This is a genomic window from Paenarthrobacter sp. NPDC091669 (assembly GCF_044756725.1).
In the GTDB taxonomy this organism is placed as follows: domain Bacteria; phylum Actinomycetota; class Actinomycetes; order Actinomycetales; family Micrococcaceae; genus Arthrobacter; species Arthrobacter bambusae_C.
The window spans coordinates 1-57,671 of the sequence record NZ_JBIVTK010000006.1 but is presented as its reverse complement, the minus strand read 5'-3'; the positions used below and the strand labels follow the sequence as shown (position 1 = coordinate 57,671).

At 61.5% G+C, this 57,671-nt stretch carries 46 protein-coding genes and 1 pseudogene (1 of these 47 running past the window's edge); 24 read left to right on the top strand and 23 right to left on the bottom strand.

The window, feature by feature from the left end; genetic code table 11:
• Together ACIQLI_RS11475 and drmB are read left to right on the top strand one after the other, a co-directional pair.
• Positions 1-713, top strand: partial view of a helicase-related protein gene (locus ACIQLI_RS11475; RefSeq protein WP_400388317.1) — the end only. The gene continues 1,984 nt to the left of window position 1, outside the view; only the last 713 of its 2,697 coding nucleotides appear in the window; its start codon lies off the left edge, out of view; its stop codon occupies positions 711-713.
• On the top strand, positions 706-2,793 hold the full coding sequence (drmB, locus tag ACIQLI_RS11470) for a DrmB family protein (RefSeq protein WP_400388314.1): 2,088 nt from the start codon (positions 706-708) through the stop codon (positions 2,791-2,793). The genes ACIQLI_RS11475 and drmB overlap by 8 nt, the downstream gene beginning before the upstream one ends.
• A gap of 132 nt (positions 2,794-2,925) precedes the next feature.
• Here drmB and ACIQLI_RS11465 read toward each other — a convergent pair whose 3' ends face one another.
• The 5 genes from ACIQLI_RS11465 to ACIQLI_RS11445 all read right to left on the bottom strand — a co-directional run bounded on the left by ACIQLI_RS11465 (position 2,926) and on the right by ACIQLI_RS11445 (position 20,117).
• Positions 2,926-3,849 (bottom strand): protein NO VEIN domain-containing protein, encoded by a 924-nt coding sequence (locus ACIQLI_RS11465; protein WP_400388311.1) that lies wholly within the window; start codon positions 3,847-3,849, stop codon positions 2,926-2,928.
• A gap of 171 nt (positions 3,850-4,020) precedes the next feature.
• Entirely contained in the window at positions 4,021-6,237 is a 2,217-nt protein-coding gene (locus ACIQLI_RS11460; protein ID WP_400388308.1) for a 3'-5' exonuclease, read from the bottom strand.
• Entirely contained in the window at positions 6,237-12,596 is a 6,360-nt protein-coding gene (locus tag ACIQLI_RS11455) for a DEAD/DEAH box helicase (RefSeq protein WP_400388305.1), read from the bottom strand. The genes ACIQLI_RS11460 and ACIQLI_RS11455 overlap by 1 nt, the downstream gene beginning before the upstream one ends.
• On the bottom strand, positions 12,596-17,188 hold the full coding sequence (locus ACIQLI_RS11450) for a DNA methyltransferase (RefSeq protein ID WP_400388303.1): 4,593 nt from the start codon (positions 17,186-17,188) through the stop codon (positions 12,596-12,598). The genes ACIQLI_RS11455 and ACIQLI_RS11450 overlap by 1 nt, the downstream gene beginning before the upstream one ends.
• Position 17,189: 1 nt before the next feature.
• Positions 17,190-20,117 carry a helicase-related protein gene (locus ACIQLI_RS11445; RefSeq protein WP_400388299.1) on the bottom strand — a complete coding sequence of 976 codons (2,928 nt, stop codon included), beginning with the start codon at positions 20,115-20,117 and terminating at the stop codon, positions 17,190-17,192.
• Between the two features lie 497 nt (positions 20,118-20,614).
• Here ACIQLI_RS11445 and ACIQLI_RS11440 point away from each other — a divergent pair, with 497 nt between their 5' ends.
• Both ACIQLI_RS11440 and ACIQLI_RS11435 read left to right on the top strand, forming a co-directional pair.
• Positions 20,615-21,322, top strand: a complete 708-nt coding sequence (locus ACIQLI_RS11440) for a DUF6308 family protein (protein ID WP_400388296.1) — start codon at positions 20,615-20,617, stop codon at positions 21,320-21,322.
• Positions 21,323-21,384: 62 nt separating this feature from the next.
• Entirely contained in the window at positions 21,385-22,686 is a 1,302-nt protein-coding gene (locus ACIQLI_RS11435) for a hypothetical protein (protein ID WP_400388293.1), read from the top strand.
• A 234-nt stretch (positions 22,687-22,920) separates the two neighbouring features.
• Here the strand turns inward: ACIQLI_RS11435 and ACIQLI_RS11430 are convergent, their stop codons facing one another.
• Positions 22,921-23,862 carry an EamA family transporter gene (locus tag ACIQLI_RS11430; protein ID WP_400388290.1) on the bottom strand — a complete coding sequence of 314 codons (942 nt, stop codon included), beginning with the start codon at positions 23,860-23,862 and terminating at the stop codon, positions 22,921-22,923.
• An 87-nt stretch (positions 23,863-23,949) separates the two neighbouring features.
• Between ACIQLI_RS11430 and ACIQLI_RS11425 the strand changes: the two genes are divergently transcribed.
• Positions 23,950-24,453, top strand: a complete 504-nt coding sequence (locus ACIQLI_RS11425) for a MarR family winged helix-turn-helix transcriptional regulator (RefSeq protein ID WP_400388287.1) — start codon at positions 23,950-23,952, stop codon at positions 24,451-24,453.
• A 31-nt stretch (positions 24,454-24,484) separates the two neighbouring features.
• A complete protein-coding gene (locus ACIQLI_RS11420) occupies positions 24,485-25,075 on the top strand; it encodes a hypothetical protein (RefSeq protein WP_400388285.1) in 591 nt (196 codons plus the stop codon).
• A gap of 703 nt (positions 25,076-25,778) precedes the next feature.
• On the opposite strand, the gene ACIQLI_RS11415 is transcribed toward ACIQLI_RS11420, so the two are convergent.
• Both ACIQLI_RS11415 and ACIQLI_RS11410 read right to left on the bottom strand, forming a co-directional pair.
• Positions 25,779-26,504 (bottom strand): hypothetical protein, encoded by a 726-nt coding sequence (locus tag ACIQLI_RS11415; protein WP_400388283.1) that lies wholly within the window; start codon positions 26,502-26,504, stop codon positions 25,779-25,781.
• Between the two features lie 238 nt (positions 26,505-26,742).
• A complete protein-coding gene (locus ACIQLI_RS11410; RefSeq protein ID WP_400388280.1) occupies positions 26,743-29,640 on the bottom strand; it encodes an NPCBM/NEW2 domain-containing protein in 2,898 nt (965 codons plus the stop codon).
• Between the two features lie 320 nt (positions 29,641-29,960).
• Between ACIQLI_RS11410 and ACIQLI_RS11405 the strand changes: the two genes are divergently transcribed.
• The 5 genes from ACIQLI_RS11405 (at position 29,961) to ACIQLI_RS11385 (ending at position 33,227) form a co-directional block, all read left to right on the top strand.
• Complete coding sequence (locus ACIQLI_RS11405; RefSeq protein WP_400388278.1) at positions 29,961-30,794, top strand: FG-GAP repeat domain-containing protein; 834 nt, start codon at positions 29,961-29,963, stop codon at positions 30,792-30,794.
• A 107-nt stretch (positions 30,795-30,901) separates the two neighbouring features.
• The gene (locus ACIQLI_RS11400) at positions 30,902-31,141 is read left to right on the top strand and encodes a PLDc N-terminal domain-containing protein (protein WP_089594046.1); all 240 of its coding nucleotides are present in this window, start codon (positions 30,902-30,904) and stop codon (positions 31,139-31,141) included.
• Positions 31,142-31,645: a hypothetical protein gene (locus ACIQLI_RS11395; RefSeq protein WP_400388817.1), complete on the top strand. Its 504-nt coding sequence runs from the start codon at positions 31,142-31,144 to the stop codon at positions 31,643-31,645. It begins immediately after the preceding gene.
• On the top strand, positions 31,543-32,046 hold the full coding sequence (locus ACIQLI_RS11390) for a DUF6188 family protein (RefSeq protein WP_400388276.1): 504 nt from the start codon (positions 31,543-31,545) through the stop codon (positions 32,044-32,046). Before ACIQLI_RS11395 ends, ACIQLI_RS11390 begins: the two co-directional genes overlap by 103 nt.
• Positions 32,047-32,150: 104 nt before the next feature.
• Positions 32,151-33,227: a hypothetical protein gene (locus ACIQLI_RS11385; RefSeq protein ID WP_400388274.1), complete on the top strand. Its 1,077-nt coding sequence runs from the start codon at positions 32,151-32,153 to the stop codon at positions 33,225-33,227.
• 48 nt (positions 33,228-33,275) lie between these two features.
• Here ACIQLI_RS11385 and ACIQLI_RS11380 read toward each other — a convergent pair whose 3' ends face one another.
• A complete protein-coding gene (locus tag ACIQLI_RS11380) occupies positions 33,276-33,581 on the bottom strand; it encodes a winged helix-turn-helix domain-containing protein (RefSeq protein WP_400388272.1) in 306 nt (101 codons plus the stop codon).
• A complete protein-coding gene (locus tag ACIQLI_RS11375) occupies positions 33,578-34,021 on the bottom strand; it encodes a hypothetical protein (RefSeq protein ID WP_400388269.1) in 444 nt (147 codons plus the stop codon). The genes ACIQLI_RS11380 and ACIQLI_RS11375 overlap by 4 nt, the downstream gene beginning before the upstream one ends.
• Positions 34,022-34,202: 181 nt before the next feature.
• Between ACIQLI_RS11375 and ACIQLI_RS11370 the strand changes: the two genes are divergently transcribed.
• Entirely contained in the window at positions 34,203-35,390 is a 1,188-nt protein-coding gene (locus ACIQLI_RS11370; RefSeq protein ID WP_400388266.1) for a TerC family protein, read from the top strand.
• 20 nt (positions 35,391-35,410) lie between these two features.
• Here the strand turns inward: ACIQLI_RS11370 and ACIQLI_RS11365 are convergent, their stop codons facing one another.
• From ACIQLI_RS11365 to ACIQLI_RS11350, 4 genes are all read right to left on the bottom strand, one after another.
• Positions 35,411-36,013, bottom strand: coding sequence for a TetR/AcrR family transcriptional regulator (locus ACIQLI_RS11365; RefSeq protein ID WP_400388263.1), 603 nt, complete (start codon positions 36,011-36,013; stop codon positions 35,411-35,413).
• Between the two features lie 27 nt (positions 36,014-36,040).
• Entirely contained in the window at positions 36,041-36,880 is an 840-nt protein-coding gene (locus ACIQLI_RS11360) for an alpha/beta fold hydrolase (RefSeq protein ID WP_400388260.1), read from the bottom strand.
• 32 nt (positions 36,881-36,912) lie between these two features.
• The gene (locus ACIQLI_RS11355) at positions 36,913-37,908 is read right to left on the bottom strand and encodes an NADP-dependent oxidoreductase (protein WP_400388257.1); all 996 of its coding nucleotides are present in this window, start codon (positions 37,906-37,908) and stop codon (positions 36,913-36,915) included.
• Positions 37,909-38,033: 125 nt separating this feature from the next.
• Positions 38,034-39,026 carry an AraC family transcriptional regulator gene (locus ACIQLI_RS11350; RefSeq protein ID WP_400388254.1) on the bottom strand — a complete coding sequence of 331 codons (993 nt, stop codon included), beginning with the start codon at positions 39,024-39,026 and terminating at the stop codon, positions 38,034-38,036.
• 80 nt (positions 39,027-39,106) lie between these two features.
• On the opposite strand from ACIQLI_RS11350, the gene ACIQLI_RS11345 reads away from it, so the two are divergent.
• Positions 39,107-39,562 (top strand): DUF1772 domain-containing protein, encoded by a 456-nt coding sequence (locus ACIQLI_RS11345; protein ID WP_400388251.1) that lies wholly within the window; start codon positions 39,107-39,109, stop codon positions 39,560-39,562.
• On the opposite strand, the gene ACIQLI_RS11340 is transcribed toward ACIQLI_RS11345, so the two are convergent.
• On the bottom strand, positions 39,559-40,923 hold the full coding sequence (locus ACIQLI_RS11340) for an MFS transporter (protein WP_400388248.1): 1,365 nt from the start codon (positions 40,921-40,923) through the stop codon (positions 39,559-39,561). The two genes, ACIQLI_RS11345 and ACIQLI_RS11340, sit on opposite strands and share 4 nt — an antisense overlap.
• A gap of 192 nt (positions 40,924-41,115) precedes the next feature.
• Between ACIQLI_RS11340 and phnD the strand changes: the two genes are divergently transcribed.
• The 5 genes from phnD to ACIQLI_RS11315 are packed head-to-tail and all read left to right on the top strand — an operon-like array spanning position 41,116 to position 45,037.
• Positions 41,116-42,018, top strand: a complete 903-nt coding sequence (gene phnD, locus ACIQLI_RS11335) for a phosphate/phosphite/phosphonate ABC transporter substrate-binding protein (protein WP_400388245.1) — start codon at positions 41,116-41,118, stop codon at positions 42,016-42,018.
• Positions 42,015-42,824 (top strand): phosphonate ABC transporter ATP-binding protein, encoded by an 810-nt coding sequence (phnC, locus tag ACIQLI_RS11330; protein WP_400388242.1) that lies wholly within the window; start codon positions 42,015-42,017, stop codon positions 42,822-42,824. Before phnD ends, phnC begins: the two co-directional genes overlap by 4 nt.
• Positions 42,793-43,650: a phosphonate ABC transporter, permease protein PhnE gene (gene phnE / locus ACIQLI_RS11325; RefSeq protein WP_354230765.1), complete on the top strand. Its 858-nt coding sequence runs from the start codon at positions 42,793-42,795 to the stop codon at positions 43,648-43,650. The genes phnC and phnE overlap by 32 nt, the downstream gene beginning before the upstream one ends.
• A 9-nt stretch (positions 43,651-43,659) precedes the next feature.
• The gene (locus ACIQLI_RS11320; RefSeq protein WP_400388239.1) at positions 43,660-44,427 is read left to right on the top strand and encodes a tyrosine-protein phosphatase; all 768 of its coding nucleotides are present in this window, start codon (positions 43,660-43,662) and stop codon (positions 44,425-44,427) included.
• Positions 44,420-45,037: a TetR/AcrR family transcriptional regulator gene (locus tag ACIQLI_RS11315; RefSeq protein ID WP_400388236.1), complete on the top strand. Its 618-nt coding sequence runs from the start codon at positions 44,420-44,422 to the stop codon at positions 45,035-45,037. The genes ACIQLI_RS11320 and ACIQLI_RS11315 overlap by 8 nt, the downstream gene beginning before the upstream one ends.
• A gap of 4 nt (positions 45,038-45,041) precedes the next feature.
• Here ACIQLI_RS11315 and ACIQLI_RS11310 read toward each other — a convergent pair whose 3' ends face one another.
• Positions 45,042-45,779: an ANTAR domain-containing protein gene (locus ACIQLI_RS11310; RefSeq protein ID WP_400388233.1), complete on the bottom strand. Its 738-nt coding sequence runs from the start codon at positions 45,777-45,779 to the stop codon at positions 45,042-45,044.
• Positions 45,780-46,046: 267 nt separating this feature from the next.
• On the opposite strand from ACIQLI_RS11310, the gene ACIQLI_RS11305 reads away from it, so the two are divergent.
• Positions 46,047-46,472: a hypothetical protein gene (locus ACIQLI_RS11305; RefSeq protein ID WP_400388230.1), complete on the top strand. Its 426-nt coding sequence runs from the start codon at positions 46,047-46,049 to the stop codon at positions 46,470-46,472.
• On the opposite strand, the gene ACIQLI_RS11300 is transcribed toward ACIQLI_RS11305, so the two are convergent.
• The 4 genes from ACIQLI_RS11300 to ACIQLI_RS11285 are packed head-to-tail and all read right to left on the bottom strand — an operon-like array spanning position 46,469 to position 50,411.
• Positions 46,469-47,491, bottom strand: a complete 1,023-nt coding sequence (locus ACIQLI_RS11300; protein WP_354230775.1) for a LacI family DNA-binding transcriptional regulator — start codon at positions 47,489-47,491, stop codon at positions 46,469-46,471. The genes ACIQLI_RS11305 and ACIQLI_RS11300 overlap by 4 nt on opposite strands.
• Positions 47,492-47,515: 24 nt before the next feature.
• Positions 47,516-48,277, bottom strand: coding sequence for a cupin domain-containing protein (locus tag ACIQLI_RS11295; RefSeq protein WP_400388226.1), 762 nt, complete (start codon positions 48,275-48,277; stop codon positions 47,516-47,518).
• On the bottom strand, positions 48,264-49,277 hold the full coding sequence (locus ACIQLI_RS11290) for a PmoA family protein (RefSeq protein WP_400388223.1): 1,014 nt from the start codon (positions 49,275-49,277) through the stop codon (positions 48,264-48,266). The genes ACIQLI_RS11295 and ACIQLI_RS11290 overlap by 14 nt, the downstream gene beginning before the upstream one ends.
• A 27-nt stretch (positions 49,278-49,304) precedes the next feature.
• Positions 49,305-50,411, bottom strand: a complete 1,107-nt coding sequence (locus ACIQLI_RS11285; protein ID WP_400388221.1) for a Gfo/Idh/MocA family protein — start codon at positions 50,409-50,411, stop codon at positions 49,305-49,307.
• 202 nt (positions 50,412-50,613) lie between these two features.
• On the opposite strand from ACIQLI_RS11285, the gene ACIQLI_RS11280 reads away from it, so the two are divergent.
• Together ACIQLI_RS11280 and ACIQLI_RS11275 are read left to right on the top strand one after the other, a co-directional pair.
• Positions 50,614-52,974 (top strand): glycoside hydrolase family 3 N-terminal domain-containing protein, encoded by a 2,361-nt coding sequence (locus ACIQLI_RS11280; protein WP_400388218.1) that lies wholly within the window; start codon positions 50,614-50,616, stop codon positions 52,972-52,974.
• 54 nt (positions 52,975-53,028) lie between these two features.
• Positions 53,029-53,541 (top strand): GNAT family N-acetyltransferase, encoded by a 513-nt coding sequence (locus tag ACIQLI_RS11275; RefSeq protein WP_400388215.1) that lies wholly within the window; start codon positions 53,029-53,031, stop codon positions 53,539-53,541.
• A gap of 148 nt (positions 53,542-53,689) precedes the next feature.
• Here the strand turns inward: ACIQLI_RS11275 and ACIQLI_RS11270 are convergent, their stop codons facing one another.
• From ACIQLI_RS11270 to ACIQLI_RS11260, 3 genes are read right to left on the bottom strand one after another with little or no spacing between them, the layout of a single operon-like run.
• Positions 53,690-54,379, bottom strand: coding sequence for an SDR family NAD(P)-dependent oxidoreductase (locus ACIQLI_RS11270; protein ID WP_400388212.1), 690 nt, complete (start codon positions 54,377-54,379; stop codon positions 53,690-53,692).
• On the bottom strand, positions 54,376-55,071 hold the full coding sequence (locus ACIQLI_RS11265; RefSeq protein WP_089594021.1) for a hypothetical protein: 696 nt from the start codon (positions 55,069-55,071) through the stop codon (positions 54,376-54,378). Before ACIQLI_RS11265 ends, ACIQLI_RS11270 begins: the two co-directional genes overlap by 4 nt.
• A 54-nt stretch (positions 55,072-55,125) precedes the next feature.
• Positions 55,126-55,491, bottom strand: a complete 366-nt coding sequence (locus ACIQLI_RS11260; RefSeq protein ID WP_400388209.1) for a hypothetical protein — start codon at positions 55,489-55,491, stop codon at positions 55,126-55,128.
• A 260-nt stretch (positions 55,492-55,751) separates the two neighbouring features.
• Here ACIQLI_RS11260 and ACIQLI_RS11255 point away from each other — a divergent pair, with 260 nt between their 5' ends.
• From ACIQLI_RS11255 to ACIQLI_RS11245, 3 genes and pseudogenes are all read left to right on the top strand, one after another.
• Complete coding sequence (locus ACIQLI_RS11255; protein WP_400388206.1) at positions 55,752-56,183, top strand: VOC family protein; 432 nt, start codon at positions 55,752-55,754, stop codon at positions 56,181-56,183.
• Entirely contained in the window at positions 56,180-56,674 is a 495-nt protein-coding gene (locus ACIQLI_RS11250; RefSeq protein WP_400388204.1) for a DinB family protein, read from the top strand. The genes ACIQLI_RS11255 and ACIQLI_RS11250 overlap by 4 nt, the downstream gene beginning before the upstream one ends.
• 43 nt (positions 56,675-56,717) lie before the next feature.
• Positions 56,718-57,671, top strand: a pseudogene (locus ACIQLI_RS11245) (hypothetical protein); the annotation flags it as partial.

The following is a 57,671-nucleotide window of genomic DNA, read 5'->3' as shown; positions in this document are numbered from 1 at the left end:
GTTTTGGTCAGGATGGAGTTGAGAACGTTGTCCTCGCCACCAACATGATTTCCGTCGGCCTGGATGTCGATCGGCTAGGGCTCATGGCGGTCATGGGCCAGCCCCAGTCGAGTGCGGAATACATTCAGGCTACAAGCAGGGTCGGACGAAAATATCCGGGCCTAGTAGTCACTATTTTCAATTCATCCAAGTCCCGAGACCGCTCCCATTTTGAAGGGTTCGTTCCATTTCATCAGGCCATGTACCGAGCCGTGGAGGCAACGAGCGCGACACCCTTTGCCGCCCGCTCACGCGACCGGGCTCTTCACGGTGTCCTTGTATCCGCCGTGCGCATGCTCACGACAGAGTTGGCGGGCCCCGGGGCTGCTGCTTACATTGCCCAAAAGACAGACATTGTTGATGACGTAGTGCACCGGTTAGTTACCCGAAGCAGATCGGTCGCAGAATCGGAGTCGGAAGCCACCCGGGAACAACTTCGGACCCTCATCGACGTGTGGACTGCAGAAGCAGCGGGGAAAGCTTCACTGCAGTACGAAGATCAAAAGAATCCAGGAAATGCCTTACTAATTCGCTATTCTCAAGCTTTAGAACAAGAAAACTTTAATTTCTCAATGGATCAAGCTCCCTGGGCCACTCCGGAAAGCATGCGCGACGTTGACGCTGTCACGCCTCTCCGGCAAGTTCCCCTGCGGAAGGAATCTTCGAATGAATGATCTGAATCTCCGCAGGGCACAACTCCTGTCCACTTATGGCGTCGGGGGGCTACTTCCTGACGAGAATGCTAGTTTCATGGTGGCGAGCTTGGACCAATGGGACACAGAGCTGCTGTCCCGGGTGCCGGAACCACGACTTGCGCGCGCCCTACACGTCGCAGATCTGTTCCTGCCCTCGTCTAGTAAGCGCCAAGGATCCGTGCCGGTTATCCGGTTCCCATTCATCCAGTCTTGCGGCAGGTGCGGGCGACTTGGCGACCTTCATAGCCTCAAGTCGAAGTGGAACGAACCCTTTTGCGGCTTCTGCAAACCGAAATCTGCGCTGACTCCTTCCCGTCTCATCATCACGTGCGAGGACGGACACATAGACGACTTCCCCTACCACTTTTGGGTCCATGGTGACTATTATGCTTCTGCTCCAGACGACCACCAGCTCACGCTGAAGGCACTAGGCCGTACTTCCTCGCTCGGCGACATGATGGTTTCTTGTTCATGCGGCCGAAAGCGCAGTCTCGCCGATGCATTCGCTCCTGGCGCCTTCGGGCCTATGCGATGCAGTGGACGTCGTCTATGGTTAGGCGGGCACTCTTTCGCTCAGAAAGGCTGCATCAAGCCCCCTCGGACTGTTCAGCGCGGCGCCTCGAATGTTTGGTTTCCATCCATCTCTTCAGTTATTTCCATACCGCCGTACTCCGAGGCACTTGCAAAAGCGGTCGCGCAGGATGCTCACATTTTGTCAGAACCTGAAGTTCTTGGACCCGAAGGCCAATTCGTCATTAAGGCCACCGCAAAAAAGCACGGATCGAAATTCACGCCCGAACAGATTCTAGCCGAGGTAAGACGTCAATTTCACGGCGGTGACGACGACGTTCCTGACATGGCTGAGCTTCGGCGGCAGGAGTTCGAGGCGCTAATGGAAGGCCGCGAAGACGGTCCCGGTCGTGACTTCGTTTGTCTGCCTATTGACGTTGATCCGAGCATTCAGCCACTGGTTACCGCGGTTCGGCGCGTTACGCGGCTCCGGGAGGTCCGAGCCCTATTCGGCTTCACCAGGCTGCTGGCTCCCTCTGAGGATAACCCGGACGTTAAGACCTGCGTTCTTAGTCCCGAGAATGACCGGGTAAATTGGCTGCCCGCGGTTGAGAACATCGGCGAAGGAATATTCATCTCACTCGATCGAGCCCAATTGCAAAAGTGGGCTGAGCAGCCGTTCGTTCGAAGCCGAAAGGCCCAATTGGATTTCAACGCACGCGCGGCAGCGGCGCAGCGTAAACAGAAAACAACCGATGTGGATATCATCAAGGTGGCCATACATACGTTGGCCCACGTGCTGATAGACCAGCTAGCTTTGGATGCGGGATACCCCACTTCTTCAATTCGGGAGCGCTTGTATGTAGATGAGGACTCTGCAGGCATGCTGATCTTCACAGCTTCCGCCGATTCTGCGGGGAGTCTCGGAGGCCTGGCTGCACAGGCCGATACCGAGATCCTCGCAAAGGTGATAGTAGATGGTCTTCGCAGACTGGAATGGTGCTCGGCAGATCCCGTCTGCATCGAGTCCTCAGGGGCAGGAACCGATGGCCGCAATCTAGCCGCCTGCCATAACTGCGTATACCTGCCTGAAACAAGCTGCGAGCATTTCAATGGGTCCCTGGACCGAGGACTTCTCTACGGAATCGGCCCGGACGTTGATAAAGGGATGTGCAGCGCTATCAGCTGGACCTCATCTATCCGAGGTGCTATCAAGCTAGACGACTCGCTCCGAGTGAAGGTCTCCGATCAAGCGGAAAGCATAAACATAAGTTCTTGGGAGTCGGCCTTGGAACTCGCAGATGCCCGCGTCTTGCCCCTCGCCACCGCTTTGAAGGACCTGCATCTTCCGGCTCCGGAGACGGGCGTGGACATCGGGCCATCCTGCGAGTGGGTTGCCGAGTTACTTTGGCCTGCATATGGAGTCGCTGTGGTCGATGGCATAGACGAAACACGCGATTCTTGGCTTGCTATCCACAATTGGAAGCATTTCAATATCGCGTCAGTTACCCCTTCCGAAGTGGCGGCCGTATTCACAGGGAAGCGCTGACGGGCGAAGCCTCAGGCTGGCACGAGCCGGTAGTGGCTTAGGCAATATGAAGTGACGGTTTGAACCGGTTCATGCCTAAACACCGAAAAATTGCCGGTTGGGGTCGATGATCCGGCCCCAACCACTTCAGCCTTAGTCCAAGTAATACTCGTAGCTCAGCGGTTTCAGGTTCTCCGGCGACGGCCTCCAGTCCGGATATACGCTCATGATTCCTTCACCGGTGTCGTTGGACCCGTCGTAGTGCCGCTCCCAGGGAATTTCCGCCACCACGACCAGATCCGTCGGCTCGAACTCGTTTGCATGCGCTACTTCTTTGCGCGTCAGGATCACTTTTTGGACGTAGCCTTGGGAGCCCTCCACTTCGACGTGACGCTCTTCGCTGGCACGTTTGACTAACAAGTCGTAAGATCGGTACGCACCGACATCCTCGACGCTATAACCAGCAGCTTCATAGTGGGCGGTCGCCTGCCCGACCGCCTGCATCTCGATCGTCTTCTTCAATATGGGATCAGCACAAAAGCCGGCGTAGCGCTGCTTGACGTCGTTCTGTCCCGAAACTGGCGGAGCAACGAGCGATCGATCAAATCCACCCCAGTCGCTGTCAGGCAGTAGTCCGTGCACTCGCTTAACCACTTCGGCGGGCATCTTGAAGAGGTACCCCTGATTTTTCAACCCACTGGTGGGATGCCGCTGGAACGGAAAGTAGATGGTGAGGCGGGCTTCCGCAAATTCCCGCTCCAGCTCTTTCCTCACGTCCAGTATGTTTTCCTGATGCTGGTTCCTTAGATCGGTCAACAAGTATGGACGCGGAAGAGCCGTGTACCCGGTCAGCGGAATCGTACTTGCCGGCTTACCAAACCAGTCCCCCGCCCTCGGCTGAAGCTCTCGCGCAACAAGTGAAGCGCCATACATACCCGACTTGAATTTCATGGGGTTGTTCTTGCCCACCCAATGAAGTACGACATCACCAACCCGAACATCACGCATAAGGTCATATCTAGGTGTGTCGGGCGCAATGAGCTCGCTTCCCCACGTTTCAACATTGACCAATTCCATCCAGAAGCGTTGGGTGCTATCCCCTTGCCACCATCGTGCGTTCGCCGCCTAAGCTGTATCCACCTTCTTTTGCCCCTTTTGTCCGACGGGCATCTCCGCCCGATAACTACTTTGTACCAAATAGCTCTGACGGTTTCCGTTCAATTGAGGCAAAACCCCTGCAGCCTCAACTTAACCGTCAACCCCAAGCAAATCCGATACCTTCCCGCTCCAAGAAACCACGAGTTCGTCCCTTGCCCGCGTCGCAGCCACGTACAAGAGCGAACGCTCCTGGAGCAAAGCATCGTTGCGTTCAGCTTCGCCGAGGTCCTTCAGGGCCCACTGCATCGGCATGTTCGATTCACCGATTCCGAACAAGAGGACCTTTGCAAACTCCATCCCCTTGGCACGGTGCATGGTCATGACCACGGGACTTCCCGCGTGTATGGCTTTATCCCCAGCAATCTTTTGCGTAGCAATGCCGCGCTCCTCGAGTCCGCTAACCACAAGGTCAGCAAGCTTGCCGGAACGGACGAGAATGCCGATATTCTCCAACGACAGGCCCTGCTCGTCAGCCCAAGCCTTTACCCATTTGGCTGCGCTGTCGAGTTCCGCCGTGAGAGATGATTCCGATTCGAGCCTGGGCGCGGGACCACTGCGGGCTGAGGAGTAGTCCGAGGACTTCTCCTCCTCACCTTCAAGATCTGTGAATGCCGTCCCGGAGAGCAGATTCACAGCGAACGCGAGGTTTTGGGCAGTGGTGCGGTAATTCAGGGTAAGGCGACGTGAACGCCCGACGATCTGAATTCCGAAGCGGCTCAGAGGCACTTTCTGTCCGTATATGCGTTGATGAGAGTCTTCGGCGATGAAGAGGTCATTCGGTCCTTCGCCAACCAGCGCCCGCAGCAACAGCCAGTGCCCTGCGTGGAAGTCCTGAGCTTCGTCGACAATCACGTGGTCGAACAGATGCCCCTGCCCCGCTGACGCCTGGTAATCCAGGACCGCTGCAGCAAGTGCAGCGAGTTCGGCATAGCTGACTGCTCCCTTGGACCGGCACATCCGACGGTACGCCTCGATGACCTTCCAGACTTCCACTCGTTTCATCCGATTGAGCGCGGTTCCCCGACCTGCCCGCGAAACGGTCAGATAGGCATCCCGATCAACCACATTGTTCGCCAGAACGATAGACAGGTACTCCTGTCCGAGGAAGGAGGCATTGGCTAGTGAAGGGTCCAAACAGTGGTCAATCTGCGACAGCACTTCGTCCCATTCACTGCTTCCGGATCGATGCTTTGTATCTGCCTCGGAAACGCCCAGGACGTGCTCCAGCGCAGCCTTTTGGGAGGATAAATCGGCTTTCGACCATACCTGTGCCGCGACGGAGTCAATCCCCGAGACCGTAACTCCGGTCTGGGCGATCTTCTCGCTCTGCTTTAATGCCGGATCAAGGCGTCCGAGATTCTGTGCAAGATTCTCAGCAAGGGTTTTCGTGAAGGTCGTCAGCAAGATTCGAGAGTCGGGGTACTCATCGGCAAGGTGCTTGGCTCTATGGATTGCCACGACGGTCTTACCCGTACCTGCACCGCCGGATAATCGGAATGAACCGTTCCTATCTCGGACCGCATACTGCTGCTGAGCCGGGTGCAGGAAGACGAGCCAATCTTCAAAACTCTCGTTGTCGATCACATACTTGAGTTCGTCGGACCCTTCAGCGTAGGTGAATTCGAGTTTCGAAGCCGGGTGCTTGAGCTGAGCGGCAATCTTTTCGTCGTCGGACATCTGCGGGTCTTCCGTGTAATTGCCGATGCCGTATTCAGCCTTGACGTCGGCTAGAGACTTGCCGTTATCGAGGTCGAGCAATACTAATCCCTGCCACTCCGGAACTTGCTCGACAAGTTCCTCAAATGCTTCAACCGAATGCGCATCAATCGCCGCCGCGCCGGTTCTCTCCTGGATACCAAGCTCAGTAAGGAGGTACGACGGCGTGTACCCGGCAGCTTTTAGGCCCGTTACGTAGGCGGGCGTGGAAAGTTCCGGGATGCTACCTGTAGACGGGGCCGCTGGTTCAGTAGACGCCTCTACATGCTCACTGATGAGCTCGACGATACCGCTGACCGGGTTAACACTGAGGGTGCTCTTCTTGGCGATCTCGATCGCCTCATCGTGGTTCCAGGTGCCGATGTAGACGTAGTGCGGCTCTGCCTGAGCGTCGATCTTGAACAACACAGCCCGGTATTGCTGGTTGACTCGGCCCGTCCTTGCCCGGGAATCCTTGGAGGCCTTCATCGGTTCAATGTGAAGCCCCGGCGAGGTGTCGTCCTCCTGGAGCTTGTACAGAAAGTCAAAAACAAGCTTCTTAAGGGATCCGTCTACCTTGTTGGATCCCTTCATAAGGGTTACTGACGCCACTAGCCGTTCTCCTTCATCCCCAGGGCCACCCGGATTTCCGTCTTTTCAAGGGCCACCCACTTCCAACCTTCCGGCAGGTCGCCCTGGCCGTCGTCACCCAGGGCAAGTGCGGCGCCGAAGTTCGGCCACGCGATATCGACCGGGGTGCCATTCTCCAGCTCGTAACCCAGCTCGGGCAGCGGAATCCCTTCCACCTCGGAAAGCAGCCGGAGTGCCTCCTTCTCGACGTCGGTCGCGTACTCCATTAGCTCCAGCCATTCCGGCTCAACATGTTTGCCCAATACTTCGGGTTCAACGAGGATCGGAACCTGCGAATACATGAGGCTCACGGCGCCTATGGCGGGAACAATGTGTTTGAAGCCCAACAGATTGCTTAGGCGCAGCCATTCCCGCCAGGCATCTTTGTACTCCGGCTTAGAAACTGCCTCATCCCGTGAGTCAAGAAGAAGTACGACGGCGGTACTCGCGGCCGCGTTCGACGTGGCACCTGCGGCGAACCGTAGAGGGCCATCAACGTACATCCAGCACGGATTTGGTCCCGGTTCCGGTGTCGCAGTGGCCTCGATCATGCTGGCGTGCACGAACTCCGCCAGTCCCGCGACAGCGGACTTGAACGGCTTCGACTTGGCCGCGGCCAAGAGCGGCACGGCGTTGGAGAGGTCGCTCCAACCTTCCACGTCTGGCTCGCGGATCCACTGCCACAGTTGGGACACCGCATCCTGCTGAATTGCGCCAACGAGTGCAGGCTTCAATGGAGACTTTCCGGACTGGACCATTCCCGCGGCCTTGTCCGTAAACCAAACCGGCGGGAATAGAACGCCGTCACGCTCGAACGCATCGATATCCTCCCAAGTCACTGCCCAAGGGATCACGCCGGCGTCCCGCAGTCTCTGGCGCTTCGCAGCGTCATCGGCAACACGATTGTGCTCCGGCGAGGCATGAAACACATAGCCGTCGGTGTAAACCGCTATTCGCGGAATATCAGGATCCGCCGTCGACAGGACAAAATCTGGGCGGGTTCCGTGTATGTCCACCTGCGGTTCGAGCCACCAGATGTGCTTGGCGCCCGGTAGTCGGAACTCGACCTTGTCCGCACGGATACCTGGAGTCACTTTGATGTAGGCGCCGTACTTTGACAGCCGGTCAACGAGTGCTCTTCGGAACTTTACCTCCAGGTGCGACTCGGGCGAGGCAGCGGCCGGCGGGACAGTGGTGATGCTCCAGTCAGCGAACGTCGGCTCTTCGCCGGCGCTCGAAGGCACAAAGGCCTCGCTCCCCGCGAGTATGCCCCGCAGCAATCGCTCCGCAGATACCCGGGCCACCTGCTCGACCTGCCACGGCTTAGCAAAAGGAAGCAGACAACGGTGGCAGGCAAGACGCTCTTCTTCCCTGCATTCACAGTTGCGCACCACGGTCCAAGCAGCATGGAGCAGAGCCCAAACTTTGGCGGCCTCGGCAAACTCCGCGAGATACCCTGTTCCACCAGGCACTTTGTCGTGGAGAAGGAGGGAGACGGCGGTTCCCCCGTCTGCTGGCTCGTTAATCACCTCCGCAGCGATGTGGTCCGGCGAGCCACCAATCACTTCCCGCAGCCCCAGCAGGAGCGCTGCGGTGAGGCTAGGAAGCGCAAAGTCATCACCGAGGACCTGGGCGGACGGCAGGCGGATGGCTACCCCCTGGGTGCTCAGCACACGTGCGAGGGCTACCTCCGCTACGTTCTCGTCCTGTGACTTACGGTTCCTGCACCAAAAGCGATGCTCTTCAGGGCTGTTGGCCTTTGCGCCTTGGTCGAGTTTTCCGCAGTGGTTGCAGACACGGAACAGCGGGGCTTTCGACTCGTTTCCAGCGATAGTACGCGCGGCGGCGTTGATGGAGGCACGGCCAAGGTTCAGCCAACGCAGCTGGACCCGGTTTGCGTACTTGGCACCGAACTCGAAGTCCTCGAGGAACCACTCGTCCGTGACGTGTTCGGGGTCTATGTCCGCCGCAAGTAACGTGTTGAAGCGTTCCTTGACGCGTTGGTCGCTCCGGTCTCCAATGGCTACCTCGTCCCGCCGTACTTCCGCAGAGACATTCTTCATAACGACGACGTCGAACTGCTGGCTAACGTCAGCGATCCCGCCCAGCTTGCACCTGGCGCAAGTCTTGACCGCGCCGTGGCTGTCCACATCGGTGTTGATCCATCCGCACTCCGGGCATGCTTGCCACCGCCGGATATGGCTTCGTTGAGGGCCAAGGTCGACAGCGTCGATCTTGACCTCGAGGCCACGTGAGTAGAACGTTGCGCCGGGGGCGAGCTCGTGGATCGCGATCCCGGCCCCGCGCTGAAGCGAAATCGTTTCGGTGACGTAGTCCTGGGTCTCCACCTCCTGCCACGAGACTCCGATGTCCAGATTTACCGAGTCGTCCAGAAGCGTGTAATTGGGCAGAAGACCGTACTTCTCAAGCACAGAGATCCAGTACTCGCCGCGCAGGTCTTTGAGTTGGCCGCGGAACATGCGCTGCATGGCCCTGGCGGTCCTCGGCGCACGCTTCGCTTCTTCATCCGCGCCGTTGTGCTCGGCCATTGCATCGAGCTCAGGCAGGGACTTCTCGATCTCCTCAATGCGTACTTGGAGCTCGGCCACGTCGTCTGCCCAAAACCTCGCGGCCCGGACCGCATGCTCCGCGAGCTCGCTCGATCCGTCTTCGCGTGGGGTAGCCCATTCTCGCAACCGCTCTGCGCTGGTGTGCGACAGCAGCGAACCGAACTGCCCGAGAAAAGCGCCCAGGTATTCTTCAGCACAAGAATGCGCAGCCTCGATGAGCTCTCCAAGGAACGAACCTGGTTTGTCGTCACCGAGCGCCGCGGATGCTTTGCGGGGATGTGGTCGCCCGGCGTCACGAGCAAACCGGTCTACGATATGGGCGAGGTACTGGCGCTGAAGGATTTCCTCTGCGTCGAGAAATGTCGCCGGAGGACGGACTTGACCGTTGATTACAGAAAGAGGGTCGTGAAGCTTGGGCAAGTGTTCGCCACGACCGCGCGCGTATGCGAGCACGAGCGAGTTGCCGGTAAGACGCCCGGCGCGCCCCACACGTTGGAGATACGATGCCACGGAGGTGGGGAGCGACGCGAGCATGACGCACGAAAGGTCGCCAATGTCGATGCCCATCTCTAACGTTGGTGTCGCTACAAGTACGTTGGGGGCTTGCGGCAGCTGTATGGAGGACTTGAATTGGTCCTCCACACGAATTCGGTCCTCGTCAGGCAGGAGTGACGTGTGCTCGCTCGCTACTACTCGCTTCGGATCCCGAGTGGCGTACAGCTTGCGGTAAAAGTTGTCCTCCTCCGATTGCCGCACGAGCAGTCCGGGGCATCGGATATAGGTGCATGGGGCGCCGTCAAGTTGATCGACTACGGCAATCGTTCCAGGCGTCACGGCCCGGCACACGCTGCACGCAAGGAAGTGTTTCCCGGTACCTACGTTCTGACCGTCCGGGACGTGGAGAAGAATTCTGTCAGGAGGCAGCGCGTAGACGGTGGCGCCGTCCTTCGCTTGCACGGCTTCAAGAACACCTCTGTCCGCAAGCTCAAAGAACAGTCCCTTAGCTACGTGGCTAGCATCGGATCCGGGGAGTTTGAGACAGCGGGCAGTCCAGCGTGTGTACCAGCTTTTCGTGCTAGCGATGGGATCCATTTCCCCTGGTTCTCCCCCGCCAAGCCGCGGAAACGCGGGGGCGGAACGGCCCTTGGGGAACGCTGGCATCCCTTCATTGCGGCGACGACCGCCCCAGATTTGCCAACGCTGGTTCTTGGCATCCGCAGCCATGTACTTCTCAAGCCAGGGATGGCGGATGCCGCCCTGGGTGCGGACACGTTCCACGACGCCACGCACCCACGCGAGGAGCGCGCCGTCGTTTGAGGCGTGCTCATCTAAACCAAGGGTGTCGGGAACCGCACTCAGAGCAACACGGGCGGCAGCGACCATCGCGGCGGCCGACCCGGCGTCTGTTTCGGCGACAATGCTCCCGGTCAGCTCAAGAGTACGACCCAGCCGGGACTGCAGTCCGAATTCGATGGACGCGTCAAAGAGGACGCGCTTCTGCGCATTGCGGGTGGCGCGCAGCCGTTCCTGGGGGTTGGCCTCGGCGTCCCAGTATGCTCTGAGCTGCGGGCGATCGGCGTAGTCAGGGGCGATGAGCTGATAACGGCGAACTGGGGTCGTCGCGTCCTTCAACGTTGCGTCCACGACCTCCTGCAACGTGGCCGCTCCCCCGCCGGAAGCGGCGATGTCCAGAGCGTTTCGGAATGCAGAACGAAGGGTGAGGATGTGCGAGCGGGCTTGCACGAAGCCCGCTCGATGCGCTGCGTCCTGAACGCTGTCAGTGAAGACAAGTGCCTTCTTTTCACCGGAGTCGAGCCCGTCGGCGCCGAAGAGGTTGGAGATGCTCACGGACAGCAGCGTTGCGATAGCGCTGCCCAGGAAGCGGATGCCGTCCTTGGTTTGGCAGGCAGGGCAGTACTCGTCCTTCGACTCGTCGTCAGCATCCTGGCCCAGGAGCATGAGGACAGGAACGATCCTCCCCTCGTGGGCAGCGGCACTATCCTCAGCCGGAGGATCGCCAAGGATTGTTCGGTTGACGGTGTCGAGCCATCTGAGGCCGTCTGCGAGCCCACCTGTCTCAGCTCTGTGGGCGTCCTCATTAGGGGCATGGATGAGGGCGCGGAACCGTGGGTTGCCGGTGGCTGCCTCGCGGCGGACTTTGGAGTCGTCATTCTCGAGGTCCGCCCCGGTGGGACCGAGCACCGTGCCCCAGCCTGAGCGGCCGCAGTGGCGACAGTAGAGGGCAGGCAGATAGAGGGAAGGGTCTGTGTGGGGTCCGTCATCACCCCAGCGGTAGTGGTGATTGGCATCGATGGATTTGTCGATGCGGGAAAGCTCTCGGATCCAAAGATGCGTCTCCACGGAAATAGCTTCCCGACCCGATTCCGCCCGGACGTGGCTTAGGAGGGCTAAGAAATGAGCCATGAACTCCGTGTGCCGCTCGGCGAGGGAAGCCCTTCGGCGGGGGCCTCCGGAAGTGTTGAACTCACCGAGTACTCGCTCGGATAGGTCGGCAAGGGAGACTGCGTCACTTGCCTCAGTCAGAACAACTCGAGTGAGGGGATGGATGCGGACGGCTTGGAGGAGGTTCTCTGGCTGATAACCGAAGAGAAGCTGACAGAGCTGCTCCACAATGACAGCGTTCGGGTCCTCAGCATCGCTCCCGAGTGCAACTTCGATCGCTTTAGTTGTGGTCTCAAGGCTGGCAGCTAAGCTGACTAATTCCCTTCGAGTGTCAAAATTGTCCTGCCCTGTCCATTTGTCCACGCTGAGCCGGGCCTCGGTGACCACGGCGTCTTTCGGGAAGGTTTCGCCGAAGACTGTTTCGGCAAAACGGAGCATGGGCTCGGACTCCCCCTTGGCTCCAAGGGTCGCTGAGGTAGCTACAGGTGTGACGCGCCCGAGAGGCCGATTACGGTCATCCTCCGTTGGACCGTGCGCGACTGTCGTCAGGTCGGCAGGCCAATGGCTCTTGAGCGTCAGGCCGAGTCGCCGCAGGAGCATTGCGACGTCTGTTCCCTGGGCCCCGTCGTAGGTATGGAACTCGTCGAGCACCACGTACTGAAGCGAAGTGGCGGACTGTCGCCAGATGGGTGCATCGTCCTCGCGGAGGAGGAGCATGTCCAGCATCTTGTAATTGGTGAGAAGGATGTCCGGGGCTTCACTCCGGAAGATTTCACGAGAGTTAATGAGCCCGGCCGCGGAAACCTTGCTGCGCCTCGAACCGGCCTGCTGCCCGGTGTAAATCCCGGCAGTAATCCCGCCGAGTTCTGGGTTTTCCGTAATCATGGCAGCGAGACGCTGCGCCTGGTCATTGGCGAGTGCGTTCATCGGGTAAAGGATGACAGCCTTCATGCCCGTGACGCCCGCGGCCTTGGCCCTGAGGACATGATCGAGAATCGGGTAGAGGAACGATTCCGTCTTGCCAGAGCCAGTACCTGTAGTGACCAACGTCGGCTCAGGACGACGGAACCCGGACGTCGAGCCGCCTAAGGGCTTGGAACTCAGTCGTTCGAACGCCTTAGCCTGATGTCCGTAGGGCGTCGGCCCTTGATACCAGTCGAGGCGCTCTCGCCAACCGTCGGAGGCCGGCTCGAAAGGCAGCCGAAGCCGCACGAAGGGTCCCTTGAAGATACCGTCAGCGGGGTCCTCAAGAAATGTGTGCAGCCCGCTGCGCGCCTCACGGTCGGTGAGAGCAAAAGTGGTTGACAAGTAGTCGATCAGACCAGCCTGAAGATCTTCGACCTGATGCGTGGGGAGAAGAACAGCCATCAGCTCTTCTCCGCCAACAGCTTCTGAAAGTGTACGTAGGCCTTACGCATGTCTTCTTCACGGTCATAAGACGCAAATGGGTATTCGAAGACGTACTCCACCTGGCTCTGGGGATGGGTCCAACTGCGTTCAACGGTCGACAAGTTCTCCCCGCGTTCTCTGTACTGCCTAGCCATTTCACCAGGTATTTTACGTCCATCCGAGTCGTAAAGGTCGCTGCGTTCGTACCCGACAAGGACCGGAAACTGCGTCCGATAGATGGTGCAAAGTTCATCGGCATCAATGCCAGAAGCGAGGGCGACAAGGGCATCAAGTTCTACGAGCAGCTGTCGACGGGCGGCGTCTTTTCGAGTGGGCCACTCTGGCGTCCATGTTGCTCCGAGCACTGACTCAACTAGAGGACCATACTCCGCCGTCAAGGCTGTCAGGCGCAGAGCGCGCTCAACGATGAGAAGCCGGTAATCGTCACTCGCTAAAGTTGGGAGATTTTGAATGTTTTCGAAATTAACCTTGGATGCTGCACCAACCTTGATGAGATAGTCGGCAACCAACGACGACATCACACCGACGAGCAAGACAAGATCGTCCAGAGAGGATTCGCTACCGACAAACGCGGCTTGATATACGTTGTCCACCCCAGCCGTTCCGGGCGGGACAATTGCAGCGTGGAGCGTTCGTGCGCCTGTCACTGCGGCCATGCGACGCCAGACCGCGCGATAACGTGATCGTTGTAGGATGAGTCCTTCCTGTCCCAACCAACTGCCATAGTTGGCGTCATATCGTGGACGGTCTCCTGCAATTTGGTAGCTAGTGCGGGGGATGAAGGTCTCCGGGAGGGCCTCGAGGTCAATTTCGGTCCAGTCGAGGTTGTTCTTCATCGTGGGGTTCGGCTGCTTGGCGAACGGGTTGGCCACAGTAAAGTGCGGGCCTTGGAGGATGACGTCCTCCCACGACTCCGGGACTGCGGAGCCGACTTCAAAATAGCCCTTCTTTCGATCGGCAGTCTCATGCCAGCCGGAGGAGTACTGGAGCCCAAGTTCGCGTACGCGTGGCGCCTTGCTGAGCTTCTCGAGCACTCGGGAGCTCGCCCGGTTCACGGGGTACACCATGCGCGCACAAATCGGCGGCGTGCCCGGTTCATCAAGGATGTCCGCCCACACAGCCAAGGCCGACTCATCGACTTGGATGATGCGTTCGCTGTGCGGCCGCTGGTCCCACTTCCCTTCGTCGTCCTTGAGCCCTGGAACCTGCCCGTAGCCGTCATGCACCAACGACCGTGACACCGTATCCGGATGGTACAGGGAGGCCGCCATTTTGAATTGCGGCGCCTCCCGGCGAGAGCCGTACACGTGGACCCCGTAGGAAACGAGGTGATGGATTTCGAAAAGAGATAACTCATTAATGAATTGCCAATGTCGACGGATCCGCCTGTAGGTCTCCGACCTCAGTGCCGCAGCCTTTTTCTCAGTGAAGTGCGACTCGGGATGCAGCAGTGCGCTTGCCCCGCTTGGTGAGGAAGATCGCCATACTCGTTCCATAAACACGCGATAAAGATCCGGCTGTAGCCCCTCCAACAATGGGTACATCGTTCGGTCGCCAACAAACTCGGCCACCTGGGGCGTCTGGACCGCTACATCAACGAAGTACTCGCTCATACCCTCGAGGTCGAGAGTTGCCTCGCGCTTCTCCTTGATCTGCGCCTGTGTGGGTTTTTCGGCCAACTGCCACCAAGGGTCTCCCTCGGCCAGCAAGGCGGCTTCGTCTGAGCGTGGCCGCACCCACGGCGGATTTCCCACCTGGAGGTCGAATCCACCCACCGCAAAAACCGACGCGAATTCGAGTTCCCAATGGAAAAAGCCTTGATCCCGAGCCAGATCGTCGCACACCGCGAGCCATGGCTGTTCGACAAGTAGATCGGAGACATCCTTGACCAGCGCGAGCTGGAGGTCAGCGTGCTCGGCGTGATTCAGCTGGTCCCAATTGGCTCCAGCACCGAGAGAGCGCTGACCAGCCATCTTAGAATCTTTGCCCTGCAACCCGAGGAGTCCTTCCAGTGCGTCAAGCCACTGATCGGCGCTAGGGGGTGTCAGGCCCTTTGTCGCCTTCTCAGTTAGTGGCCAGAACCAGAGGGCGTTCCATGCGTCCATCACGCGTCGGAGTCGCCGGTGCGCTCCATTCGGGTCGTTGAGCGTTTCCTCGATTTCGGCGCGGGTGACTGAGCGAGCGTCGGCCCCAGACTCCGGTGTCACGATCGACTTCCCGAAATATTCAATCGAGCGTCGTGCCTCGGTGTTTGCAATTTCGAAGCGGCGGAGCGTGAGTTTCCAGAGCGACTCGACTCTTCGTGACAAGTTTAGGAGCCGGTCGATTTGCTGCTTGGTCGGCTTGATCCGTACCGACTTGCGCCACGTTGCAAGTGCCTTCTGGGCGTCACCCGCGAGGTCCTTGACCTCCTTCGCATCTGAGGCAGCGCCCCATCCCTGGGCGGGAAGGAGGAAGTGGTGAACACGGCCAACCACGGCGGGATCATCCCCGTCGTGCTCCAAGGCCGCGGCTAGGCCCGTGAGGGGAGCGTCATAAGGCGCCGACGTGAGCCAGGACTTGTCCCTGATCTGTGCCACAGAGTAGGTCGCACGACGCGCACCGATCAGCGAATTGCCGCGACGTAGGCGAAGTCCAAACCATGGGGCCTGCAGCCCAGCAACCATAGTGTCCAGCCAAAGCGAAACCTCGGCTAGTTCGACCGCCGTCGCGTTCAGGTCCACGCCGTGCACCTGGTGGAGGGCAATCTGTGCCTTCACCTTTTGCAGTTCTAGCGGGTACTCGTCGGCGGGAATTTTGACGTTGAGCTCCCCTTGCTTGCGCTTGAGGTACTCGGCAGCAAGTTGGCGGACAGCCTCGATGGCAAACGCCCCCGAACCCAGCGCTGGCTCGCACACGGTGAGTTTGAAGATATCGTCGGCGGGCGTCGTGGTGCCGCCCTGGTCGAGAAGCTCCTCAAGAGCCTGCGAGACAACAAACTTGGTGAGCACTTCCGGTGTGTAATAGGAAGCTGACTGCTGGCGTTCGCGGCCAGCTAGCCTGAAGACGAACGTACCCTTCTGGTGCATGACGGGCTTCCACTCACCGGTGATTTCGTCCTGAGCCTTCACGAAGTGCCGGTCCTCGATGTCCCCGGACCTATCAACTGGCACGACCCATGATCCCTTTGATGAGTCGCCGTCCTTCGCCACCTCGTGAAGGTCCTCCTGGGCTATAAAGCCCGTGTAGGACATCAGGCCTTCGTACACCGCGCCGAGCTGGTTGACACCGAGCTCCGCATAGGAGATGAAGCCTCGATCCTTCCCGCGGGCCTCCTTGCTGAGCAAGAGGTGTTCCAGGACCTTTTGCAGAGCAGCGTTGCTGAGCTTGACGTCATCGATGCTCTTTGTTGCCGTTTCAGAGAAGAGGTCAGCTTCAAGGCGTTCGAACGTCAGTGCGTTCTCGGGGTTAGGAGCGTGGTGTCCGGTGTTGACGAGCCTAAAGAGGCGGTTGAGCGATTCGTAAAGGTGAGTACCCCGTTTAGCCTTCTCCGAGGTGAGCGGGTTCAGAACCAGCTCACGGATTCGATCCAGGCCGTACCCCTGGTCATAGCGGTCGTCGCCTACGGGGATAATGCCCATCTCCGGCGATGCCTCGGCATAGAGCAGGAACAAGATTCGGTATAAGAAACGCAAGCACTGGGGAGCGAGATCTTTGCCGTCAATGTCGTTGTTCGCCAACCCCTCGGCGGTGCGCCGCACGAGTACGTCGTTGGCGATGATCTCAATCGAGAGGCGGATGCCCTCGCGAAGGTCCTTCGAGACACCGACTGTGTGTTTGACGGATGCGTCGAGGACGCTGTTCCACCAGATCTGCTCGTTCGCGTCCGGGTGGAGAGAGTCGTGTCCGAAAACGGCGAGGAAGCGGTCCAGCTCCCCGCCTCGCTTCGTGTCGTTACGCTCGACCGCGAGCAGCGCATCCGCGGCGAGATACCTGCCTTCGGCCCAGCGCTCCCCCTCGGTGACAACAAGCCAGCGCCCAGCCATGAGCACGATGAACTGTGGCTTGTCGTCCGCCTGATAAAGCTCGGATATGAGTTTGCTCGCGGAGTAGTTGATTGGTTTGTCATCGACGAGAGGCTTCTCCGGAAGCTCACCGCGGTCTTTGGACAGAGCATCCTCAAGGGCATCTGCCGGCATGGCTTCGACAAAGAGGAGCTCGCCATTGGGACTGGACCAGACATTGTGGGCCAGCATCTCCGCGCCGCTACGTTCCGACTTGAACGTGCTGCTGGGGCCATGGAACCCGAGGGCCCCACGAAGAGCGCGGTAAACTGTACGCGCCTTATTAGGGTCTTCGGCCAGGGCGGCGAGGCTGATCTGCAGCTCGCCGCGAGCCTTGGTGAACCGCTGCAGAGGGGACTCGTGCCCCTCTCTGGCGACATCATCCCACTGCTTGCGGAGCTTGATGACCTCGGCTTGGAAGGACTCGCCAGCCTTCGTAGTGTCCGTGGTGAAGTAGTGTTCGCTGACGAAGTCCTCGCCCACAATAAAGGAATCGAACGAGGGCATTTCAGTGCTCTCCTTCCGCTGGGGTTTTCAGGGGCACGACGACGAGCAGCGGCCTGACGAGGCTACGCTCCGGAGCGAGGGAGGCCACAATCTCCTGCTCGCGCTCGACGCGGGCTCGGTTCTCCCTAAGCCGATGGGTACTCATTCCGGGAAGCTGGGCTTGGCCGTTGATTACGCTCCAGGCGTCCGCACGGGCATGCCATTCATTCAGGCGGCTGGAGGCTGCGGTAGCGGCCGCCTCGAACGCAAGGTCAAGAGAGTCGCGCGTGTTGGTTACTGCCCTGGCGATATAACTGCGGTATTGATCTACATCAGCGACTGCACCGGTGTTGACCGTCTTTTCGGTGAATCCGATCTCGGACAAATAGTCGGCCAGGCTTTCGACTTGCTCGGGGAAACAAGCTGCTCCACCCTGTGTGGCGAAAAAGGCTTGGGAGACTACTTGCCCCCGGCCGTTCATGAGTGTGCCCATCAGGAGGACAGTCGGATCGTCAACATTGGCGCGGACCACGGGAACCTCGTTGCCGGCCATAGAAGCAAGGGCACGATCGCTAGCCCATTCAAGAACAGGGTGCAGCGGGCCGAGGAAGTGGGCCTCAGGCCACGTGCTGGCTTTCTCCCCTTTCGCCGGGATCATGTTGCGAGCCTCTTCGAGCAGGCTCTTGCCCTTCTCCGCGCTCGTTGCGAGCTTGAGCTTATCGGTAACTTTCCGGTCAGCGAGGTAGCTCTGCGGAAGCTGTGCGAGGCGCAACTGGAGATCGCGCGGCGGCTCAAGCTCGGCGATTTGATGCTGCGAGTGGATCTTCCATGCGACGCCTCCACCTCCGCCCGTCTCGGGAAGCTCCTCAGGCTTCCCGAACGCCTCATGGAGGGCATCGTCAAGGAAGTCAAGTTCGCTCGAGTAGAGCCCGACGCCAGCATCAGACGGCACCCGAGGTGATTCGCCGTCGTTGTCCGTCTCCAACTGCTCCCAGAAGGCGTCAAAGAAGCCGAAGTCCTCAGGTTCCAAGTCCTGGCCTTCCTTCACGTCTTTGACGGTTCGGATTGCCTCGTTCTCCTGTTTCTGGCCGGAAAGGACCTTCAGGATTTCCTCTTCTTCGGCCTTGACGCTGTGCTGCCCCATGAGAGAACCGACGTCATTAAGCGCGAGATGAGCTTCATTCTCCCGCTCCATGAGACGAGTGAGTACCTTGAGGTCACCTTGGAAGCGGGCGTGGTCAGGATGCAGCAGGAGTGTGGTGATCTGCGGGCTGTGTTTTTGCCCGTAGCGGTCGATGCGGCCATTGCGCTGCTCAATACGAATGAGTGACCACGGAATGTCAAAGTGGATGAGGTGGTGGCATTGGCTATGAAGGTTCACGCCCTCGGAGGCGACGTCGCCGGTGACGAGGACGCGAATGGGCGAGGCTTCCTGTTTGAAGCTTTCGACAATCTCTTGCTGTTCCACGTCGCTCAACCCACCGTGAAGGATGCGGACGTTCTCCGTTTTCAGCCCCAGGTCCTTGGGAAGGTGCTGGGCGAGCCAACGAAGCGTGGGGACACGCTCGGCGAAGACAACAGCACGCATGTCAGAGTGAGGGCCGACGCCGATTCCTTGTAGGTAGCCGGTGAGTTCCTGATACTTGGCGGACTGATGCTTGAGAGACTCCTCAGTCAGCTGCCTCAGAGTTTGGAGGGCCTCGTGCTCTTTATACTCGGCCGGGAGCTTGGGCTCACCGACCTTCTTGAGGCGATCCTTGACGGATTCAAGGAGAGCGGCAGGGCTCGAGAGGAACGCCTTGGCCAAAGTCCATGGGAAGAGGGAGCTGTTGGCACCCGAGTATGGGGTGTCCCCGGCCTGTGGGTAAAGCCAGGTATCAGCGATTTCCTGAGCTATAGCGTTCTCGGCGGAGCTGGCTGATACTAGGCGATTGTCGGGTTCAAGTCGCTCAGCCCAGTTGGCGCCGACCTCCGTCTTGACCTCCGGGCTGTGACGGTGGCGGCGAATGATGAGCCGCTGGATGTCCTCGGCAGCAAAGCTGCCGTCCGGCCTGATCGCCGTCGGATCGAGGAGGCGGATGAGCTCCGCAAACGATTCCTGTCGGCCATTGTGTGGAGTGGCCGATGCGAGGATCAGAGCCTCCGTATTGGGCGCCAGCAGACGGGCCAAGTCGTTGTTAAGCGTACCTGCGTTCGTGAGGTTATGGGATTCGTCAATGACGACGGCGTCCCACTTCATCTTGCCGAGGTGCGCCTTGTAGCGCGCGGATTTAAGGGTGTCTATCGAGATGATGGCACGTTTGAAGTACGTAAACGGGTTACGAGTAGCCGGGAGGGTTTGGCGGACCTTCTGGATACCGGTCGAGTCGAGCCGCACGAACGGGAGTGCGAAACGGCACCAGAGCTCGTGCTGCATCTGTTCAAGGACGTGGCGCGGGGTGACGATCAGTACGCGCTCGCCTCTTCCTCGACGGGCGAGTTCACTGAGAATCATGCCAATCTCAAGAGTCTTTCCGAGACCAACCGCGTCCGCTATGAGTATCCGTGGGCGCACGTTGCTCGCGTCCAGTGCCCGTGCCACAGCAATGCGCTGATACTCGAGGTCGTCTGCCAGCATGCGAGTTGAAACGGTCAGCGCTTGATGGTCCTGGGGGATGGGTGTCTTACGGAGAGTAGACTCCAGCCAGAGACGGGCCCGGCGATAGTTGGGACTTGAGTCCGCCACGGGTATCGCGTTGGCGGGGTCGACTACCTCAATGTCGTCCAGGTTCCTGAAGAACACCGCTGTCGTGTCTCTAACGAGCTCACTGAGACCACGAACCTTGACGAGCAGCCCGTCGCTTGTTTGTTCGGCCCCCGTGACCAGCCATTCCTCGTCTCGCACGTGGACGATCGATCCCGGGGCGACGTTTAACTCGGACTCGGTGGTCTCGGTGGCAGTCGTTGACACTATTGCTCCTCATTCGCTGCTTCCCCATTCCCCGCCCGACGCGTCGCAGCTGACAAGCGGAGGGCCGGACACAATCTAACCACTCTTTTGCTGGTATTCCTGGACGCTACGTCGTGACGTCACCTCCACTCCGCAGTCCTCGCATCCTCTTGGGACGGCGGCCGCACTTGACCTCTTTTGGCCGCGCAAGCCGCGATCATTGGTTGGACGGGGCGCAAAAGAATCTCGAAAGCGTGATACAACAGCCGAATAGGCAAATTGGGGGGCATCTTGATGGTGAGTTTTGGCCGCTTGCGGAGAGCACGCGCAGACGTACGAAGACGTCGTCCGGTCAGTCTCTGTAGGAGATCGCCGAGGCTAGTACTCACGGTTCCGTCTGCATTCGTCACACCTTCCAGGTTCGGTCCAGGCCAGGGCAGCGATCTCGCTGACCGAGCCCTTAGAACCGGCGGCAAGATACAGATCAACATTTTCCTTACAACCGAAAAGGACGTACGTTGAAACTCCCAGACATACTTGAAGCTGATCGCTTGGATGAGGCTGCGGCACTCGTAAATAAGTACTACACGAAGCTCTACCGCCATGGTCTTCCGCAAACTGGAAGCCGTTTCGATGACTGGGACGGCGGTGGCGACCGCGTCGGCGTCGTGAATTCACTTACTGCCAACGATGTCCTTGCAGTGTCATTTCTCTCCGTTCAAGTACCCGCTTCAGCAGCAATTGGCCTTCTTGAAGCCAACACCAGAGAGGTGACAGGGCTGCTGGAGAAAATTCCGGCCGACCTGGATCTCGCGTCTGTCTCGCTTCATGACTACGAAAGGCTGCTCGGTCCGAACAGCCCCGCTAGTGCCCTGTGGCAGTTGTTGCGCGGGAGCGAAAACACCCGCTGGGGCATTGGACCGACGACAGCAAGCAAAATCATGGCCAGAAAACGTCCGCGGCTTATACCGATCTTCGATTCAGTTGTGGGCCCACTCATGGGCCATCCGACGGCCAAAGGTCAATGGGAGACGTGGCATGCCGCCCTCACTGACGATTCAGGTCTTCCCGCCAGGCTGCAAGCGATCAAGAAAAAGTCAGGAATCGAACAAGGTATTTGTGACCTAAGAACCATGGATGTCATCCTTTGGATGCACGGCAAGGAGCTGGGGATGGTCTTGAGCGATGACAATGATGATCGACTCGTCGGCAATTCGACACCATGAATGTTGTAGGGCGCGTAGAGCCGTAGCCCAGAGTCACTGAAATTAATCTAAGGAAGGCCGCCTTGACCGAATACGGAAAATCAGTTGTGCCAGTTTGGACGCTGACAACGGAAGACATTTCCATCCCAAATCTGTTCGATGAGGAGACTCTTACTCCCGCCAGGCTTACGGAACTCAGGACAGTCCTCGCGGCTTTGGCCACCGCCCCGATCGCCACGCTGGAGATGCACGTCAAACCTGCTTCGCATTCCTCTCAAGGAGGAGTCATGCTCAGCGCCGCCAGCCCGCTTGCACAACATCTCGCGCACCTCGTGACTCGAACGACGCAATCAGCACCTGTAAATGCTGCCGGTGCGGGCGAGGTGCTTTATCGAATGGTTGTTCCGGCAAAAGTCGCGGCGCAGGTCGGACAGGGCCTGGTCAAGCCGATGGTTTCGAAAGCTGCTGCCGGCGGGATTCATAGTGCACTTCGCAGTTCCACGGGTATTGTTTCGAACGCGTCGTTTGTGCCGGTCACGGGTACCGCGGCCGCCGCGGGAGCTGCATCAGGCTCCGCGGTCACAGCAGGCGTTGCCGTCGCATCCGCAGGTGCGCTGACCGTCGCAGCGCCCCTCGTCCTCATGGCGGTATCAGTGGGCATGACCGCTTACGCGGATCATCAAAAACAGAAGGCCATTGAAAAAATTACGGAACTCCTGGAAGAGCTAAAGGAAGACAAACTGGAGGAAGAGCGTGCGTCACTCGAGGCGTGCAGCGACACGATCGACGGTGCGACGACTGTTCTTCTCGATGAGGGTGAATTGGGGCTATCACTCGGACTCGATTCGGCTGTTCATGACATCATCACGGCGTTCAGCAGGGCTCGTAAGCGCCTCGAAAAATGGGAAGTTGACTTGGGCTCCATTGACGGTCCAATAGAATTAGAAGCTCTGACAGACGCGTTTCCTGGAATAGACAAGGACCGTGGCACATTTCAAGCACATGTGGAAATTGCCAAGATGGCCATTGCCCTCAAACGTCGAGTCCTCGTACTCCAAGCAGTAGATCATGCCCAAAGAAACCCCGACAGTCTTTTCAAAAGCTTTGTTAGCAAGCTGAACAGGTCACAACAAGATATCGATGAGTTAGAGTCAAGAATCGCAACAGTGCTCATGAGTTTGTCTCGCCTCGAGTTGAAGAGACCGAGCGGATTCCACGTTTCTAAGCTCAAACCCGGAGAAGTGGACAAGCTAGTGAAATCCATCTACCGCCTCAGAGACCTAACCGCAGGAACAAATTCGGGTAGCCAGGATTCAGACGTTGCGATTGAAATAGAGCAGCACGGTGATGGATCCCTCACCGTCTTTCCAGCTGTGGTTGCCTAAATACGCACGCCCCAGCAAGGCTAGGCCAGCTACTCCCCTCCCCGGTGGGGACCTCCGAGAGAGTTCCCCACCGGCAGCTCAGCTAGACAGTGATTGCCTAGAAGTAGCGGTAACTCACCCAATTCCGGGGGCAGATTCTCACATCAATGCCCATGAGACTTCCACTGCCGGTGGAATGCACACATTCGGCAACGAAATCGTCGTGGATTCACAATCGAATGCGGCCATTACTGATCAACTGAGCGCCTCGGCTTTTCGATGGAGTTTTGGAGCAACTGCAGTCCCCGCCCCCTGCACCAAACCCACCGCCCCCAGCACCAACACGGCCCCCACAATCTGCCACCCTGACAACGACTCGCCCAAGAACACAAACCCCAGCACCGTCGCCACGAGCGGGCTCAGGAATCCCAGGAACGACACCACCATCGTTGGCAGCCGCTGAATACCCCGGAACCACACCGCGTAAGCGGCAAGCGCACCAATAATGCTCAGGTAAGCGAACCCCGCCAGATTCAACCCAGATACCGATCCCGGCAGCCCTTCAACCATCAGCGTCACGGGCAGCAGCATCACCCCACCCATCGCCAACTGCAGGCCGGTAAACCCAAGCAGCCCCACGCCGTCGGGCCTTCCCCAGCGTTTGGTGAGAACTATGCCGGCCGCCATGCTCAGCGCCGCCGCCATCCCGGCGAGCACACCCACAAGAGTCAGCGACGCGTCGGATCGCAGGACGAGCAAGCCGACACCCGCGGCTCCCACCCCGCAGGCAATGATGTGCACCATGCGGATCCTCTCCCCCAGCAACAGCACGCCGAGGAAGAGGACAAACAGTGGCTGGATGGACATGACCAGTGCTGCGAGCCCACCCGGCAGTTGGTACGCGGTGAAAAACAGCAGGAAGAAGAACAGCCCGATGTTGAGCGCGCCCAGCGCCGCAGCTTTGAACCACCAACTCCCCCGCGGCCACGTTCGGGTGACCAACATGAGCACGATCCCAGCTGGCAGGGCCCTCACGGTTGCGGCCAGGAGCGGCCGGTCGGCGGGGAGGAACTCCGTGGTCACCAGGTAGGTGGATCCCCAAACCATCGGGGCAAGGGCGGTGATAAAGAGGTCGCGAGGGGATGCCTTGGACGCCCCAGCTCCCGCCCTGCTGGCAACCGCTGCAGATAAACTCATCTTTCACTTCCATACATTTCGATATCGAACTATTTGATGTAAGACAATGTAGATGCTGTACTGTTTGAGGTCAAGCATTGGAGGACGATGGACCGCGACGCAGTGGACATGATTCTTGAGCAGTGGAACAAGGAGCGACCCGACGTGGACGTCAGCTCCATGGGCGTTCTGGGCCGGCTCAACAGGGCGAGCCGCCTCGCCTCATTGGACGTGCAGAAATTCATGAACCAGTTCGGACTGGAGCCCTGGGAGTTCGACGTCCTGGCAACACTGCGCCGGTCGGCGGCCGAGGCGCCATTGACGCCGGGTCGACTCGCCAGCCTCACCATGATCGGTTCGGCGGCCATGACCAACCGCGTAGATCGGCTGGTATCGCGCGGCCTGGTTCACCGCGAGACCAACCCTGAGAACCGCCGGCAACTACTCATCAGCCTCACGCCAGAGGGACTCGCCCTGGTTGATGACGTGGTGGAGCACCACGTCGAGAACCAGCAGAAGATGCTCGAGGGCCTGTCCAAGACTGAGCGAACACAGCTAGCCAACCTTCTGCGAAAGTTCCTGCTAACCAACCACGACGGCGAACCCTCCTAAGCGGGTAGCGTCACCCATGCGAGGATGAGGCGTGGACACTTCCTCTGAGCAACTGGCGATCGCAATCGGAAAAGCGCTGGGCGGCGGACAGGCAAGCGCCTACACCGGCACCTCGTACTGCCAGAGCGGCAACCACTTGCTGAGGCATACCATTTCGGTGCACCCAAGGGCCTTCATCTGGTCTGCGACCGAGTTGCCTGATGGGGCTACGAGAACGTTCGACCCCCGAAGACTGATAATCCAGACTGACGGCGTGGATGATCCATACGGCCTCTCGATTGAACGCATCCCGTTCTCGTTTCCTGAAGCTGTCCAGCTTTCGTTCCCGCTCTCCCTGCCCATATGGGGTCGGCAACTGGACGACTACCACCCTGTCGCTTGTGAAGTGAACGGCTCGGACACGACACTCCTGCTGAGGCACAGGGTGGACCGGACAATTTTCGGGTCCTTCACCTTCGATACAGAAAGCGGAATCGCGAAAACGCTGTTCACGCCGACGACGGCACTGAAACTGGAGCGTGAGATCCCACCGGAGAACGGAGAACACGACTTCGGATTCGTGTCCGGCTTCGGTGACCCCGATTTGCAGAATCGCCTTCGCCCCGACGAAAACACCCATTAACAACAAGATGGCCTGCAGACGTCAGTCCACAGGCCATCATCAACTTCCCGGTCACTCAAGCTCGCTAGGCTCCTGGCTGGTTTCTCTACGTTTGCTCCGCCGCAACACATAAACGCCGTAGCAACCGAACCCCAGCATGAGCACAGCAGCACAGGCACGCCACCACGCGAAAGGCTGCCAAATCGCGAAGTTGAGGGCCATAACGAAGAACATCACAATTTGCAGTGGATGCGGTACCTTGCTCACCATTTCCCCCTAAGACGATGAATACGCTCTGGTGGTTAGATCTTCGACGCCCCAGCGCTCCTCACTGTGGCACTCCAGATTCTGATGAACCACCATCGTCTGGGTCGGAGAAGTGCCCGAACCTCCTCAGCCACCTATGCACAGCCATGGAGACGGCCAGGCTGAGCAGGGGAACCAGAACGGAACTCCATTCATACCCTCTGAGAAGTAGCGCTGAAATCATCGCCATCATGCATCCCCCACCCAAAGCGGCAGAATACGGTTGTCCCTTCTTGACCGGGACCCATCGCAAGCGTTTGTAGTAGATCGTCGCAGCCACGAGAAGGCCGAGAAGCACTAGAACAGCGAGGAAAACCAGACAACCGGGGACCAGCCCCACGACCGCTACGCCAATTCCCATAATTAGAGACAAAACAACTGAGTATTGCTTGGCCCTACTCAAACTCCTACCTGCCCTTCAGCAACCTCTATTGAAGTCGACTATCATCCCAGCCAAGCCAAGCCCCAGAGCACAGGCAACTGCCGCTGGAGGATAGGCGGCAAAGGGTCCACAGAAGGCGGTATTGAAGGCGAACCAAGCCCAAAACGCTGCCCACGCTGAGGGGCACTGCGGAAAGGAACCCCACCCAAAAGTCGTGGGGGTTCCGGAATCGCTGGTGTACGACGCCATAGCATCCTTGTTGACGATCATTGTCACCCAGTTGCTTGAGTCCGAAGCGGGCCGGACCTTGTACTCTAAGATCTTTTTCTCCATCAGATCGATCATCCCGGTGAGGGCATCAGTTGGCATCGATGCCGCCATGCCCTCGATCTGGACATCTCTATCGAGACCCTTGAAACTCTTCAGGTACTTGGATACTGCCTTAGACGAAGTGATGAGGTTCAACCGAACTTCAAACCCAAGCGGGTCCTGCGCCTTTACCTTTTCAATGGCTTGGTGGAGTTCTTCAGATGCAGCGCGATCTGGGTTCACAACTAGAGTCGATGTGCTGACAGTCTTGTTGTCGTGAGACGCTACAGGTTCCGGAGGAGCGGCATGTGCCGCCAGCGGAACTGACGCCAGTAGCGTTGCAGTGGTCAATATGACGGCAGCTATCTGAAGTCCCCGTTTTCTCCAGGAGACGGACATTTTAGGGGGATTGGACTGGCTTTTTCTTGCCGTGCTGATGCGCCTCAGGATCACGATTACTCCTCACGAAGAACGATCTTGCTCTGACTCGCTCAGCCTGCGCCCGCAAAACGCCCTCTAGGTGGCGGAATCCCCGAAACTAGGTGCTGCCAGTGCCAAATTAGGTGCCGAAAAGCCCAAGAATGAGTGGTGAAACGCAGCGTCTAGGTGGTGGCCTCGAAGCAGAATCAAACAAGTGTGGGATCCGCCCTTCCAGCGGATCCCACACTCGGCTCTCAAGCAACCAACGAAACTACCTCAAACCAGGCGGAACATTCCCCACAGCAATACCCATGATGTTCAGCCCCTCGTTCACCAGTGCGCTCCCCTGCGGCAACGTCACGCTGGACACCTCAAAAGCAGGGGGAATGTCGATCTTCGTGGCAAAGACGCGGGCCGGCTCATCAACCCGCACCACGGTAGACGGCCCGCCGATGTAAGCCTGCGTGTGCCGCTGGTGATACGCCGACTCAGCCACCACCACCGCAGAATCCGTAGCAACCCCGGTGCGCCAGTTCGGCAGCGAAATCGTCACGGTCCTGCTCTGCCCGTTGGTGAAGTGAACTGTCGCCACTCCGGAGGTCACGTTGCCTGTGGAGAATCCCGTCACCAACAATGTCCGCCCGCGGGCCGAAAGAGCCACTTTCTGACCAGCGGCTTTCAACGTGTCCGGTGTCCCCACAGCCGTCGGATGCCACACGGACGAGACGCCAAACGCCGAATACGGCTTCCCGCTCACAAGCCCGGCAGCAGCCAACGCCTCCTCAGAGAACGTCCGACGGTCAGACGTAACAGCCCCATTCCGGGGATTAGCCGAATTCGCAACCGAGGTTTGATTCACCAATGAAGCAAATGGCAAAGGAGCAACAGCAACACCAGGTCCCTGGTAAGCACCAATGTTCGGAGCCCCGACGGAACCGGCACCAGAGGTGGGGTTACCGAAGAAGTCCCTGCCGCCGTCGTCGGCCAGACCAACACCGGCACCGATCAGCGGAGACCCGGAAGCAAGCCGGTACCCGGGAACATCCAGTGTTGTCTGGCCGCTGCCACCGGCAACCAACTTAGGATCACCCAGCACCGAACCAGTCTCCCCCGAGGGCGGCAGGATCCCACCAAAGTACGCGTTGTTCGCGTAAACAGCGGCAGACGATTTGAGGACACCACCAGGTGCCACAAACAGGTTGTTCCGCACCTCGCGTGGGCCGGTCATGTCGTCCAAAAACACACGCGAGGGGCAGTAGAAAGTGTTGTTGTAGACGTAGTGCTTGCCGGTACCGCTGCTGCTGCCGCCCAGACGGCAGTCGTCCTGGGCGATGTTGTAACGAAGCACCACGTTCGCCGCCGTTGCGCCTCCACCGCAGTTGGAGACGCAGTTGAGGTAGAAGCCGCCGGCGTTCCCGTACGAGTAGTTGTACTGGAAGAGGCAGGTTCCCACGATCTTCATGTCGCAGTCCCAGGCGGTGGAATCGTACGTGGAAGTGGTGCTGTTGCCCACCACGTTGAACTGGAACACCGGGTTCTTGGAGTTGTACGGCCACATGCCCGCAAAGTTGCCGCCCTCATAGGGGTGGGCGCCCTGGCCGAGGTTCAGGCCCCTATTGTGCTCGATGAGCGGAGCATCCGAGTTATGGATCACGATCGCGTCGCCGCCCACGTCATGGATCTCGTTCCGGGCAACGTAGACCTTGGTGTTGTAGCGCTCGGTGGTATCGGGAGCGGAGATCTTCACACCACCGCCGGCGGCGTCGTTGACCTCGTTATCGGTGATGGTGATGCCGTCCACCGATCCCTTGCCCCACGTGCGCACCATGATGCCGGCCGACTGCGCAAAGCCAGCGCCGTTCGTAGCCTTATTGCGCCAGGCCGCCACGTCCTCCACATGGTTGCCCGTGACCACAATCCCGGCAGTCTGCGCCGCACCTGTGTTCTCGAAAAGGATCCCAACCCTCCGCACCGGGGTGTCCGACGGGTTCACCACATGCAATCCGCTCACCGTCCAATGGCTGGCGTTAGTGATCTGGATGGCTGCAACCGCGCCGTTGCCGTTGATGGTCGGCTTACCGCCGTCACCGTAGGAGGAGAGCGTGATGGGGTGGTTCGCGACGCCGGTGCCCGCCGGCGTGAGTGCGCCGGTGCAGTCAGTGCCGGCTCGGAACAGGATCGACTCGCCGGCGTTGAACGCGCCGTGGCCGTTCACCTGGGCCATCGAGTTGAACGGGCTTGCCTGGCTGCCGTCACCTGGAGCAGGGGCCGAGCAGTCCACATAGAACTTCGCATCGCTGATCTGCACAATGAACGCGCCGATCCTGCCCGTGGTGGCCACATCGAACGGCCCCGTGCCCGTGGCGACCAGTTCTGTCGCCCCGCCTGCGGCTCCGGCCGGCACCACAAAGGTGATGGCGGCCGCGCCGGTGGCGTCAGCAACGGCGTCGGCCATCTTTTCGCCCCGGAGGCTCAGGCTGACGGGACTCAACGGCTTGAGGTCACGCACGACGACGGTAGCTGGCGTCCCGGGGACCAGCCCGTTGAGGTTGGTCCCCGCCGAGCCCTCGACCCGCAGCGGTGCTGCGATGAACGCGTCCGAGCAGTTGATTTTGGCATCGGCCCAGTCGGCGTGATCGTTGCCGTTCCCCTCCGGGCCGGTCTCCACCTTGAGCTGCAGCGTGCTGCCGCCCTGCAGGTTCACGTTGACGGGCAGGGCGCCGTCCGTCCCCCTTCGCTCTCCCGCGAAGCGCTCGATGCCATCAACCAATACCTTAAAGTCCACTCGACCGCGGTCACCCTGAGTGTCATCCACACCAACTTGGGCGAGGAACTGCCGGCATTGGCCGCCAAGGTTGTAGGTAATGGACGACGCTGCGTGCGTACCAATGCCCTTCGGGTACACAGTGCCGCCGACGGTCAACGGCCGGCGATTCGCATCGCCCGCCGCTTGGCCACCGTTGCTCATGTCCAGTTCCGCCGGTCCCCAACCGTTGGTCATACTCGACCACGGAACGTCGCTGGCATAGACGACGCCGGTGGGTGGCGGGGGTAGTTCGGCTGCGGTTGCGCTTGGGCTGGCTGCGATTCCGGTTGCCAGCGCCGCTGCCGTTAATGCGGTTGATGCGGCTACTGCTGCCAGACGTCTGGCTATGGGGTGTGGGTGCAAGTGGGGCTCCTCATTGAGTGGGTTTCCTCAAGGAGTTTCTTGCGGGGTGTGCGTTTGTGGCAACGAAATGCACAGGTATGAACATGCGGACTGCGGCGTTACCCGGCGATCGGTAACGGACCGGCCGAACCACCCACCCCCTAACAAAAGCCACCCAACACGACTATGCTCCGGTGAATCGTTTGATATCCACGTTGCTACTGGGGGTAACAGTGATGTTCCGATCAAAGTCGACCAAAAATTCCTGCCACAAAACATCCGACAATCGAAGGCGCCCACTTTTCATAGGGACAACTCTGGCCGCCGCCGCGGCATTGCTCTTGGGCACAGCTGCCTTTCCAGCACAGGCAGGCCAGCCGGGCGCACGCGCAGCAAATGTCCCAACAAACAACTGGGATTACGTCAACATCAACACGGGCTACAACGACGACGTCCTCGCACGCGACACCGCAGGCGACCTTTGGGCTTATCCCGGTGACGGCCAAGGCGGTTGGAAGAAGCCCCGCTTCAAGATGGGCCAAGGATGGAACGTGATGACCGCAATCATCGGCGCGGGCAAGTTCCAAAGCGAGTTCAACGACGACATTCTTGCCCGCGATACCAACGGCGACATGTGGCTTTACCCCGGCGGTTACGGTTACCTCAAACCACGGACCAAGGTCGGCGTCGGCTGGAACGCCATGACCGCCATTATGGGTCCTGGCGACTTCGACGGCGACTACTGTGCCGACGTCATCGCCAGAGACGTCGAAGGTCGGCTCTGGCTGTACCCCGGCGATCACACCGGGGGATGGAAACCCCGCCTCCAAATCGGTGTCGGCTGGAACGTGATGACCGCGCTGATCGGCCGCGGTGACTTCAACGAGGACGGCAAAAGGGACGTCATGGCACGTGACACCAGCGGACGGCTGTGGCTCTACCCCGGCGACGGCAAGGGCGGGTGGCTGCCCCGAATGCAGGTAGGCGAAGGCTGGAATGCCATGACAGCGATCGTTTCCACGGGAAGATTCGACGGCCACTATCCGGGCTACTCACAAATCATCGCCCGTGATGCCAACGGAGACCTCTGGCTCTACCCCGGCGTTGGTAGCCGAAACCTCGAACCACGGAAGAAGATCGGGGAAGGCTGGAACGTCATGACAGCGCTGATCTGACCCAACCGAAGCGCGACTAAGCGGCAGGCACCCAAGGCGGCTCCGCCGTCGAACGTCTGCAGCGCGAGTGCTACTTTGTACGGAAGCTGCTGGTTCAGGGGGATGACATGGAAGCTTGGGAATGGGTGTTGGCGTCGCTGGCGGGACTGTCCGCGGTGTTTGTCATGGGAGCGAACCTTTGGGCGATCTTCGATGTCCTGCGTCAGGACGGTCTGGATCAAGCTGCCCGGATCATGTGGGTGATGCTGTTCTTTGTGGTGCCGCTGTTCGGTGTTGTCGTGTGGCTGTACGCGAAGCCTCGGCTGGCTGGTTTGAGTAGTGGCACGCGCCTGAGGAAGACGCTCTAGGTGTTGGGCTCAGCTACTCTCGCCCTGATTGCCGCACGCGCTTCGTGGCTAATCGGGCAGAATGCTGCTGCAGCGGCCATCTCGGCTGCGACGGATGCCCTGGTCGATGGGCACGACGGCCGAGCCCTCCGCGAGCTTGCTGGCGTTTCGGCGCACATCAACGTGTTCCAGCTTGGGGTCCTCATCGACGATGCTCTCAAGGAGCTTGGCGTGGCGACGGGTGACATGACAAAAGACCATGCCCAGCTTGTAGCGGCTTACTATTACGCCAGCCAAGCCATCGAGGGAACCATGCCTGTACGGGAACTCGCGTCGTGGGCGCACCGGGTTGTCGGTCACGAAGGCCACCCCATCGCGCAGGAGTTGGTTGAGCTTGATGACGCATATGATGCGTACGACGGGTGGGGTGGGGAACCCGACGCCAGGCAGGTGGTTATGAGCTTCATGGATGCAGCCGGGCCGGAGATTCAGAAGTGGATGCGACCAGGAGCGGCGAACCAGTGAAACCTTCACATGTGCTTTGGACATGGCCAACGACATCCGGACCGGACGACGTTGTCCGTTGCATGGTCGACTATGCCTTCAGCATTCACACGCAGGGCGGCATTGTCCTCAGGGTCGAGAATAAGTTCATTTACAAGTCAGCTTCCGGCCTAAGTCACCGCCTTAATCCCGCCGGAGAACCTTCCCAGCTGGGGCCTGCGCTCTCGATCGCACGTTCCTCAGTCACGGCGGGGTTCGCTGACGACCGCGGAAGCCTACATGTCGACTTCGCCGACGGTAGCACCGTTGAGGTTTCGCCAGATGAACAGTACGAAGCCTGGACGCTCAATGGGCCAGAGGCGTTGCTCTTGATTTCTTGCCCCGGCGGCGGTCTCACAACTTGGGGTTTGGACACACAGTAACCCCATTGAAAGCATGTTCAAGCGTCAGGCAAGCTGCCGGCAGCAAGGCGGGTTCCGGCGTCGTGATTCAGCGTGCCAGGGTTATCAGCTGCAAGGACGAGGATATGGAGCCGGACATCGAGCAATTGCTAAATGGGCCCCGAGGCCGACGCCTCTGCCTTGAACTCGCGATGGAAATGGACCAGGACATCCGGATCGCCGTCTTCCACCTCGGATACAACCTCGATCCCGGTGCCGGTAGGTCACGAGTCTTGTTGACCATGAATCCCTCCGGAGAGGTGCCGCCTCCCCCGCCGGAGCCGACCGTGGATGAGCTCGCGGCACTGATCAGGTCCTTGGATTTTCGGAGCATCACGGACGAGCTGGTTCAACACGCCCTACAACGCGCCGTGGATACCGCCAGATACTGGCAGGAGCCCGACGGCGAAGACGTCCTCGCCGCCGCACCCGAGATAAAGAATGCCCTATGCCACGTCGCGGAGGGCGTTCTCGGGACCTCTGCGGCAGAATCGTGGACCCTTGAGGCTGAGGTGAGGCAGTGGAGCATCGATTGGCGTTCGGCGGGAGACCCTGCGCCACTCGCCGGAAATCCCCGTCAGAAGCTGGCAGAGTGGGCGCGCAATCAACGAAGCGGAGAGGTCCGTGCTGCATGGGAACGCCCTGCAGACATCAGGGCCAACGTGGGCGGCGAGTGGTGGTCGATACCCCACAACCTCATGCAGTCAACCGGGCAGATTCCCCAGGGGCTGAGTCTGGTGGAGGACTCGTTGGGGTGGGAGAACGCCACCGCCATCCCTGTCGCAGGAACAGGCAGGATCCTGGAAATCGAGTCGGCAGAGGTCTGGATCGAGCTGTGCAGGATGTTCCCACTCGAGGTGACTGCGTCTCGTAGGCACGACTGGTTCCGCACCACTGGCCGCCATGGCCGCTGGGTCATCCCCGACTGGGAACGGGCAAGCTCACGTTGGGACGCTGTGCACCTCCCCATCAACGGCTACCTGCACCTTGCTGGGCGGGCGCTCGACGTGGACCCTGTGGAAGGAACGGCAAGTGTCATCGCCGGATGGAACCCCGACACCACGTTCTGGCTCAACGACGTAGTCCGCGAATCCGGGGAGCCCCGTCAGCATTGGCACAGGCCGCATAACCAGGACGAGTGGCAGTTGGCCGCAGGAGGTTAGCTGACCCACCCACGCAACCAGCCGCCGTCGTGCACTAACAAGACACCGTCAGCCGCCCGCAATCTCCCGCAGCGTTTGCAAGTGCGCCGCCCACACGTCCCGCCCCGCAACAGTCAAACTCGTGGAAGTCCTCGGAAACTTCCCAGCGAAGCTCTTCTTGATCTTCACAAACTCGGCCTTCTCCAGGATGGCCAGTTGCTTACTGAGGACCGAGTCGCTGACCTGGATGGCGTCGCGCAGGTCCTTGAAGTCCAACGACTCCGCCTTTGCCAGCGCAGCCATGATGGAGAACCGGACCGGTGAGTGCACTACCTCGTTGAGCTGGTGGCGCGGGTGTTCCGCCGGCGTGCTCATGCGCGCAACTCACGGAAGGCGGCGGCGAGGCCAATGACGGCCAAGGCGATGGCTGCAGGGATGAAGAACCACAGGTTTCCGTCGCGGAAGAAGTAGGCACCAACCACCAGGGCTACAACGTACAGCGCGAAATACGCGAACAGGGACGTCAGGAAGCGCCTGGTGAATCCGGCTTTGGTGGACCGCTGGAACATGGGCCAGATGCACGCGGTGATGGCACCCCAGGCACCCACTGAGCAGGCCAACAAAGGGGCTCCATATCCAGTTACAAGCACGATGTGCATCCCCATCATGAGCAGTGACCCCATGATCGCGAGGCTGGTGAACGTGACGGCCGCTGGCCAGGCGGCCGCGTTGACTGACGCGGTGCCCAGTGAGTCGGCCCTCGCAAGAAGTTCGCGTGCCTCAGCTGGTGTCATGCTGCCGGTGGTCTCGTTCATGGTTTCCCCCAAAGTTGTGCGGATCAATAACCCAAACATAGGAAAGTACTTTCCATGTTGTCAAGTACTTTCCCATGACGAACTAGTTAGCGCCCGCCCCACCACTCCCGGTAAATTTGATTCCAAGAGTTTGACCCTCGGTGAGCAACACCACTCGCGCGCCTCACGAAAGCAGGATCATATGACCGTCTCTCCCCTCATCTGGGGCATCACCATCGTCGTCATTTTGGCGCTCTTGGCCTTCGACTACTTCTTCCATATCCGTAAGGCACACGTCCCCTCCCTCAAGGAAGCGGCCATCTGGTCCTCCATTTACGTGGGCCTGGCTGTGCTCTTCGGCGTCCTGGTGCTGATCTTCGGCGGCGGCCAAATGGGGTCCGAGTACTTCGCCGGCTACATCACGGAGAAGGCCCTCTCGGTCGACAACCTGTTCGTGTTCCTCATCATCATGGCGAGCTTCAGGGTGCCGCGTGAGGATCAGCAAAAAGTCCTGCTCTTCGGCATCGTGTTCTCGCTGATCGCCCGCACCGGCTTCATTTTCCTGGGCGCCGCGCTGATCAACTCGTTCGCGTGGGTCTTCTACATCTTCGGCCTCATCCTGCTGCTCACGGCAGGCAACCTGCTCAAGCCCGGCGACCACGGTGACGGCCAAGCCAACAACTTCATCATCCGGCTCGCCAAGAAGCTCTTCCACACCACGGATAAATACGACGGCGACAAGCTCTTCACTACCGTCAACGGCAAGCGTGCCCTGACTCCCATGCTCCTGGTCATGGTGGCCATTGGTGGCACGGACATCCTGTTCGCGCTTGACTCCATCCCGGCGATCTTCGGCCTCACGCAGAACGTCTTCATCGTCTTCACCGCGACGGCGTTCTCACTGATGGGACTGCGTCAGCTCTACTTCCTGATCGACGGCCTGCTGGACCGCCTCATCTACCTCTCCTACGGCCTGGCAGCCATCCTCGCGTTCATCGGCGTCAAGCTGATCCTCCACGCCCTGCACGAGAACAACCTGCCGTTCATCAACGACGGCGAACACGTCAACGTCATTGAGATCACCACCGGCCTCTCGCTGAGCGTGATCATCGGCGTCCTGATCGTCACCGTGGTGCTCTCCTTGATCAGCCCAGCGGGCAAGGCCCAGACGGCCATCAACAACGCCCGCCGCCACGCCGTGGACTACCTGGACCTCGACTACACCGCTGACGCCAACGAGCGCGAACGCATCTACCGTGCGCTAACCGCTGAGGAAGCGCAGATCGTCCAGATGCCGCTGAAGTACCGGAACAAGGCCAAGGACGTGGACAAGATCCGCGAGCAAGTGACCGAAGCCCACCGCCAGCACGAGGCGTTCCTCAACCGCTAAGGCCAGCCAAAGCTGAGAAGTCAGGCGCCCAGGAGCACGCTGATCTGATCCCGGATCCCGTCGCCAACCTGGGCGTCTGTCAGTTCTTTGGTGGCCGAGGACGTCATGCTGATGAACATGATCGCGGAGACGATCCGAGCCAGCTTCGCGGGGTCGCGGGCCAGCAGTTGCTCGTCGCGGCCCAGGACGTCGGCAATGGCCCCTTCGGTGCGCACGGTGAGTGACAACGCTTCTGCGTGGTGCGGCTCGGCGGGATCCCCGAAGACAATCTCCTTCAGGTAAGTCCGGCCGTTCTCGATCTGGACGCGGTTGCACTCGATGATGGGCCGGATGATGGCCATCACCGCATCAACCACCTCAGTTTCAGCGGCCGCCGCGTCTACTCCCTTGGTCAATGCTTGGGCGTACTTGACGTTGTGCACCAGCAGAAGCAGCTCCGCCTTGGTCTTCGCGTACAGGAACAAGGTTCCCGAACCGACGTCGGCCTTTTCAGCTACTTGCTGGGTGGTGACCTCATCCACTCCGTACTGGGTGAAAAGCTCACGGGCTGCCGCGGTGATGCGGTCAAGCTTCTCCTGCTTATTCCGCTCACGTCGGCCAAGGGTCTGGGGCGCAGGCTGCATGGAGCTACCGTATCAGCGGGCGCCACATCAGCGGCCCAGGAATTCGAGGGCCACAGGGACAAACTTGTCGTGGAACTGGAAGATGCCACCGTGACCGGAGTCAGGGTAGATCACCAGTTCGCTGCCGGGAATCCGGCGGTGCATGTCGCTTGAAAGCACTGAGGGCACCATGCGGTCGTTGTCACCGTTGGCGATCAGCGTCGGCTGGGTGATGACACCCAGATCGGCCGACGGCGACAGTCCCCACCGGCGGATGGCTTTCAGTTGCGTCTGGAATGCGCCGAGCTTGAAGGGTGCCTCCCGGTTGGTGGTGCGTTCCTTGAGTCGATTAATAAATGCCCGGGCGGCGGGCTTACCGGTTGCGTTCCTGTTGAAGAACAGGAACTCCTTGGGGTCCTGCCGGGTGAGGGTGCCCCGAAGAACGTCGTAGTAAGTGATCCCGATGATCTTCTGGATGCCTTCCCCACCCGCAGGGCCGGTGCCGGCGAGCACCATCTTGCGAACAAGCTCCGGGTGCTTGAGGACCAGCGCTTGGGCGATCATGCCGCCGAGGGAGAATCCGAAAAGATCCACCTGCGGATAACCGAGCGCCTGAATGAAGGCAGCGGCGTCGTCGGCCATGCTTTCAATGCTGTCCGGAACGCTCCCCGTGGATGCACCCACACCTCGGTTGCTGAAGGTGATGACGTGGTGCTTCGCGGCGATGGGATCGATGATGCGCGGATCCCAGTTGTCCATGGTCCCGGCGAGGTGGATCAGGAAGACCACCGGAACCCCGCCCTTGGGCCCCATCTCGCGGTACGCGTAGGTGACGCCGCCTGCCGTCACTGTCTTCGCTGGTACCTGAAAATACTGTTCACTGCTCATGATGTTTGTCCTGTCGGGGTGTTGGTTAGTGGTTAGAGATGGCTGACGACGGTCTTGCCGCGGACGCCGCCCTTTTCCAGGGAAGCAAGGACATCGGCCGTCTGTTCGAACGGCACCACGCGGCCCAGGACCGGCTTGATGTGGCCGGCATCAATGAGCGCAGCAATTTCCCTCAGCTGATTGCCGTCCGCTTGCATGAAGAGGAATTCGTAGCTGACACCGAGGCGGCGGGCCTTGCGGCGAATACCGGAGCTCAGCAGGGTCGTCACACCCAGCAATACGAGGTTTCCACCCAGCTGTCGGGCGAAGCCGGCATCCGGCGGCCCAGCGATGCCGATAGCCTTGCCGCCCTTCTTCAAGACCTTCAAGGACCGCTCCAGGTTCTCGCCGCCAAGGCTGTCCAGGACGAGGTCGTAGTCGTGAAGGATCTCCACGAAATCCTCGGTCCGGTAGTCAATCACCACGTCAGCGCCGAGCTCGCGAACAAAGTCCTTGTTCCCGGCGCTGACCGTGGTGGCTACCGTTGCGCCCAGGTACTTGGCCAGCTGAATGGCAATGGAGCCCACTCCCCCGGCGCCGGCATGGATGAAGACCTTCTGGCCGGGGCCAACGTTGCCGCGCTCCACCAGCGCCTGCCACGCCGTCAAAGCCACCAGAGGAAGTGAGCCAGCTTCTTCCATGCTGATGGTGGCCGGCTTGATGGCGAGGTCTTCCTCGGCGACAGCGATGCGCTCAGCAAACGTGCCGATGCTGTCCTTGCCGGGACGAGCGAAGACCTCATCACCGGGCGTGAAAGACCGCGCCTTCGGCCCCACCTTCAGGACCACACCGGCAACATCGTGGCCAAGAACCTGCGGCAGTTTGTACGGGAGGATCTGCTTGAACTCCCCTTGCCGGATCTTCTCGTCCAGCTGGTTCAGGCCGGCCGCGTGAACCTCGACCAGCACATCGTGATCGCCGAGCACCGGCTCCGGGACGTCGATCTGCTGCAGGGGTTCCTTGTACTGCTTGAGGACGAAGGCTTTCATGCGGGTTCTCCAATGACTTATTTACTGACTTAACTCAATTATGAGCGCACTCAGTTATTTAGTCAATGTTTAGTCCCACAGGCCCCGCGGCCGAAGTCAGTTCTCGGCGGCAGCTTTCCCGACGCTCACCGGCGCCGGTCCCCTGCAGATGATTTACCCGCCCCTTCCATTCGGCCGCTTGCCGCCTGCGCGGACCGCCGGTAGCCGCTCGGGCTGACGCCGTATTCACGCGAGAACGCAGCACTGAACGTAAAGGCATTGCTGTAGCCAACCTCCTCCGCGATGACTGCAGTAGTCGCGTTGCTGGAGGCCAACCTGTCGGCAGCCAGCGCCAGTCGCCAGGCGCTAAGGTACGCCATGGGCGACTGCCCGACGGCGGCACGGAACCGGGCGGCCAAGGTGGCCCTGGAGACGTGGCACCTAAGCGCCAACCCGGCCACGGTCCACGGAGCCGCCGGCGCCTGGTGCAGGAGTTCGAGGGCCTGGGCAACCAAAGGTTCGCGGGTCGCATTTGCCCACGTTCCCTGAGGTGCGTCTCCCCGGTCCACGGAGGCACGCACAAGGTTCAGCAGGAGAAGATCCAGGACCCTGTCCAGCGCACTATCCTGTCCGGGTCGTCGATGGGTGAGTTCCCGTTCCAGCATTCCCAGCAGGCCGCCGTCGAGGTCTTCCTCCCCGAAGACCGCCAGCCGGGGCAGCACAGACGTGACCAACTGGCCCACAGCCGCCGGCGACTGGTACGTGCCGATGAGCAGGACTGTTTGGCCGACGGCACTGTTGCCCCACGTCAGCACACCCCGGGAAAACGTGAGCTCCAACTTTTCGCCACTGGGGGTGCGGCAGGACTGGTCTGCATCGATGACCACGGTGGCGCCCCTGCCGGGAGCATCACCCACGATATACGACTCCGGCCCACGGACGGTCGCCGCCTGACCCTGCCGGAGGAGTTGAGGTTCAGCGCCGTCGGCAGTGAGCCAAGCTTCACCGCTCACCATGACGATCACTGTCAGGGCGGCCTGGTCCTGAACGTCAATGGCGAAGGGCGGATCCATCACCACGCGGAGGGCAAATGCCGCCTGCGCCCGAGGACCGGTGAGGAATTGCGAGAGTGGGTCCATGCGGCCAGCTTAGACGCCAGCGTATGAAAAGTGGACCCTTGACTATTCATCGTCCACGCCGGCGAAGGCATTCTTGAGGCATGACAACTTTGAGCACCTGGCTTCCCGTAGCGGCCGGAACTGGTTCGGCCTTGGTGGGCGGCTTCTACTTCGCCTTCTCCGCACTCGTGATGCCCGCCCTTCGCCACCGGCCCGCGAGTGAAGCGGCCAGCACCATGAACTCCATCAACCAGAAGGCGGTAACCCCGCCGTTCATGATCTTGTTCTTCGGCTCGGCTGCCGCCTCCGCCGGCGTGGTGATTGCCGCCGTCGTCGATCCCGGGAGCCAGCCGCCGCTCCGGGTGGCCGGCGCCGCGGCTTGCCTGGCTGGATTCCTCTCCACCATGGCGATCAATGTGCCGCTCAACAACCGCTTGGCCCAAGGTTCCAGCCAGGATTGGGACCAGTTCCTGCGGGGCTGGGTTCCGGCCAACCACCTGCGCGCAGCCCTGTCGATCGCAGGCGCGGTGGCGTTGCTGATCCCGTTGAATCCCTAAACCCCGGGCTTCCGCCACATGACAGCCAGCACCAGCACCACAGCACTGAGTCCCAGCATCACCAGGACCATGATTCCCCAGTTGGCCTGGTTCACGCCCGGGCCGTAGAGGACACCGATCAATACGGTGGCCGTGATGGCTCCGAGGTAGCGGCACGTCTGGAAGATTCCGGCAGCCACTCCCCTCTCCTCGGGACGGGCGGACACGTACAGGCCCTGATTGGAGGCAGTGCTCACCACGCCATAGGGCACACCCATCAGCGCCGTCAGCACGAACACCAGCGGAGCCCACAGCGTCATCGTCAGGAATCCCAGCGTCCCGGCCGCAACGGTCAGAATCAGGACGCCGGTAATCAGCACAGGGCGCACGCCAAACCGCTCAATGAACCTCACCGTCAATGGCGTCACCACCACCGACAACGCCGCAAGGGGCAGCATCAGCAGGCCCACCACACCGGCGTCGTACTGTCCTGCCTCCTGCAGCAGCTGCGGCAGGCCGAAGAACGCGAAGTAATAGACCCCGCTGAAAACGATAAACAGCAGGTAGACCAGCAGCAGCGGACGGTTCCGGCCCAGCAATCGAAGGTCCAGGAACGGCGGCTGGAAGCGCAACTCGCGCCAGGCGAAGAGCGCGCCGATCACGGTTGCGGCGCCCAGCAGGTACCAGCGGTAGCCGGGCATCACATTGAGAAGCGCCATCATGGCGAGCATCAGCGAGGTGACGAAGGCGAGGATGCCGGGGATATCGGAATCGCGGATCAACCGGCCAAGCTTGCCGGTCTCGCGCCCGGAATCCACCGGCGCCACTTTGTAGACCACGATCATGGCCAGCAATGCGATGGGCACGTTGATCGCGAACAACGCCTGCCACCCCACCAGGCTCACCAACAGCCCACCCACTACAGGTCCAACGGCAGCGGCCGAGGTGTTCGCCATCTGGATCCGGCCCAGCGGCCGCGTGGACGGCAGGTTAGCCAGCCGGCTCAGCTCGGTAACCATGACGACGGCGGACGGGTACGCCGTCGCTGTCCCCACGGCCATGAGCGCGCGGGCCACGCAGACCAGCGCGAAGTTGGGGAGGAACGGTGCGATGGCGCAGGTGACCGCGACCAACGCCATGCCGAACATGAACAAGCGGCGCGGACCGAAGCGGTCCGCGAGCCGGCCCATGAGCGGCTGACCTGCGGCGGACGCGAGGTAGAACGAGGTGATGACCCAAGTGACCGTGGCGACGTCGAGCTCGAAGTGCTCCCTCAAGACCACCAGCGCGACGGCGATCATGGACGAGTTCAGCGGATTCAGCGCCGTGCCGAGGCTCAGCGCAGCGATCGCGAGGCCGGGGCGGGGTTTGTTGACGGTCACCCGCCTAAGTCTGCTCCACGGTTGCCTCGGGTTACGAAACGGGGCCACAGGGCGGACTTACCCCAGGGATGAGAGGCGAGCGCAAACAGTTAACCTCCCCGCCATTTCAAGTACGGCAGTCTCGTAATTCCGATTCAGATACTGCTGGTTTCGTAATTCCGTCACCCCCAACACATGACGGAAGGCACCACCATGCACGCTCGTGCAGGCATCATCGCAACTTCGTTCATCGGCCTCCTGGCCATCGGCGCACTCGCTGGCTGTTCCGGCGACGCCAACGCTGCAGGCGCCGACAACAAAAGCAGCACCGAGCTCGTCTTCGCCACTCCCCCAGGGACCGACGATCCCGACGAGCAGGCCATCATGGCCGACCTCGCCACCATGGTGGGCGACGCCTCGGGCCGCACCGTGACCAACCTCCAGCCGGCCGACTACTTGGGCGTCGTCGAAGCCGTCCGCAACGGATCCGTGGACATCGCGGTCCTCAGCCAGTTCTCCGCGGCCCTCGCCTACAAGACCGACAGCGTGGACCCGCTGCTGGTATGGCCCGCCAGCACCGAACCGGCCAGCTTCTGCCTGGCCAGGAAGAACAGCGGCATCCAGTCCGCGGCAGACGTGAAGGGCAAGCAGGTTGCCTTCATCGACCCCGGCTCCACCACTGGCTACTTCATGCCCAAGTCACTCCTGGCCAAGGCGGGCCTCACGGACGGCACCGACTACAAGAGCACCTTCGCCGGCTCCCACGACTCCGCCATCCTGGCCCTCGCCAACGGCAACGTAGACGTCGCCTGCACCGCCCGCCAGCTGTACCCCACGTTCGTGCAGAAGGGTGTCATCAAGGAAGACGAGATCGGCATCATCGCCAAGTCGGACCCCATCCCCGTCGGCATCTCCATCGTGGTCCGCAAAGGCCTGGATAACGAAGCCCGCGAAGCCCTTAAAGCCAAGCTCCCCGTCCTCATGACCGGCAACGAGAAGGTGTCCAAGACCTTCGGTATCACCGGTGAGCCCACGGCCGACCCGGAATTCAGCACGTACGCACCGCTGGTGGACGTAGCCGAGTCCATCGGCGTAGACCTCCAGGACCTCCGATGAGCCTCTTGTCACCAACGGAAAGCACGACGGCGGCGCTCACCCCTGCCGGGACGCCCACCGTCCGCGCGCGTCGCTTGCGGGTCCAGTACGGGGAGCAAGTTGCCCTGGCCGGGATCGACCTGGACGTCTACCCCGGCGAAGTCGTGGCGCTGCTGGGCCACTCCGGCTCGGGCAAGTCCACGCTCATGAAGACCCTCACCGGGATCGCTCCCTTCACTGCTGACGCACTGGAAGTCGCCGGCCGCTCAGTAGCCCAACAGAACCCGACCGGCCTGCGGGAGCTGCGATCCGACGTCGGATATGTCTTCCAGCACTTCAATCTGGTGCCGCGGCTGACCGCCCTCACCAACGTGCTGACCGGCGGGCTCCACTCGGCCGGGCCGTTGAACATGCTGGGCACTTTCAGCAGGGCGCAGCGGACCATGGCGCTGGAACTGCTGGACCGCGTCGGCCTGGCGCATAAGGCCAAGCAGCCGTGCCGGAGCCTGAGCGGCGGTGAGCAACAGCGCGTCGCGATTGCCCGCGCCTTGATGCAGCAACCACGCCTGATCCTGGCCGATGAACCCGTCGCTTCGCTGGACCCGCGGCTGGCCGGCAACATCCTTGGGCTGCTCCGCGACATCGCCCGGGAAGAACAGATCCCCGTGATCGTCAGCCTGCACGTCGTGGGTCTTGCCCGCCGCTATGCCGACCGCGTCCTGGGGCTGCACTCCGGGGAACTCGTCTTCGCCGGCCCCGCCACCACCATCACCGAAAAGGAGGTGCACCAGATTTATGGAACAGACACTGAGCTCCTCGAAAACTGAAGCCCCCGCAGACAAAACCATCAACACCAGCCTCCCGGAAGCCGACCGTCTCCGGCTGTCCCGCCCCTTCGGCCTGCCCACGCCACGCGGCGCCGCGCTCTGGGTGATCGTCGCCGTCGTGCTGGTCTGGGCAGGAATGGGCGCCGGGTTCAATCCCGACAAACTGCTCAGCGGCATCCCCAACATGGGCAACTTCCTGGGCCGCCTCTTCCCGCCGACGTTCGACAAGTTCGGCATCATCGTCAAGCTGCTCGTCGAGACCTTGCAGATGGCTTTGGTGGGCACCGTCCTCGGCGCCTTGGCGTCGCTGCTGTTGAGCTTCGGCGCGGCCAGCAACATCGCCCCGCGTTGGGTCTACACCTCCTGCCGGGCTGTGCTGAACGTCCTGCGATCCGTCCCGGAGCTCATTTTCGCGCTGATGTTCGTCTCGGCTGTTGGATTGGGCCCGTTCGCCGGCATCCTCGCGATCGTGCTGGGCTCAGTGGGTTCGATCGGCAAGGTCTACGCCGAAGCCATGGAATCCGTGCAACCCGGGCCCGTGGAAGCCCTGACCGCCGTGGGCGCCAACAAGCGCCAGATCATCAGCTACGCCGTCCTTCCCCAGGCCGCGCCGCTGCTGGTCAGCTATACGCTGCTCCTTTTCGAAGGCAACGTCCGCGGCGCCACGATCCTCGGATTGGTGGGCGCCGGCGGCATCGGCTTGGAGCTTACTACCGCAATGCGCATGTACGATTACGGACACCTCTGCGCCATCATCATCAGCATCGTCGTGCTGGTCACCATCATCGACCGGGTCAGCGCCTTCATCCGCGCCAAGCTCAGCTAGGACACTCTTGTGGAAACTTTGGATCTCTCTCCCGTCAACCTGCGCGACCTTGGCGGCCTGCCCGTTTCCGGCGGCACCACCCGTCCCGGCGTGCTGCTGCGCAGCGATGATGTCTCCGTGATGCCGGCGGCTTTCGCCCAGCAAATGATCGACGACGGCGTCACGTCGGTGATCGATCTTCGCTCACCGGAGGAGGCACTCTTTACCGGCCGGGGCCCGTTGACGGTACCGGGTGTGAGCTACCACCACCTCGCCTTGACGGCGTCGGTTTCATCGCCGGAGGACATCAGCCACGAGATGATGACCGCTGCCACAACTCCTGCACATGTTGGCGCCTGGTACGCCAACCTGCTCGAGACCCAGGCCCGGCAGCTCGCCCTCGGCGTGACGCTGGTAGCCATGGCCGACGGCGCGACCGTCTTCCACTGCGCGGCCGGCAAGGATCGTACGGGAGTGTTCGCCGCCGTCGTGCTGTCAGCCTTGGGCGCTACTCCGGAAACCATCTCCGCCGACTACGCCGTGACGGCCACCCGCCTGCCGCAGCTGTTCCCCCGGCTGCGGGCGATCATGGGTGGTCTCATGCCTGACCGGGTTCTTGACGAGGAAGCCATCAAGGGCATGGGAGCCATGATGGGCGCCCATGTGGAGTCCATGGAGGCGATGCAGTCGCTGCTGACCGAGCGGCACGGAAGTGTGCTGGAGCCTGTGCAGCGTGCTGGGTTGTCGGACGCCACCATTGCGCAGCTGCGGGAACGTTTGGTGATTGCCGATGCCTGACACCGTTGCCGTCGCGGATCGCCGGCCGGGCAGGCCGCGCGACACCGCCCTGGAGTCCACTGTCCTGTCCTCCACAGTGGAGCTGCTGCTCGAACGGGACACCCGGGAAGTGACCATCTCGGCCATCACGGAGCGTTCAGGCGTGAGCCGGGCCGCCCTGTACCGGCGATGGAGCAGCCGCGAAGAACTGATCGCTGCGGCCTTGGACAGCGTCCGGTCCAGCATCGGCTTCCGTCGAAAGGACACCACGTTGGAGACGATCCTCGCCTCGTATGAAGAAGCAGCGATCGACGTCGACGGGCGCGTGGGCGCGCTGGTGAAGAAGCGGGTGGCCATGGGCTTGGAAAACGATGAACTCCGGGCGCTGTCCTGGAACCGGCATGTGTCGCGCCGGCGTGAACCCATCGCTGCGGAGATCCGCCACGGCATCACGTCCGGCGAGCTCTCGCCGGACGTGGATGTGGAGGCGATGATCGATCTCATCAACGGGCTGTACTACTACCAGTTCGTGGTGCGGCCCGCGGGTTCCGACGCCGCCTCCACCGCCGAAACCCGGGAGCGCGTGCGCAACGCCGTGAAGCTGGTGTGGGACGGGGCGTTGCGGCGGTAGAGCCCTACTCCTCGAAGTGCGTGGTGATCTTCCCTGACGAGACGGCCGCGATGATCGACTTCGCCAGGTGCCGCAGCTTGATGTTGCGGTTGCTGGAGGCGGTACGAAGGATGGTGAAGGCCTCGTCCTGGCTGCAGTGGTTTTGCGCCATGATCGCCCCAACGGCGAGGTCGATTACGGTCCGGGACTCCATGGCCGCTGCGAGGTCATTCCGGGCATCGCTCAGCTGGGCAATCTTCAACGCGAGTCGCAGCGACTTGGAAGCGTGCTGGGCGAACACTTCGGCACGTTCCAGGTCCGACTCGCTGAACGCGTTGCTGTGTTCCGAGTAGAGATTCAGGGCCGCCCGCGTATCGCCCTCCACCAGGAGGGGGACGCTGAGGATGGAGCGCAGTCCTTGGTGTGATGCAGCTTCGACATATTCCGGCCAGCGGTGTTCACGCAGCAGGTCCGGCACCAGGACAGCGGTCAGCTTATCCATGGCCGTAAGGCAGGGGCCCTCGAAGTCGTTTTGGAGTTGGTCCATCACGAGGGCGCGGTCGTCACTGCTGGCCGCGGTGGCCGACTTCTTACGGCGTAAAACGGTGATCCCGCAGAAGACGGTGGAGCCAGGGTGCGAGAGACTCTGGGCCGAGAAAGCCGCAAGATCGGCGAGAAAAGCTTCGACATCTTCGCTGCCCAGGACTAGATCCAAAAAGTATCCATTCTGGAGAGCTTCCTGCTCAGGGCGGGGGTTGACCATGCACGTTCCTACTGACTGAAATGCGTCCCCAGCAGACAGCAAAGGAGCGAAAAGGGCCGCCCTCTGCAAAACGGTCTGGCAATACCTTATCGTCCAACGATCAACGGTACAAAGTGCGGCTCGAAAGGTCTTGACCTGCGGTTACGCAACCCGGGAGTAGCTCTTTTGTCAACCCCGGCAAGGCTTTCGGATCACCAAAGAAGTAAGTAGGCTTACTATGCAAACCCGGCCTGGCAACCAAGGCCTTTCATGCAAAGGAGTCAACTGATGGGCGTAGAAGACAGCATCCGCAAGACCGCCGAGAACGCCATGGAAGATCTGGCCGGCACCTCCGATCCCGTAGCCAACGGCCGCGTCCCCGAGCCCGGCGACAAGGACGACGACATCCAGGTCCACTCGTCCATCAGCGAAGGATCCAACGCCATGGACTCGGACGTGCCGGGCGAGAACGCCGGAGCCGGTCGCCATCGCGCGGACGGAGCGCCCGACGGCGGACGGGACTTCGGGGATCAGCGGGACGACGCCGGGGCTCGGCGGGAGGACGGAAACGCTCGGCGGGAGGACGGAGACATCCCGAAAGCCGAGGGCGACGTCTCCGGCCCGGCAGGACTGCCGGAAAATGATCCCGACGACCTCCGCGCGGATCCCTCCGAAGGCGGCGCGGATCCGTCGACGAGCATGGGCCGGAGCTAAGCAGCCGGCGCCGCCGTCGAGCCCCTCACCACCAGTTCCGTTCCCAACTCGATCCGCTGCGGCAACTCCTCGTCACCTTCAAGGTGGCGAAGCAGCGCACGCATGGCGGTTTCAGCCATCTGGACCACAGGCTGGCGGATGGTGGTGAGGCCGGGCTCGATCCATTCCGCGGCGGGGATGTCGTCGAAACCGATAATGGAGAGGTCCTCTGGAATCCGGAGGCCGGCCGATCGCGCGGCACGGTAGGCGCCGAGAGCCTGGGCGTCGTTGCCGGTGAAAATCGCGGTGGGCTTCTCTGCCAGGGAAAGCAACGCTTCGGTCCCCCGGGCGCCGGATTCGGTGGAGAAGTCGCCGGGAACCATCAAGGACGGATCAACGTCCACGCCGCCCCGACGCAGCGCCGCCAGGTACCCGTCTTCGCGGGCGCTGCTGCACTGCAGATCCTCACGTCCGCCGATCATGCCGATCCTCGTGTGGCCAAGCTTCAGCAAGTGTTCGGTGGCCGAGAAAGCTCCGTCCCAGTTGGCCGCACCCACGGTCATGAGATCCGGTCCCGGCTGCCCCACGGGATCGATCAGGATCACTGGAATGCCGAGCGACTTGATGCGCTGGATCTGCTTCGAGTCCAGTTCGTACACGGCGAGCAGTACGCCGTCGGACTTTCGCTCCGCAAGGTTTGCCAGCCACGGGCGGATCCTGGACCCGTCCAGCGACAGGCTGCTGACTACGGTTCCGTACCCGGCTTCCTGGGCCACGCGCTCCACGCCTTCGATGATCTCGCACGCCCATTCGGAGCCCATGCCCGGGAACACGAGGTCGATGAGTCCGGCCTTCTTGCTGCGCTTGGCGGGGCGCCGGGCGTAGTCGCGTTTGGCGATGATTTCTTCAACCCTTGCGCGGGTGGCTGCCGCGACGTGGGCATGGCCGTTGAGGACCTTGGAAACCGTGGGCACGGACACGCCGGCCTCCCGGGCGATCTCGCTGATCGTCGCCCGTCCCGAGTCCTGCTTGGTTACCATGGTCCCCACCTTCCCGGCCGGGAATCACGCCCCGGCGATGACAGTTTCGGAAAGTTCCCACGCTTGGATCCGGCCGCACATGCCATAGATCCTGCGGGTTTTCCGTTCGCCCATCGTAGTCCTCGCATCCTGCATGTAGAAACTTTCCATGGACTCGAGAGACAGTAATTGCTGCCCGGTCAGGCTGGCCTGCCGCTCTGCGCCGTCGGTGAGGTACCCACGCCACGTCTCCGTTTTCCCGTTGACCAATCGCGCGGCGGCAGCGTGAAAGTCGGCGAGCGCGGAGGGCCCGGATTTTTGGACATCCGCTTTCAGCTCCAGATAGCCCTCCAAAGCCAGGTCACGACGACGGCGCGCGGCCGCTTCCGCAGCCGGGTCACCGCCGTCGGCGTTCTTTGACGGCAGGGCGGCGGCGCGTGCGTAAGTACCGTGGTCCACCAGATGCTCGGGCGGGAAGGTCATCACGGCGTCGCCATTCTCGGGCAGCCCGGCGTTCTGCATCACCACCAGCACCCTGAGGTCGCCGGAGTCGTTGATGGCGCGATGCACCGTGCCCGGCGTAAACCAGACCACTGTCCCAGGCGTCAGTTCAGTAGAGGTGAAGCCTCGGGAATCCAGCGTCTCCAGCCGCCCGACGCCTTGCTGCACCACGTACGCCTCAGTAGACGCAGTGTGCAGATGCGGCGATCCCCCAGCCGCGCCATCCAGTCCGGGCCAATCGTAAATACTGACCTCGGAAACCGCAGTGGCCCCCGGGAACGATGTGCACATCTCAGGCCCAGGCATCCAGTGCACCTTTGGCAGCGTCGGCGAGCGCAGCGGCCTTTTGCTCTTCCAGCGCACCGTCAGCAATCACGACGGCGTAGCGGTACGTCAGCGGCTGGCCCTCCTTGAGCGGGACTACTTCGCTGAAGAACGGTGCCGAGCCGAGGCAGGCAAACATGGACGAGCGGGCGAACCACTGGTTGGACGCGCCAGGGTTGGCCTGGTCCTCGACGAACAGGATGCTGGACTTCCGGCAGGTGACATCGTGCTGGCCGGTAAAAGCGATCCACGGTGAGCGGGTGCCCATGAATTCGTCGGCACCGGTCCCCTTGTCGGATCGGAACTGGCCGCCGGTGAAGGACCTGGGTCCGCGCCAGAACAAGCCACCATACCCTGCGTTGTCGCGGCCCTCGGTGGTGGGGCTGCCGATGCCGATCTCCGCGCCGGAGACATTGTCCATGGTGGTTTCGAAGAGGAGGGCCCAGGCGTTTCCGGTGGGGAGCAGTTGGATGGCGAAACGGCGTTGTTCTCTGATGAGGGGTGCGCCGGCTTGCCCCTGTTGGGACGGCTGGGATTCAGCTGGCTGGGCAGTCCAGAGGAGCGTTTCGGTTGCGGTGATCCCCGCGCCGGCGCCCTCAATGCCGACGACTTCAATGCTGGTGAAGGCCTCGTGGTTCATGGCTCCGTTGTTGTCCAGGTTCGAATAGCCGGTCTCGCGGGTGTAGGTGGCACCGCCCCAGAAATTGTGCTCGCCGACATTCGGCAGCGCCCACGACAGACCCTTGTGCCACACGTGATCCCATGGCCTGGCAATGGTGACGTCATCCCCCTCCAACGTGGTGAGGGGGTGGAAGAAGGGGCGGGGGCTTTCGTACTGGTCATCCGTGGGGCGGTAGGTGTAAGTGGCGATGTCCTGGTCACCGACCGTGAAAGTCAGGGAACTGCCGTCGTCTGTGTAGCTGACGGTGTCGGTCTGGGCTGGAGTGGTCTGGGCTGTGGTGGTCTGTGCTGTGGTGGTCATGAGGGATCTCCGGTTCGGGTGTGGGTTTCAGGCGCGGGCTGTGGAGGCGAGGACGCGGGTGCCGCGGCCTTCACCGTCCATGCCCTCGTAGAAGGCGTGGCCGGGAACGATTTCGCCACGTCGCACGGGTTGGCCGGTGAAGGCCGAGGCGTAAACAGCGGCAGCGAACTCCAGGGTTTGCCGCGCAGAGTCCGCGTCGGCTGGGAGCGGCAAACCGGCGTCGAGCGCGTCATACATCGCGAGGAACTGGGCGGAGTGTCCGCTGCCCCGCTCCAACGGCTTTGCGCTCCATGCAGCGGAAACGGCATCTTCGTGTCCGGGCGCCGCGGTGATGGTCCAGTCCTTGGTGCCGTAGCCGTAGAGGTGGCTGAGTTCGATGGTGGCGAATTCGCAGTCGACGCGGATGTCCGAGGTTTCCCGCGGCGAGAGCAGCGAGTTGATGACGGTGGCGGCGGCGCCGTTCTCGAAGCGGACCAAGGCAGCGGAGAAGTCTTCGGTAGACGTGGCGCGGGCTTGCCGTGATGCGATGGCGGTGACCTCTTCCCACGGGCCCAGCAGGTGGAGGAGAAGATCGAACTGGTGGATGCCGTGGCCCATGGTGGGTCCGCCGCCCTCGGCCTTCCAGGTGCCGCGCCACGGCAGGTCGAAGTACTCGTCGGGCCGGTACCAGAGGGTGTCGCAGCGGGCTACGAGCGGACGGCCAAAGTCGCTGCCGCCGATCAGCGCGCGGGCCGCGGCCGAGGCATCACCGAAGCGGTGTTGGAAGACGCAGGAGAATTGGGCCCCGCCCTTTGCTTGTGCGTCGTTGAGACGATCGAAGTCGGCAAGGCTGAGTGCCGGCGGCTTCTCGGAGAGGACATGGACGCCGGCTTCGAGGCACTCAATAGCTTGGTCGATGTGCATCATGGGCGGCGTGCAGAGGTGCACGATGTCCGGTTTCGACTCTGCCAGGAGCTCGGTGAGGTTCTGGTATCGGCCCGCGATGCCGTGTTCATCAGCGAAAGCCTGCAGGCGGGCCTCGTCCACATCGCACGCTGCCACCAGCTCCGCCCGCTTGTCGGTGCGGGCCAGGTTGGATGCGTGGACTGCCGCGATGCCGCCGGTGCCGACAAGGGCCACTCTGTACGTCTGCATGTGAGTCACTCCGTTGGGATTCATTTCCGAAAGTTTCTTATTAGCTTGCGGGGTGAGTGTCGCCTTTGTTCCCACTCATCCCGCATCAGTGCTCAACGCTATGAAGCCTTCACACATCAAGTCAAGGGTTTTGGACTATGGAAACTAAATACATATTTCTGATAGTTTCTAAAAATCATCGGAAGAATCCAAGGAGAAGCCTGTGAGCACCGGCGCCGCCGATCAGCAATCACTTGCCCGCGTTCCGGCGTCGGACGTCGTAGAGCACCTCATCCGCGACATGACCCTGGAGGAGAAGCTCGCGCAGTTGGTGGGAGTGTGGGTCAACGCCTCCACCGACGGCGATTCCGTGGCTCCGCTGCAAAACCAGATGGCGGGAGACGCTCGTCCCTGGGATCAGATCATCGCCGACGGGCTGGGTCAGATCACGCGCATGTACGGCACCGTTCCCGTTGAACCGGCCGACGGCGCGCGCCGCCTCGCTGCCGCGCAGGAGCAGATCATGGCCGCCTCCCGCTTCGGCATCCCCGCGCAGGTTCATGAAGAATGCTTGGCCGGCCTGGCCGCGTGGAAGGCCACGGCCTTTCCCGTTCCGCTGGCCTGGGGCGCCACGTTCAACCCGTCCCTGGTGCAGGAAATGGCAGTCCGGATCGGCGCGAGCATGCGCTCTCTGGGCGTCCACCAGGGCCTGGCTCCCGTGTTGGACGTGGTGCGGGACCTGCGTTGGGGCCGCGTGGAAGAGACCATCGGCGAAGACCCGTATTTGGTGGGCACGGTAGCAACCGCCTACGTCCAAGGCCTGGAATCCGCCGGCATCGTCGCCACCCTCAAACACTTCGTGGGCTACTCAGCCTCCCAAGCCGGCCGCAACCACGCGCCCGTCTCCATGGGCCCCCGAGAACTCGCCGACGTCATGCTGCCGCCGTTTGAAATGGCGATCCGCCACGGCGGCCCCCGTTCGGTGATGCACGCCTATACCGACGTCGACGGCGTACCGGCCGCCGCGAACCGCGCCCTTCTGACCGGGCTGCTTCGTGAGGAATGGGGTTTCACAGGGACCGTGGTGGCTGACTACTTCGGCGTCGCGTTCCTGGACGTCACGCATGGCGTGGCCGCAGATTCCGGTGACGCCGCCGTGCTGGCCCTGAGTGCCGGCGTCGACGTTGAACTGCCTACCGTGAACTGCTTCGGCGAGCCGCTGCTGCGTCGCATCCGCGAGGGCGCGTTGGACGAATCCGTGGTGGACGACGCCCTGCGCCGCGTCCTGACGCAGAAGGCGGAGGTTGGCTTGTTGTCGCCGGACTTCTCCCCTGTCCCGGCTGCGTTGTCTGATCCTGCGGGACCGGGCGTGATCGACCTCGATCCCGCTCCGAACCGTTCGCTGGCGCGGCAGCTGGCCGCTCAATCCCTGGTGCTGCTGAGCAACCGGGAGTTCGACCGCGCTCCGGCGCTCCCGCTCGGTCACGTCGGTTCGCTGGGTGTGGTGGGCCCCTTGGCCGATGACCCCTTCGCGATGCTGGGCTGCTACTCCTTTGACGCACATGTTGGAGCCTCACACCCGGACGTGCCGATGGGCATTTCGGTTCCCTCCGTTGCCGGCGTTGCTTCTGGACGCTTCGGCTCTGTGGCCACGTCGATTACCGGGAACTGCGAGGCCGCCACCGAGGAGCAGATCGCCGCAGCCTGCCAGGCGGCATCCTCCGTGGACACGTGCGTGGTGGTGGTGGGCGACAACGCCGGATTGTTCGGCCGGGGCACTTCGGGCGAAGGAAACGACGCCGCGGACCTCCGCCTTCCTGGCGACCAGCACCTCATGCTGGACCGCATTCTTACCGAGTGCGCTGCTTTCGGGACTCGTTCCGTGGTGGTTGTGTTGAGCGGCCGCCCGTACGCCTTGGGCGATTTTGCTGGCCGTGCCGACGCGATCGTCCAAGGATTCTTCCCGGGCGAAGAAGGAGCCGAGGCGCTCTGGGACGTGCTCACCGGCATCGTCAATCCGTCCGGAAAGCTGCCCGTCTCAGTGCCACGTTTCCCCGGTGGCCAGCCCGGCACCTACCTGCATTCCAAGCTCGCCGGCCCCAGCGGAGTCAGCGCACTGGACCCCTCGCCGCTGTTCGGTTTCGGGCATGGCCTGTCCTACACAACGTTCGAGTTGTCTGGGCACCGATGCAGCGCGCCCACCATGTCGACGTCGGATTCGGTCACCGTCTGCTGCACCGTCACGAACACTGGTTCCCGTGGCGGCGCCGAAGTTGTTCAGTTGTACCTGGAGGATCCGGTGGGCGAAGTGGTACGTCCCGTGCGCGAGCTGATCGGCTACGCCCGCGTCGAGCTGGAAGCCGGCGCGTCCGCCGTCGTGGATTTTGTGGTTCACGCCGACCGGACCTCGTTCACCGGGCTGGACCTTCAGCGCGTGGTGACGCCGGGTTTGGTGAAGCTGCACGTCTCGACGTCCAGTACCGCTGATGCCCACACGCATGAGGTGATCCTGCACGGGCCGCGCCGCGTGGTGGGGTTTGAGCGGGAGATGCTGACGCCGGTGGAGGTGCGTCCTTCGGCGTGACGGGGGACGTTGGTGTTCCGAAAGGCGCAACCCCACGACGGGTAGGATTCTGGGATGCTCCCCCACCCCACGCCACGGCTGCGCTTCCGCGAGATGACATTCGCTGATCTGGACGTGATGAGCTCGATGCTCGGTGACCCTGTGGTGATGACCTATTACCCCGCTCCCAAAACCCGCGACGAAGCGGCTGCCTGGATCGAGTGGAACCAGGCGAACTACGCCCGCCACGGGTACGGGTTGTGGATCGTGGAAACAAACGCCGGTGACTTCGTGGGCGACTGCGGGCTGACCTGGCAACAGGTCAACGGGCGGTCCGAACTTGAGGTCGGCTACCACGTTCGCCGTGAGCTTCAGGGACGCGGGTATGCCACCGAAGCGGCGTCGGCGTGCCTGAATTTCGCCCGGGACGTGGTGGGTGTCGGTCTACTCGTGGCCATCATCCACCCGGACAATGCGGCTTCACGCCGGGTTGCTGAGCGGCTGGGGATGCGGCACCTTGAAGATGATGGGGGCGGATCCGGCGGCGAACACATGGTGCGGACCGTGATCGGCGTGGAGCTGGGCTAGGTGAGTGCCATCCGGCGTACCGTCACCACCCACATTGGATTCCGAAAGGCCGCAATGCACCCAATTTCGGTTGTACTACGCCCTATCCGGGTTCAAAGAAGGTCAGGAAGCCACGGCTCCACTTCAGGGAAGTACAGGACTTTGGCCACTACCAGGCGAGGTCGGCGGCGCCGAGCGAGACGAACCGTGGCGACGTCCGGTCGCCCGAATCAACCAGTTCCCTCAGCTCACGGGCCGCGACCTGTGGATCCTTGAAGGCGTCGGCCCGCCCCATCTCCGTGGCCAGCTTGCCCGGGTGAACTGCCCAGCACCGCACCGTGCCGGCGAGGTCTTGAGCGAGGGAAATGGTCAGCATGTTCTGCGCAGCCTTGGAGATTTTATAGGCGTAGCTCGTGGAGAGTTCCGAGTAGTCACCCCGCGCCTGCGCCGACAACGAGCCCAGCCGGGACGTGATGTTGATGATCACGGGATCGGACGCAGTCAACAGATGGGGCAAAACAGCCTGCACCAGGCGCAGGGGTCCAGCGACATTAACGTCGACGGCGTTGAGCACGCCTTCCGCCGCTATGTCGCCGAGTTTGGCGTGCTGAGCCCCCTGTGCAGCATTATTGATGAGGACGTCAACGGATCTTCCCCCAATGGCTGAGAGCAGCTCCTCGGATGGCTCGTGCCGGACATCGTGGGTGACTGGGGTGACCTGCTGCCGGTCGGCCCACGTGGTGGGTGCCCGGGTGGCCGCGACCACCGCCCAACCGGCGTCGGAGAATTCCTCCACCAACGACTTCCCCAGACCGCGGCTGGCACCTGTAATGACGGCGAGCCTTCTGCGTGGCGTCAAGCGAACCGCACGTCCGTGTCCGGGTCCGGGTCCTTGCGGGAATCCAACATGCTGATGATCTTGCTCTCGAGCGCGGCAACCGTCGCCTCCGGCAGGACGATCAGTCCGTCAAGTTCCTTGCGGGCACGCTTGTACGCGGTTTGGCGTTCGGCGGGGGTGGCTGCAGTGTCTTCCGCGATGCGCAGCAGCTTTCTTGCGGTCGCAAGTCGTTGGCGTTCGGGGCCACTGAAGTTGCCGTCCTTGATGCGCCGGGCCTCCCGCTCGGCGACATCGAAAGCGAGTTCGTAGCTGTGGACAGCTGCACGGTACTCAGCCAGCCGGGCCGGCGTCGAAATCTCCTCAGGAGTGGCGGGCCGTAAGCCGTCGGCCTCTTTCTTGGCGCGAAGGAACGCGACGGTGAGCGGCTCGCGCACGTCAGTCATGAGGGGGAAATCAATGAGGTTGCCGACGTCGAGCTCGTAGTCGAGCCATCGGTGATTCACCGAATCATGTGCGTCAATCAGCGAGACTACCTCGGCCTGGTTGGCTTCCTCGTGCACCGCCAACTGGTTCTTCAACTTCAGCAATTCCACCTTGCGGCGGTGCCGTTCCTCGCTGGCTTTCGACCACGACCTTGCCCAGCCACCAGCCATGCCGCCGATAGGGAAAATGAGCCACCAGTAACTGCCAAGGAAGTCGAAGAGGGGTTCCACTGCTCCATCCTCCCACCGGCTCGGACCGCGGCTCAACAGGACTGGCCAAGTTGGCTACTTTGTGATGGTCAGTGGCTTCGACGGCTCCGCGCAGGAGGCCCTCGAAAGCTCGACCTCACCCTGGTTCGCCCGGTTGTTCGTGCCCGTGTCATCGCACCAGTCGACGCCAAAGGGCTCGGCCTTCACAGCCATGAGACCCGGAGACGACCTCAATGGGACATCAACCATGACCGTGAACCCGCCTGCATCAGACATGGGAGCGGTGGTGTTGAGGACGTCTTCTCCGGAAGCGTCCGTCAAGACGACACGAACCTGCGCGTTGGCTCCATAGCGGGGATTGCATGTCGCCTCCGGCGCCGAAACCGTGACCACGTCACCCGGCCCGGCCGACGAAGGGGTCACTTGATAATCGGGAGGCATGCACGGCAGTGAACCCAAGGAAGGGCTACACCCGGCAGCCCCCATCGTGAGGAAAAGCGCCGACGCCAGAATCCATGACTCTGTGCTGCGGGACCTGGGCTGCGCTGGTTTGGCCATGCCTTCATTGTTGACGCTTCCGGCGATCAACGGACATGGTCGGCATCGAATGGCACCCGAATCGTTGCAGGGCTCCGCCAACGTTAGTGCACCAACCGCCCCAGGCGCGTGCCGTCGTCGTACCCTCCCGCTAGGCTTCCCCTATGGACCAGCGACTGCACTTCCTCACCTTCGCCACCAAGGATCTCGACGCCGCGCGCGCCTTCTATAAGGACGGGCTCGGCTGGGATCCGGCCATGGACGTTCCCGACGAGATCCTGTTCTTCCAGATCGCGCCAGGGCTGATGCTCGGCCTGTTCGACGCCGAGAAGTTCGACCAGGACCTCGGCGCCACGGCTCCGACGGCGGGAGTCAGCGGCGTGACACTCTCACACAACGTCGGCAGTCCCGAGGAAGTCACCAGCACCATCGATGCCTTGGCGGCGGCTGGCGCCACGGTTTTGAAGCCGGCGCAGGCAGGCGCGTTCGGCGGCATCTTCCACGGCCATGTCAAGGACCCGAACGGCATCGTCTGGGAGATCGCCCATAACCCCGGCTGGGGAATTAACGACGACGGCACGGTGGTTTTCGGATGAGCGCCCTCCCGCACACCTTCGCGGAGGACGTCATCAACCAGGACGCCCGGATCCAGTTCGATACGTTCCTGGACGAGCACCGCAAGGCCCTCAACGAATGCCTCGATGGACTCACTGAAGAACAAGCACGACGGCGGCTGGTCGCCTCGCGCACCACGCTCCTGGGCCTGGTGAAACACGCCGCCTTCGTCGAAAAGGTGTGGTTCGACGAAGCGATCTCGCGCAGGACCCGGGCCGAGATCGGCATCCCCGCCACCCCGGACGAGTCGTTCATCCTGGACGATGACGACACCGTTGCCAGCATCCAAGCCGCTCACCGGGAGGCATGCGAGGCATCCAGGCAGGCAGCCGCCCACTTGGGCCTCGACGACCTCGTACTCGGGAACCGCCGCGGCCCACTCCCCCTCCGCTGGGTGTACCTGCACATGCTCCGCGAACTCGCCCAGCACTGCGGGCACGCGGATATCTTGCGGGAGCAGATCACCCGATAGCCGGTCGCCCTAAAATGTCAGACCCCGCTGACATGATGTTTTTATGGAAGAAACAGGGCAGTGGACAGCACGCGGGGCGGAATCGTCCCCTGCTGTTGCTGCCCTGACCGCTTTCCGGTCACGGCGTTTCTTGAGCATGCCGGACTTGCTCAGGGCCGGGTTCAAGGACTCTACGACGCCCATCACCTGGACCGGCCACTTCCACGGCGCCGGGCTGCTCAACGGTAAGGTCAAGTCCGCCCGGGCTTCATCGCTCACGGGCCCCGCCCCGGCCTTGGCGGACATTCCGGCCCAAGGTACAGGACCAGCCTCTGAACCACAGCGGAAACCCCAGACCGGCCGCGGCCCCAAGTCTGCTCAGCCAGTCCAACGCCTCGACACTCAGCGCCCTGATCCCAAGGCAGCGCCCGAGCCGGACCTGACAGCTGGCGGGCCGGACCTGACAGCTGCCCGGCGGGACTTGGCGGCACTTCTTGACGACAGCGCGGCACTTCTGGACACTGCCCGCCTGTCCGCTGCCAACAAGACTTCTCTGCTGGGGTTTTATGAGGCTGCGGATTTTGCCGGCAAGGTCGAGGAGATCGCCCGGTCGGTGGAGTACCTGCAGGTTGTCGCGGCGCAGGCTGTGGAGCGGACCCAGACGGAAGCACTTCAGGCCGGGCCGGGGTCCTCGGCAGCAGCACCGGAATGGCGGACCGGCTGGACAGACCCCGTGCCGGAGCCAGGAAGCGACACCGCAACAACTTCCCAGAGTGCAGCATCCCTGAGCAGGACAGGAACCGCCACGCCAGTTCCGGGTACCGATGGTGAAGCAGGATCAGCACGTTGGGCTTCGGCCGCCAAGGCCAGCGTTCTGGATGACGGGTACCGGAACGCGGCGGAGTTCTTGCGGGCACGGTTGCGGATCGGCATCGGCGAAGCCAAACGCAGGCTCGCCCTCGCCCCCGACGTGCTCCCCCGGACAGGAATGGCCGGGCAGGAGATCCCGGCCCGCCGC

What these genes read in the sequence shown, in the direction of transcription:
- drmB (WP_400388314.1), top strand. Translation starts at nt 706, where the DNA reads ATGAATGATCTGAATCTCCGCAGGGCACAACTCCTGTCCACTTATGGC.
- ACIQLI_RS11465 (WP_400388311.1), bottom strand. Translation starts at nt 3,849, where the DNA reads ATGGAATTGGTCAATGTTGAAACGTGGGGAAGCGAGCTCATTGCGCCC.
- ACIQLI_RS11455 (WP_400388305.1), bottom strand. Translation starts at nt 12,596, where the DNA reads ATGGCTGTTCTTCTCCCCACGCATCAGGTCGAAGATCTTCAGGCTGGT.
- ACIQLI_RS11450 (WP_400388303.1), bottom strand. Translation starts at nt 17,188, where the DNA reads ATGCCCTCGTTCGATTCCTTTATTGTGGGCGAGGACTTCGTCAGCGAA.
- ACIQLI_RS11430 (WP_400388290.1), bottom strand. Translation starts at nt 23,862, where the DNA reads ATGAGTTTATCTGCAGCGGTTGCCAGCAGGGCGGGAGCTGGGGCGTCC.
- ACIQLI_RS11425 (WP_400388287.1), top strand. Translation starts at nt 23,950, where the DNA reads ATGGACCGCGACGCAGTGGACATGATTCTTGAGCAGTGGAACAAGGAG.
- ACIQLI_RS11400 (WP_089594046.1), top strand. Translation starts at nt 30,902, where the DNA reads ATGGAAGCTTGGGAATGGGTGTTGGCGTCGCTGGCGGGACTGTCCGCG.
- ACIQLI_RS11385 (WP_400388274.1), top strand. Translation starts at nt 32,151, where the DNA reads ATGGAGCCGGACATCGAGCAATTGCTAAATGGGCCCCGAGGCCGACGC.
- ACIQLI_RS11380 (WP_400388272.1), bottom strand. Translation starts at nt 33,581, where the DNA reads ATGAGCACGCCGGCGGAACACCCGCGCCACCAGCTCAACGAGGTAGTG.
- ACIQLI_RS11375 (WP_400388269.1), bottom strand. Translation starts at nt 34,021, where the DNA reads ATGAACGAGACCACCGGCAGCATGACACCAGCTGAGGCACGCGAACTT.
- ACIQLI_RS11370 (WP_400388266.1), top strand. Translation starts at nt 34,203, where the DNA reads ATGACCGTCTCTCCCCTCATCTGGGGCATCACCATCGTCGTCATTTTG.
- ACIQLI_RS11365 (WP_400388263.1), bottom strand. Translation starts at nt 36,013, where the DNA reads ATGCAGCCTGCGCCCCAGACCCTTGGCCGACGTGAGCGGAATAAGCAG.
- ACIQLI_RS11360 (WP_400388260.1), bottom strand. Translation starts at nt 36,880, where the DNA reads ATGAGCAGTGAACAGTATTTTCAGGTACCAGCGAAGACAGTGACGGCA.
- ACIQLI_RS11355 (WP_400388257.1), bottom strand. Translation starts at nt 37,908, where the DNA reads ATGAAAGCCTTCGTCCTCAAGCAGTACAAGGAACCCCTGCAGCAGATC.
- ACIQLI_RS11350 (WP_400388254.1), bottom strand. Translation starts at nt 39,026, where the DNA reads ATGGACCCACTCTCGCAATTCCTCACCGGTCCTCGGGCGCAGGCGGCA.
- ACIQLI_RS11345 (WP_400388251.1), top strand. Translation starts at nt 39,107, where the DNA reads ATGACAACTTTGAGCACCTGGCTTCCCGTAGCGGCCGGAACTGGTTCG.
- phnD (WP_400388245.1), top strand. Translation starts at nt 41,116, where the DNA reads ATGCACGCTCGTGCAGGCATCATCGCAACTTCGTTCATCGGCCTCCTG.
- phnC (WP_400388242.1), top strand. Translation starts at nt 42,015, where the DNA reads ATGAGCCTCTTGTCACCAACGGAAAGCACGACGGCGGCGCTCACCCCT.
- phnE (WP_354230765.1), top strand. Translation starts at nt 42,793, where the DNA reads ATGGAACAGACACTGAGCTCCTCGAAAACTGAAGCCCCCGCAGACAAA.
- ACIQLI_RS11315 (WP_400388236.1), top strand. Translation starts at nt 44,420, where the DNA reads ATGCCTGACACCGTTGCCGTCGCGGATCGCCGGCCGGGCAGGCCGCGC.
- ACIQLI_RS11310 (WP_400388233.1), bottom strand. Translation starts at nt 45,779, where the DNA reads ATGGTCAACCCCCGCCCTGAGCAGGAAGCTCTCCAGAATGGATACTTT.
- ACIQLI_RS11305 (WP_400388230.1), top strand. Translation starts at nt 46,047, where the DNA reads ATGGGCGTAGAAGACAGCATCCGCAAGACCGCCGAGAACGCCATGGAA.
- ACIQLI_RS11300 (WP_354230775.1), bottom strand. Translation starts at nt 47,491, where the DNA reads ATGGTAACCAAGCAGGACTCGGGACGGGCGACGATCAGCGAGATCGCC.
- ACIQLI_RS11295 (WP_400388226.1), bottom strand. Translation starts at nt 48,277, where the DNA reads ATGCCTGGGCCTGAGATGTGCACATCGTTCCCGGGGGCCACTGCGGTT.
- ACIQLI_RS11290 (WP_400388223.1), bottom strand. Translation starts at nt 49,277, where the DNA reads ATGACCACCACAGCACAGACCACCACAGCCCAGACCACTCCAGCCCAG.
- ACIQLI_RS11285 (WP_400388221.1), bottom strand. Translation starts at nt 50,411, where the DNA reads ATGCAGACGTACAGAGTGGCCCTTGTCGGCACCGGCGGCATCGCGGCA.
- ACIQLI_RS11275 (WP_400388215.1), top strand. Translation starts at nt 53,029, where the DNA reads ATGCTCCCCCACCCCACGCCACGGCTGCGCTTCCGCGAGATGACATTC.
- ACIQLI_RS11260 (WP_400388209.1), bottom strand. Translation starts at nt 55,491, where the DNA reads ATGCCTCCCGATTATCAAGTGACCCCTTCGTCGGCCGGGCCGGGTGAC.
- ACIQLI_RS11255 (WP_400388206.1), top strand. Translation starts at nt 55,752, where the DNA reads ATGGACCAGCGACTGCACTTCCTCACCTTCGCCACCAAGGATCTCGAC.
- ACIQLI_RS11250 (WP_400388204.1), top strand. Translation starts at nt 56,180, where the DNA reads ATGAGCGCCCTCCCGCACACCTTCGCGGAGGACGTCATCAACCAGGAC.